Source organism: Streptomyces sp. NPDC029138 (genome assembly GCF_055564375.1).
The window spans coordinates 1-57,005 of sequence record NZ_JBVHWM010000019.1 but is presented as its reverse complement, the minus strand read 5'-3'; the positions used below and the strand labels follow the sequence as shown (position 1 = coordinate 57,005).

Genomic DNA, 57,005 nt, shown 5'->3' with positions numbered 1-57,005 from the left:
CGAGGCGATCGCGGCCGGCTGGTTCGGGCCGCAGGTGGACGAGCGCGTGTACCCGCGGATCGGGGACGTGGTCGCCGCCGCGCACGACGACGTCCTGATCATCGCCTCCGAGCGGGAGCCCAAGGAGTCGGCGCTGGTCGGCAACCACGGCTCGATGACTCCCGCCGAGCAGCTGGTCCCGCTGCTCGAAGTACGTCCCTGACCCACCCCCGCCCTCCTGACCCGCCCCCCTCTGGCCCTCCGTTGCCGAAAGGTGCTCAACTCCTCATGCCCGAGCTGGTGTTCTTCTCCGGAACCATGGACTGCGGGAAGTCGACGCTGGCTCTCCAGATCGAGCACAACCGCTCCGCGCGCGGCCTGGCCGGCATGATCTTCACCCGGGACGACCGCGCGGGCGAGGGCAAGCTGTCCTCCCGGCTCGGCCTGGTCACCGACGCCGTGGAGGTCGAGGACGGCCAGGACCTGTACGCCTATCTCGTCGACCATCTCTCGCGGGGCGGCCGGGCCGACTATGTGATCGCGGACGAGGCGCAGTTCCTCGCGCCCGAGCAGATCGACCAGCTCGCGCGCGTGGTGGACGATCTCGGCCTGGACGTGTTCGCCTTCGGCATCACCACCGACTTCCGCTCCAAGCTGTTCCCCGGCTCCCAGCGGCTGGTGGAGCTGGCCGACCGGATAGAGGTGCTCCAGGTGGAGGCGCTGTGCTGGTGCGGCGCCCGCGCCACGCACAACGCCCGCACGATAGACGGCGAGATGGTGGTCGAGGGCGCCCAGGTGGTCGTCGGCGACGTCAACCAGTCCGCGGGCCAGGTCGGCTACGAGGTGCTGTGCCGGCGCCACCACCGGCGCCGGATGACCGCCGCCGCGGCCCGCGCGGCGGCCCTGTCCCCGGACGTGCTGCCCGTCCCGCCCTCCGGAACCCCCTGAGCGCTCAGCGCGGGTTCTGGATCACCGAGAACTCGGCGCCCTCCGGGTCCGCCACGGTCGCCAGCCGCCCGTGCGGGCTGTCGTGGGCCGGCCTGAGGACCCGGCCGCCCAGCCCGGTGACCTGCCGCAGCGTTGCGCCGAGATCGGCGACCTCGAAGTACGTCTGCCAGTACGGCCCCCGGTCCCGGGGCAGGCCGTGGCCCATGCCGTGCAGCCCGGCCACCGGGCGGCCGTCGAGGCGCAGGGTCAGACAGTCGAAGTCGGCGGAGACCACCGGCTCCTCCTCGTAGCCGAACACGCTCTTGTAGAACTTGGCGACGCTCTCCGTCTCGTAGGTGACCAGTTCGTTCCAGACGGGGGTGCCGGGCACGCCGGTGATCGACGTGCCGAGATGCGCGGAGCCCTGCCAGATCCCGAACACCGCCCCGGAGGGGTCGGCGGCGATCGCCATCCGCCCGGCCTCGGCCGCGTCCAGCGGCCCGACGGCCAGCGTGCCGCCGCACAGCCGTACGGTGTCCGCGGTCTGGTCCACGTCGTCCGAGGCGAAGTACGGCGTCCAGGCGACCGGCAGCCGGCGGTCCGGAGGCAGCTGGCCCATGCCCGCGACGTCCCGCCCGTCCAGCAGCGCCCGCACATACGGCCCGAGCTGCTGCGGGCCCGGCCGGAACTCCCAGCCGAACAGCTCACCGTAGAACTCCTCGGTGGCGTCCAGCGCGTGCACCATGAGGCTCACCCAGCAGGGTGTGCCGGGCACGCGCCGCGCGTGCGGACCGGCCGACTCCCGTGCCTCGGTCATCGATCACTCTCTCCCCGGCCCCTCGCGGTGGCCGTGTCGCTTCCGCTCCCCGGAAGGGTGTCCACGCCGCTGGCGCGTACGCCCGTGCCGGTGCCCGCATCCTCCTCGGTGCCGCGGGGCCGTACCGCGCCGCTCGGCCGTACCTCCGGGAGGATGCCCGGTCTGCCGTCTTTCGCCGCTTCCTGACGATGGCCGGCGGGTGTCCGTCGGCTGTACAGCACGTGCTCGATCACGTACGCCGGGTGATCGAGCGGGTCCGGCCGAGCAGAGTAGCCGGACCTGGACGCCGCGGCCACCCCTGGCGTATGGATGGACGCCATGAACGCCATCATCACCGCATCCGAACTCGCACATGAGCTGACCGGCGACAACCCGCCGGTGCTGCTGGACGTGCGCTGGCAGCTGAGCACGGCGAAGGCGGCTGGCGCGCCGGCCTTCGACGGACGGGCCGAGTACACGTCCGGTCACATCCCCGGCGCGGTCTTCGTCGACCTGGACCGGGAGCTGGCCGCCGCGCCCGGCGCGCACGGCCGGCATCCGCTGCCAGGCCTGGCGGAGTTCGGTGCCGCGATGCGCCGCGCGGGCGTGTCGGCGGGCCGGCCGGTCGTCGTGTACGACGGCGGGCAGGGCTGGGCCGCCGCGCGCGCGTGGTGGCTGCTGCGCTGGACGGGTCACCCGGACGTGCGGGTGCTCGACGGCGGGTTGCCGTCCTGGGAGGGCGAGCTGTCCACCGGGACGCCGGTCCCGGCCGAGGGTGACTTCGAGCCGACGCCGGCCGCGGCGGGGCTGCTGGACGCTGACGAGGCCGCGGCCCTGGCCCGCACGGGTGTGCTGCTGGACGCGCGCGCGGGGGAGCGGTACCGCGGTGAGGTGGAGCCGATCGACCGGGTCGGCGGGCACATCCCGGGCGCGGTGTCGGCGCCGACGACGGAGAACGTGGGCCCGGACGGCCGTTTCCTGCCCGCGGTGGAGCTGAGGGACCGCTTCAAGGCCCTGGGAGTGTCCGAGGACACCGAGGTGGGCGTGTACTGCGGTTCGGGCGTCTCCGCCGCCCACGAGGTCCTCGCGCTGGCCGTGGCGGGCATTCCGGCGGCCCTGTACGTCGGTTCCTGGTCCGAGTGGTCCTCGGACCCGTCCCGGCCGGTGGCGGTGGGCGCGGACCCGCAGTAACCGGGCAACCGGAAGAGGGGGCACGCGCGCGTGCCCCCTCTTCCCTCGGTACGACCGTCCTACTCCTGCTTCTTGCGGCGCGTGCCGAACACGATCTCGTCCCAGCTCGGTACGGCGGCGCGGCGGCCGGGGCGGACGCCGTCGGCCTCCGCCTGGCGGTCGGTCGCGCCGATGAGCCGGTCGCGGTGGCTGCCGACGGAGCGCGGCATGAGGACGTCCGCGTAGGCGGAGCCGGCGGACGCGGCGGGCGCCGGCGGCTCCTCGGCGGCGGGCTCGTCGTCGGTCTCCTCCGAGGGCTCCGCCGGGCGTTCCGGGACCACCAGGTCGCCCCGGAAGCTCGGCACGGCCTCCAGCAGGCTGGTCAGCGAGTCGCGTTCGCCCGTGCTCTCCTCGGCGGGCTCCGACGCCTGCGCGGGGAGGCTGGGCCGCTCCCGGTCGCCGCGGTCGAGGGCGCGGTCCATGGTGCGCTCGCGCGGCAGCCGGGCGATCCTCGGGACGAACGGGAAGCTCGGCTCCGGTACGGCGAGGTCGTCGGACTCGCCGATCAGCGAGCGCGCCTCGTCGTCGACGGCCTGGACGAGCCGCCGGGGCGGGTCGTACGTCCAGCTCGCAGAGTGCGGTTCCCCCGCGACCCGGTAGACGAGGAGCACCTCCCAGGTGCCGTCGTCGCGGCGCCAGGAGTCCCACTGCACGGTGTCCTTCTCGGCGCCGCGCAGCAGCAGCCGTTCCTGCACGGCCTCGCCGAGCAGGGGTCCGGAGTTCTCGCCGGGGCGGCGGACCGGGGTCTTGCGGGCCCGCTCGGCCATGAAGGCGCGTTCGGCCAGCACCGGCCCCTCGAAGCGCCGTACCCGGTCGACGGGGATGCCGGCGAGCTGCGCGACCTCTTCCGCCGTGGCACCGGCTCGTATCCGGGCCTGGATGTCTCGCGGGCGCAGATGGCTCTCGACCTCGATCTCGATCTGGCCGAGACGGGGCCGGTCGCCGCGGACGGCGGCGCGGAGCCGTTCGTCGATCGGAAGCGTGTACTCCGTAGAGTCGGCAGCCTTCAGCACCAGCCGTGTGCCGTCATTCGAGACGGCCACGACACGCAGTTCGGGCATGGGGACCTCCCGGGTGGTGCCTGCCGACGTCACGTGCGTCGCTGCTTCCGCTAGTCGAGTGTGGCCTGCCCGGGTGCAGCCTGCCACAACCTTGCCGAGTTGCCCGGCGTGTCGGGCACGGGCCCGGGGCCGCCGTTATGGCACGGTTACCTGTTCGCAACGCTAAGTGACCAACTCCGTCACCCTGTGCAACTAGCCCCCTCCCGGCGATCCTGCAAGGTCGCGGGCACCCTGGTGGGAGGCCGGACCCAGGGCTCGCAACAGTACTCCATTTGGACCACGTGCGTGGATTGGCGCGCCGCCCAACTTCTGGCAAGGGGTGCGACTTGGCCGTTCGCAACCGGTTTTGTGGATCATGAACGTGGTGAACTTCACGCAACCGCCAGAAACGGAACGAATGGTTTCACCGAGTGCGCCCAGCGCCTCCGCCACGACGCCTACGCCCCCAGAACCCTCCGCAGATAGTCGTTCCGGAACAGCCGGTCCGGGTCGAGACGATCCCGCAGCGCCGTGAACTCGCCGAAGCGCGGGTACACCCGGGCGAGGTACTCCGCGTCCCGCGTGTGCACCTTGCCCCAGTGCGGACGCCCCTCGTGCGCGGTGAAGATCCGCTCGGCGGCCGTGAAGTACGCCTGGTACGGCGTGCCCCGGAACATGTGTACGGCGATGTAGGCGCTGTCCCGGCCGGAGGCGGTGGACAGGGTGATGTCGTCGGCCGGGGCGGTGCGCACCTCGACCGGAAAGCTGACGCGCAGCCCGGAGCGGTCGACCATGGCCTTCAGCTCACGCAGCGTCTCCACGAGCGCCGCGCGCGGGACGGCGTACTCCATCTCCACGAAGCGCACCCGGCGCGGTGAGGTGAAGACCCTGTAAGGGATGTCCGTGTACGTCCGCGCGGACAGGGCCCTGCTGGAGATCTGCGCGATCGCCGGAACGGTCGCCGGGACCGCGCGGCCGACCCACTGGGCCACCTGGAAGACGCCGTTGGAGAGGAACTCGTCCTCGAACCAGCCCGCCAGCTGTCCCACCGGCTGCTCGGGGCCGGCGCTGCGGTTGTTCCGCTTGGTGTTGGTGTTCGCCGTGTGCGGGAACCAGTAGAACTCGAAGTGTTCGTTCTCGGCCCACAGCTGATCGAACTCGGCGAGGACCCGGTCGAAGGGCATGGGTTCCTCGCGCGCGGTGAGCAGGAAGAGCGGCTCCACGGCGAAGGTGATCGCGGTGACGACGCCCAGGGCGCCGAGGCCGACGCGGGCCGCCGCGAAGACCTCCGGGTTCTCCTTCTCGGAACAGGTGAGCACCGAACCGTCGGCCGTGACCAGTTCCAGTGCCTTGATCTGGGCGGCGATGGAGCCCGAGGCGCGGCCGGTGCCGTGCGTGCCGGTGCTGGTGGCCCCGGACACGGTCTGCTCCATGATGTCGCCCATGTTGGTGAGCGAGAGGCCCTCGCGCGCGAGAGCGGCGTTGAGTCTCTTGAGCGGGGTGCCCGCCTCCACCGTGACGGTCATGGACGCCCGGTCGATGGTGCGTATACCGGTCAACAGTTGAGGGCGTATCAACACACCGTCGGTGGCGGCGATCGAGGTGAAGGAGTGCCCGGTGCCGACCGCCTTCACCTTGAGGCCGTCCTCCCGGGCCCGGCGCACCGCACCGGCCAGCTCCTCCACGGAGGCCGGCGTGACCTGCCGGGCGGGCCGGGCGGTGACGTTGCCGCCCCAGTTACGCCAGGTGCCGTTCTTCCCGCTCGCTGTGCTGCTCAACGGTGCCTCCCCGACCCGCGGCCGGCCTGCGCAGCCGGCGGTACCCGAGGAAACCGACCGCGACCGCGACGGCCCCGGACACGGCCGGGACCCCGTACCCGGCCCGTGCACCGGCCGCGTCGATCACCCAGCCGGCCACGGAGGAGCCGACCGCGATGCCGACGGCGAGGCCGGTGCTCACCCAGGTCATGCCCTCGGTGAGCTGCGCGCGCGGTACGTGCTCTTCGATGAGGGACATCGTCGTGATCATCGTCGGTGCGATGGACAGCCCCGCAACGAACAGCGCCACGGCCAGAAGCGGCAGGTTTCCGACCAGTAGGAGGGGGATCATACTCACGGCCATCGCCGCCACGCCCAGCAACCAGCGACGTTCCGGCGCACCGCTGAAGCGCAGGAGCCCGAACACCACGCCGGCGACGCAGGAACCGGCCGCGTACAGCGCCAGGACCACGCTCGCGGCGCCCTTGTGGCCGCGCTCGTCGGCGAAGGCGACGGTGACCACGTCCACCGCTCCGAAGATGGCGCCGGTCGCCACGAAGGTCGCCACCAGCACCTTCAGCCCCGCCGCGCGCAGGGCGCTGCCGCCGCCCTGCGGCTCGCGCGGATGCGGGGCCGGCTCGGTGGCGCGCTGGGTGGTCAGCCAGAAGACGCCGGCCGCCAGGAAGCAGGCGGCGAGCAGGGGGCCCGCCTCCGGGAACCAGGCCGTGGACAGGCCGATGGAGATGATCGGCCCGAAGATGAAGCACACCTCGTCCACGACCGACTCGAACGAGTAGGCGGTGTGCAGCTTGGGGGTGCCCCGGTACAGCGCGGCCCAGCGGGCCCGGATCATCGCGCCCAGGCTCGGCACCGAACCGATCCCGGCCGCGCAGACGAACAGCACCCAGTCCGGCCACCGGAAGTGGGCGGCGACCAGCAGCCCGGCCGCCGCGACCAGGGCCACCAGGGTCGCGGGGCGCAGCACCCGGCGCTGCCCGTGCCGGTCCACCAGCCGGGAGATCCGCGGCCCGATCGCGGCGGCGGACAGCGCGATGGTGGCCGACAGGGCGCCCGCGAGGCCGTACCGCCCGGTGAGCTGGGAGACCATCGTGACGACGCCGATCCCCATCATCGACAGCGGCATCCGCCCGAGGAATCCCGCGGCGGAGAAGGCCTTGGTGCCGGGCTCGGCGAACAGGGCTCTGTAGGGGCTGGGCACGTGGTCTCCGAAGCGACTCGGTAAGGCGCGAATGCGGCTGATACAGCTTACGAGTCAGGGGACCCTCATCGCACCTGGTCAAGCGTGTGCAATCGCGCCTGATCCAGCACCCGCAGAAACCGCCCTAAACCGACTGGAACCCGACTCTTCACCCCGTTGTTTCCTCACTGTCAGTGCCGGGTGGGAGGATCGACTCATGCCAGACGCGCTCGATCCCACCCCGTACGACGCCCTGCTCCTGCTCTCCTTCGGCGGCCCCGAAGGCCCGGACGACGTGGTCCCGTTCCTGGAGAACGTCACGCGCGGGCGCGGCATCCCCAAGGAACGCCTCAAGGAAGTCGGGCAGCACTACTTCCTGTTCGGCGGGGTGAGCCCCATCAACGCCCAGAACCGCGCCCTGCTGGACGCCCTGCGCAAGGACTTCGCCGACCACGGCCTGGACCTGCCGGTCCACTGGGGCAACCGCAACTGGGCGCCGTACCTGACGGACACCCTGCGCGAGATGGTCGCCGACGGCCGCCGCCGCATCCTGGTCCTCGCCACCAGCGCCTACGCCTCCTACTCGGGCTGCCGGCAGTACCGCGAGAACCTCGCCGACGCGCTGGCCGCCCTGGAGGCCGAGGGCCTCGAGCTGCCGAGGATCGACAAGCTGCGGCACTACTTCAACCACCCCGGCTTCGTCGAGCCCATGATCGACGGCGTGCTGCGCTCCCTCGCCGACCTCCCCGAGGACGTCCGCGCGGGCGCCCACATCGCCTTCACCACCCACTCCATCCCGACCTCCGCCGCCGACACCTCCGGCCCCGTCGAGGCCCACGGCGAGGGCGGTGCCTACGTCGAGCAGCACCTGGACGTGGCCCAGCTGATCGCCGACGCCGTCCGCGAGCGCACGGGCGTCGACCACCCCTGGCGGCTCGTCTACCAGTCGCGCTCCGGCGCCCCGCACATCCCGTGGCTGGAGCCCGACATCTGCGACCACCTGGAGGAGCGGCGCGCCGCCGGTGTCCCGGCCGTCGTCATGGCCCCCATCGGCTTCGTCTCCGACCACATGGAGGTCCTCTACGACCTCGACACCGAGGCGAAGGCCAAGGCCGAGGAACTGGGCCTGCCGGTGCGCCGCTCGGCCACCGTGGGCGCCGACCCGCGGTTCGCCGCGGCCGTCCGCGAGCTGATCCTGGAGCGGGCCGCCGTGGAACGCGGCCAGCAGGTCACCCCCTGCGCCCTGGGCGCGCTCGGCCCCAGCCACCAGGTGTGCCCGGTCGGCTGTTGTCCGGCCCGCGCCCCCCGCCCCGCCGCCGCGGGCGCCGACAGCCCCTACGCGTGAGGAGACCCGTGACCGACGCCCTGCACCGGGACCTGCTCGACCTCGCCCAGGAGGCCGCCCGCCGCGCCGGCGAGCTGCTGCGCGACGGCCGCCCCGCCGACCTGGCCGTGGCGAAGACCAAGTCCAGCCCCATCGACGTCGTCACCGAGATGGACATCGCGGCGGAGAAGCTGATCACCGATCTGATCTCCGGTCAGCGCCCCGACGACGGCTTCCTCGGCGAGGAGGGCGCCTCCGTCGAGGGCACGAGCGGCATCCGCTGGGTGATCGACCCGCTGGACGGCACCGTCAACTACCTGTACGGCCTGCCGACCTGGGCCGTGTCCATCGCCGCCGAGCAGGACGGCGAGACCGTCGTCGGGGTCGTCGCGGCTCCGATGCGCGGCGAGACGTACCACGCGGTGCGCGGCGGCGGCGCGTGGGCCACGGGCGCGTGGCAGGGCGAGCGGGCGCTCACCTGCCGTCCCGCGCCCCCGCTGGACCAGGCCCTGGTCTCCACCGGCTTCAACTACGTCACCGAGGTCCGCGTCCACCAGGCCGAGATCGCCGCCCGGCTGATCCCCCTGCTGCGGGACATCCGGCGCGGCGGCTCGGCGGCGGTCGACCTGTGCGACGTGGCCTGCGGCCGGCTCGACGGGTACTACGAGCGGGGGCTCAACGCGTGGGACTTCGCGGCGGGTGACCTGATCGCCCGGGAGGCGGGCGCGCTGACCGGTGGACGGCCCGGAGAGCCGCCGTCGCGGGATCTGACCGTGGCCGGGTCGCCGGAGGTGTTCGAGCCTCTTCAGCGGCTGCTGGAGGAGTTCGGCGCCTGGCACGACTGATCCCGGGGAGCGGACACGCGAAGGGACCCCGGCGCTGGATTCGCCGGGGTCCCTCCTTGCGCTTCCGGGCCGATCAGACGCGTGACGCGCCGACCTCCACACCGTGTTCGGCGGCGAGGCGGCGCAGGTCGTCGAGCTCTGCCTGCTCCACCTCGACGAGGAAGTCGTCGCCCTCGTCACGAGCCCGCGACAAGTCGGACTCGGTCGCCCTTATGCGCTGCAGAAGTCCTGCGGTGAAAGCGTCCATGCTGCGCCCCCTCGTCCTGGGTCGTGGGTCAGTGGCACGGGGGTGTGCCGTATGGAAGGGGCGATCACGTCTCTCGCAGGTGCCCAGCGCTGCCCGGCCGGGCGGCGACGGTGCCGGACACCCACGCCCGCTCCGCGAAGCGGAGGCCGAAGTACCGCATGGTGCTGCGGCACATGCAGAGCGTGATCGCGGGGTGTAAAGCCGTCCTCCCCCCGCTCCCCTCCGTGGAAACCTCAACCGGAGGAGAAATTCTCGTATTCCCGCCCCAGGAACCCCGTCCCTGCGGTCCGAACCCCGCCTTACAGCCGACTTATGGCCGAAAAGGGCAGGATGGGGGTCACACCCACGGACACCCCTGCCCGCACGCGCCCACGGCGCGTCTTCGCGGGTGGACACAGGAAGGACAAGCGACGTGCGCGTACTCGTCGTCGAGGACGAGCAGCTGCTCGCCGATGCGGTGGCCACCGGACTGCGCCGGGAGGCCATGGCCGTCGACGTCGTGTACGACGGTGCGGCCGCCCTGGAGCGCATCGGCGTCAACGACTACGACGTGGTCGTCCTCGACCGCGACCTCCCGCTCGTCCACGGCGACGACGTCTGCCGCAAGATCGTCGAGCTGGGCATGCCCACGCGCGTGCTCATGCTCACCGCCTCCGGCGACGTCAGCGACCGCGTCGAGGGGCTGGAGATCGGCGCCGACGACTATCTGCCCAAGCCGTTCGCGTTCAGCGAGCTGATCGCGCGCGTGCGGGCCCTCGGCCGCCGGACCAGCGTGCCCCTGCCGCCGGTCCTGGAGCGCGCCGGCATCAAGCTCGACCCCAACCGCCGCGAGGTCTTCCGTGACGGCAAGGAGGTCCAGCTCGCGCCCAAGGAGTTCGCGGTGCTGGAGGTGCTGATGCGCAGCGAGGGCGCGGTCGTCTCAGCGGAGCAGCTGCTGGAGAAGGCCTGGGACGAGAACACCGACCCGTTCACCAACGTGGTGCGCGTGACGGTGATGACCCTGCGCCGCAAGCTGGGCGAGCCGCCCGTCATCGTCACCGTCCCCGGCTCGGGCTACCGGATCTGATCCCCGTGGCCACGACACCCGCGCCGCCCCAGGCGCCCCCGAAGCCCACCTGGGACCCCAGAAGGCCGCAGCCGCCCTTCCCGTGGCTGCGCCCGACCATCCGCATACGGCTGACGCTGCTGTACGGCGGCATGTTCCTGATCGCCGGCATCCTGCTGCTGTCGATCATCTACCTGCTGGCCGCACAGGCGATCAGCACCGGCAACCAGCCGCTGTTCAAGATCGTCAGCGGTTCGGCGATCAAGGTCACCAGCGACAACTGCCCCGCGGTGACCGCGATCAACTCCGGCCCGGTGCCGCTGTCGGACTTCAACGAGGCGATCGCCCACTGTGTGGACCAGCAGCGCCAGGCGGCCCTGGACAACCTGCTCAGCCGCTCCCTGCTGGCGCTGCTCGGCCTCGCCGTGATCGCCTTCGCGTTCGGCTACGCGATGGCCGGCCGCGTGCTGTCCCCGCTCGGCCGGATCACCCGCACGGCCCGCCAGGTCGCCGGCTCGGACCTGTCCCGCCGGATCGAGCTGGACGGCCCGGACGACGAGCTGAAGGAGCTGGCGGACACCTTCGACGACATGCTGGAGCGGCTGGAGCGGGCCTTCACCGCCCAGCAGCGCTTCGTCGGCAACGCCTCGCACGAGCTGCGCACCCCGCTCGCGATCAACCGCACGCTCCTCGAAGTGCACCTGTCGGATCCGAACGCGCCGATGGAACTCCAGCAGCTCGGCAAGACGCTGCTCGCCACCAACGAGCGCAGCGAACAACTGGTCGAGGGACTCCTGCTGCTCGCCCGCAGCGACAACCAGATCGTCGAGCGCAAGCCGGTCGACCTGGCCGAGGTCGCCACCCAGGCCATCGACCAGGTGCACGCCGAGGCCGACGCCAAGGGCGTGAAGATCCGGGGCGAGCGCAGGCCCGCCGTGGTGCAGGGCAACGGCGTGCTGCTGGAGCGGATCGCGCTGAACCTGGTCCAGAACGCCGTGCGGTACAACATGCCGGAGGAGGGCTGGGTCGAGGTGAACACCGAGATCCAGCACGGACAGGCGGTGCTGACCGTCACGAACACCGGGCCGGTCGTGCCGGCGTACGAGATCGACAACCTCTTCGAGCCCTTCCGGCGGCTGCGTACCGAGCGGACGGGCAGCGACAAAGGGGTCGGCCTCGGCCTGTCCATCGCCCGGTCCGTGGCCCGCGCGCACGGCGGTCACATCCTGGCCCAGCCCCGGGAGGGCGGAGGTCTGGTGATGCGCGTCACCCTGCCGTTGTGATCAGGAATCGACACACGCGGAGGTTGTTCGCTTCACGCGGAATTTTTCGACCGCCGTACCGGGTTCTTCCTGTGTGATCGATCACATGGGCGGATTTCCGGCCATCTACGCAGAGTGATCATGACAGAAGGTGGAAAGCCGGGAAAGTCCTGGTTTTCAGGGCTCTTGATCACGGGAAGTACACGGTGAGGCGCCTTTGAGGTGCGGCATTCGAACCGTGTACGGTCCTCACCGCCATCCAAGCCGATCACTCTTGAGGGATCGGGTTGGGTGTCGATTGAGTAACAGACCTTGATGTGAGGCAAAATCTCCGCCTCAGGTCGGGCACAAGTCCGGCCTCTCACGCGTTACGTGCGCTGGAGACACCGCAGACACCCAGAGGGGGAGAGCGACTATGGCAACCGATTACGACACTCCACGCAAGACCGACGACGACGTCGACTCGGACAGCCTTGAAGAGCTGAAGGCCCGGCGGAACGACAAGTCCACCTCATCGGTGGACGTCGACGAGTTCGAGGCCGCCGAGGGCCTCGAACTGCCCGGCGCCGACCTCTCGAACGAGGAGCTGGCCGTCCGGGTGCTGCCGAAGCAGCAGGACGAGTTCACGTGCATGAGCTGCTTCCTGGTGCACCACCGCAGCCAGCTGGCCAGGGAGAAGAACGGCCAGCCGATCTGCCGCGACTGCGACTGAGGACGGGTCGGCCGTGTCTGGCTCGACCCCTCCTCGGAAGCGCCGCTTCCCCCTGCGGAAAGCGGACCAAGGGCCGACCGACGGCCCGCACGGCGCGCGTGACGACGAGCGGGGCTCCCCGGCAGCGGGAGCCCCGCTCGAACCGGCGGCCGACCGGGAGAACCTGCCCGCGCCGGCGCAGCACCCCGCACCCGTCGCCCGGCGCCGGGCGGCGGTGATCCGTGAGAAGGCCCGGGGTCTGGCCCGGGAAGGCGCCCGCAAGGGCGGCAGCCGGGCCCGCGCGGGGCTGGCGTACCTCGCGGACCGGATCATCGAGATCGCCCCGCGCATCCCCGTACGCGACCTCGCGACCCTGCGCAGGCAGTTCCCCGGCCTCGGACCCGAGGAACTGGCCGACAAGCTGGTGGCGGGCGCGGCGGCCGGCACCTCGACGGTCGGGGCCGGGATCGGAGCGGCGGCGATGCTGCCGGTGCCGCCGGCCATGCCGACCGAGCTGGCCGCGGAGATCACCGGAGTCGCCGCGATAGAGCTGAAGCTCATCGCCGAACTGCACGAGGTCTACGGCCTGCGCCCGCCCGGGAACCTCAAGACCCGCACCGCCGCGTATCTGTCCTCCTGGTCGGGGGAGCGCGGGATCGACGTGATGAAGCCGTCGACGTACGACACGGCCATGGGCGGCCACATGAAGCGTCAGCTGCGCCAGCAGATCATGAAGCGGATGGTGCGCGACCTGCCCAACCTGATGCCGTTCATGGTCGGGGCCACGGTCGGGGCGGTCATGAACCGCCGGGACACCAAGAGACTCGCGGCCCGCATCCGGGCCGACCTGCGCAAGATCCAGGTGCCCTGGGAGGAACTGCCGGAGCTGCCGCCGCTGGAGAAGCCGGCCGAACCGCTGAGACTGCGCGAACTCCCCGGCGAACTCTAGGCGTGCGCCGTCCGGGGAACTCTAGGCGTGTGCCTTGCGCGCCGCCTCGATCGCCGCGGCCAGCTGCTCCGGCTCCCGCGTCGACAGGTACAGATACGGCGTCGGGTCCTGCGGGTCCGTGACCTCCACGCGCAGCGCCGTCGGGATGTAGGCGCGCAGCAGCAGGAACGCCCGGGTGTCGGCCTTGTACGTCCGCCAGGCGCGGGCCTCCTCCGCGTCCAGGATCTGCGCCGCGCCGAGGGCCGCCACCGGGATCTTCGCCTCGCCCGCGATCAGGGAGTCGCCCACGACCCGGATGCGCGGGGAGCCGTAGGCGCTGGCCACCACCGCCGCCGCGGCCGTACCGCCGACCAGGCCGCCGAGCAGCGGCAGGGTGCCGAAGGGCAGCAGGATCAGGGCGAACGAGACGCCCACCAGGAAGCTGATCAGCCACCACGAGCGGGGGGCGGTGAGGCGTTCTTCGTACGGGGTGGCGGAGAGCTGCATGAAGCCAAGCTTGGCACGGGATCCGCACACCACCGGAGTCGGGGCGTTCAGCGCTAAGCGCTGTCGAGTAGGGCGGTGGTGGGTGACGGGCGGGCGGGTAAGGTCTGCGGCTGTGAGTGGTAGTTCCGCAGCTCTTCAGCCTCCCGCCGACGCGGGCACACCGGTACGGCACCCCGAGGCGCCCGCGCCCGGGGAACTCCTCGGTGCCCATTACGAACACTGTTTCGGGTGCGGCCCCGGGCAGCCGCACGGACTGCACCTGGAGGCCCGCGCCGGTGAGGGCGTCTCGCTGACCGCCGAGTTCACCGTGCAGGCCGCCCACCAGGGCGCCCCGGGCCTCGCGCACGGCGGCGTGCTCGCCACGGCCCTGGACGAGACCCTCGGCTCGCTGAACTGGCTGCTGCGGACCATCGCCGTCACCGGACGGCTGGAGACCGACTTCGTGCGGCCCGTGCCCGTCGGTACCACGCTGTACCTGGAGGCCGAGGTCACCGCCGTCGCCGGGCGGAAGATCTACTCCACGGCCACCGGGCGCATCGGCGGCCCCGACGGGCCGGTCGCCGTCCGCGCCGACGCCCTCTTCATCGAGGTCAAGGTGGACCACTTCATCGACCACGGCCGCCCGGCGGAGATCCAGGCCGCCATGAACGACCCGGACCAGATCCGGCGCGCCCGCGCCTTCGAGGTGAACCCGTGAGCCGAGACCCGCTGAACGTCCTCATCCGGCGCGTCGACGCGGACGTACCGCTTCCGGCGTACGAGCATCCCGGGGACGCCGGAGCCGACCTGCGCACCACCGAGGCGTGCGAGCTGGCACCCGGAGAACGGGCCGTCCTCCCCACGGGTGTGTCGATCGCCCTGCCCGAGGGGTACGCGGCCTTCGTGCATCCGCGTTCCGGCCTCGCCGCCCGCTGCGGTGTCGCCCTCGTGAATGCCCCGGGGACGGTTGATGCCGGGTACCGTGGGGAGATCAAGGTGATCGTGGTGAATCTCGACCCGCGCGAGAGCGTGCGGTTCGAGCGCTTCGACCGGATTGCCCAACTGGTCGTCCAGCAGGTCGAGAGGGTCCGCTTCCAGGAGGTCGCGGAACTTCCCGGCTCGGCGCGGGCCGAAGGGGGCTTCGGGTCCACCGGTGGCCATGCCGCGGTGGGCGGCGAGAGCGGCACAAGCGGTCAGGCCGCCGAGGGCGGTCCGACGGGTGGGAATCGATACGCTTCGGTCGTATCCGACCGGGAAGGACAGTGACGTGTTCGGACGTCGCAAGAAGAAGGGTGCCGCCGAGGACGCGGCCGGCGAGGCCGAGCAGGTCGTCGACAGCGTCGACACCGAGGCGGACGAGGAGGAGGCCGAGCGCGAGCGCGTCCGGCTGGAGCCCGGGCCCCGGCCCGACGGGCCGTGGGACAGCAGCGAGGTGCGCGACCCGGCCGAGGGCCGCGTGGACCTCGGCGGTCTGTTCGTACCGGGCGTCGACGGCATGGAGCTGCGGGTCGAGGTCGCCGGTGACGCCATCGTCGCCGCGACCGTCGTGCTGCGCGACAGCGCCATCCAGCTCCAGGCGTTCGCCGCGCCCAAGCGTGAGGGCATCTGGGGTGAGGTCCGCGAGGAGATCGCGTCCGGCATCACCCAGCAGGGTGGCATCGTCGACGAGGTCGAGGGGCCGCTGGGGTGGGAGCTGCGCGCGCAGGTGCCGGTGCAGCTGCCTGACGGCACCGGCGGCTTCCAGGTCGTCCGGTTCGTCGGCGTGGACGGCCCGCGCTGGTTCCTGCGCGGTGTGATCTCCGGGCAGGGCGCGGTGCAGCCGCAGGCCGCCGGGCTGCTGGAGCAGATCTTCCGGGACACCGTCGTGGTCCGTGGCGAGGGGCCGATGGCCCCGCGCGACCCGATCGTCCTCAAGCTGCCGAACGACGCGCAGATGGTCCCCGAGGGGGTTCAGCAGGAGGAGGGCTCGCGGTTCTCCGGCGGGATGGGGCAGTTGCAGCGAGGTCCCGAGATCACGGAAGTCCGCTGACGGCTTCAGCCGTTGACACACGGGCCGTGCCCCTGCGGGGGCGCGGCCCGTTTTCGCGGGGTCGCGCCATTGGGGGCCTGTCGTCGCCGGGTGCGGGTTCGTTCCGGCTCGTCGCGCAGTTCCCCGCGCCCCTTACGGGGCGCTGCCCTGAGCGGTGATACTGATGCGCGGTCGACCGGGGGAGGCGGTATGAGCGGGCGCGTGGTCACCGAGACCATGGTGCGGGTCGAAGGCGTTCACAAGTCGTACGGGGTCGGGGCCGCTGCCGTGCACGCGTTGCGCGGGGTGTCCTTCGAGATGCCCCGGGGGGAACTCGTCGCCCTGAAAGGGCGTTCCGGGTCCGGCAAGACCACCCTGCTGAACATCGTCGGCGGGCTGGACACCCCCGACGAGGGCCGGGTCGAGGTCGAGGGGCGGGATCTCGCCCGGCTCGGCGAGAGCGAGCTGCTGCGGCTGCGGCGGGACCGGATCGGGTTCGTGTTCCAGTCGTTCGGGCTCATCCCGATCCTCAGCGCCGCCGAGAACGTCGGCGTACCGCTGCGGCTGCGGCGTGCCGACCCGCGTGAGCGCGAGGAGCGGGTCGAGCTGCTGCTCTCCCTCGTGGGGCTCGCCGGGCACGCGGCCCAGCGGCCCGGTGAGCTGTCCGGCGGCCAGCAGCAGCGGGTCGCCATCGCGCGGGCCCTCGCCAACCGCCCCGCCCTGCTCATCGCCGACGAGCCCACCGGCCAGCTCGACGCCGAGACCGGGCACGCCGTCATGGAGCTGCTGCGGGCCGTCGTCCACAGCGAGCGGGTCACGGCGCTGGTCGCCACGCACGACGCGACCCTGCTGGACCTGGCCGACCGGGTGCTGGAGCTGCGTGACGGGGAGATCACCGAGCACTGAGCCGCCCGGCTCGGCAGCGGTCTCATCAGGGTTCCGTCAAAGTTGCCCGCCGCTCGCACTCTCTGTCCCGTTTGCCGTGGTGGTGGGCCGTAAGGTCGACGCTGCGCAGTCGACAGGCACGGGAAGACAATGGGGCCATGGCACGCGGCAAGCTTCGGATCCACCTCGGTGCGGCACCGGGCGTGGGCAAGACCTACGCGATGCTCGCCGAGGCGCACCGCCGGGTCGAGCGGGGCACCGACTGCGTGGTCGCGTTCGTGGAGAGCCATGGCCGGCCGCGCACCGAGGTGATGCTGCGCGGTCTGGAGCAGGTGCCCCGCAGGCGGCTGGAGTACCGGTGTGCCGTCTTCGGTGAGATGGACGTCGACGCCGTCCTGCGCCGGGCGCCCGCCGTCGCCCTCGTGGACGACCTGGCCCACACCAACATCCCCGGTTCCCGCAACGCCAAGCGCTGGCAGGACGTGGAGGAGCTGCTGGCCGCCGGCATCGACGTGGTCTCCACCGTCAACATCCAGCATCTGGAGTCACTCGGCGACGTGGTCGAGTCGATCACCGGGGTGCGGCAGCGGGAGACCGTCCCGGACGAGGTCGTACGGCGGGCCGACCAGATCGAGCTGGTCGACATGTCACCCGAGGCCCTGCGCCGCCGCATGGCCCACGGCAACATCTACCAGCCGGACAAGGTCGACGCGGCCCTGTCCAACTACTTCCGCCCCGGCAACCTCACCGCCCTGCGCGAGCTGGCGCTGCTGTGGGTGGCCGACCGGGTCGACGCGTACCTGAACGCGTACCGCAGCGAGCACCGGGTCTCGACGATATGGGGCTCGCGGGAGCGGATCGTGGTGGGCCTGACCGGCGGACCCGAGGGACGCACGCTGATCCGCCGGGCCGCCCGGCTCGCCGAGAAGGGCGCCGGCGGCGAGGTCGTGGCCGTCTACATCGCCCGCAGCGACGGGCTGTCCTCGGCGTCCCCGAAGGAGCTGGCCGTCCAGCGCACCCTGGTCGAGGATCTCGGCGGAACGTTCCATCACGTGGTCGGCGACGACATCCCGGCCGCCCTGCTCGACTTCGCGCGCGGGGTGAACGCCACCCAGATCGTGCTCGGCTCCTCCCGCCGCAAGGCCTGGCAGTACGTCTTCGGGCCCGGCGTCGGCGCCACGGTCGCCCGGGACTCCGGCCCCGACCTGGACGTGCACATCGTCACCCACGAAGAGGTCGCCAAGGGCCGGGGACTGCCCGTGGCCCGGGGCGGCCGGCTCGGGCGGGCCCGGATCATCCGGGGCTGGGCGGTGGCTCTGGCCGGGCCCGCGATCCTCGCGGTGCTGCTGAACACCGTCGACCTCGGCCTCGCCAACGACATGCTGCTGTTCCTGGCCGTCACGGTCGCGGCAGCCCTGCTCGGCGGTCTGCTGCCCGCGCTGGCCTCGGCGGCCTTCGGCTCGCTGCTGCTGAACTACTTCTACACCCCGCCGCTGCACCGGCTGACCGTCGCCGACCCCAAGAACATCGTCGCCATCGCGATCTTCTTCGGGGTGGGGATGGCGGTCGCCTCGGTGGTCGACCTCGCCGCCCGGCGCACCCACCAGGCCGCCCGGCTGCGCGCCGAGTCCGAGATCCTCTCCTTCCTCGCCGGGAACGTGCTGCGCGGCGAGACGAGCCTGGAGGAACTGCTGGAGCGGGTCCGCGAGACCTTCGCCATGGAGTCGGCCGCCCTGCTGGAACGCGAGAGCGACGTGGCGCCCTGGACCTGCGCGGGCCGCGCCGGCTTCGGGCCGCCGCTGGAGCGCCCCGAGGACGCCGACGTCGACATGCCCGTCGGCGACCACATGGCGCTCGCGCTCACCGGGCGGGTGCTGCCCGCCGCGGACCGCCGGGTGCTCGCCGCGTTCGCCGCCCAGGCCGCCGTCGTGCTCGACCGCAGGCGCCTGAAGGAGGAGGCCGACCGGGCCCGCACGCTCGCCGAGGGCAACCGCATCCGCACCGCCCTGCTGGCCGCCGTCAGCCACGACCTGCGCACCCCGCTGGCCGGCATCAAGGCCGCCGTGACCTCCCTGCGCTCCGACGATGTCGCCTGGTCCGAGCAGGACCGGGCGGAGCTGCTGGAGGGCATCGAGGAGGGCGCCGACCGGCTCGACCACCTCGTGGGCAACCTCCTCGACATGTCCCGCCTCCAGACCGGCACGGTCACCCCGCTGATCCGCGAGATCGACGTCGACGAGGTCGTACCGATGGCGCTGGGCGGCGTACCCGAGGACAGCGTGGAGCTGGACGTGCCCGAGACGCTGCCGATGGTCGCCGTCGACCCCGGGTTGCTGGAGCGGTCGGTGGCCAACCTGGTGGAGAACGCCGTCAAGTACAGCCCGCCCGGGCGGCGCGTCCTGGTGGCCGCGAGCGCCATAGCCGACCGCGTGGAGGTGCGCGTGGTGGACCGTGGCCCGGGCGTCCCGGACGAGGCCAAGGACCGTATCTTCGAGCCCTTCCAGCGGTACGGTGACGCTCCGCGCGGTGCCGGCGTCGGGCTCGGCCTGGCGGTCGCCCGGGGCTTCGCCGAGGCCATGGGCGGCACCCTCACCGCGGAGGACACGCCGGGCGGCGGGCTGACCATGGTGCTGAGCCTGCGCGCGGCAGGACCGCGGCCCGAGCCGCTCCCTGCGGGGGAGTCCCGTACCGAACCGGAAAGGCAGGCCACATGGTGAGCCCGGCTGCGGGGACCCCCCAGGCCCCCCAGACCCCCACGAGGGTGCTCGTGGTCGACGACGAGCCGCAGATCGTGCGCGCCCTCGTGATCAACCTCAGGGCGCGCAAGTACGAGGTCGACGCGGCCCACGACGGCAGGACCGCGCTGGAACTGGCCGCCTCCCGCCACCCCGACGTGGTCGTCCTCGACCTGGGCCTGCCCGACCTGGACGGCGTCGAGGTGATCAAGGGCCTGCGCGGCTGGACCCGGGTGCCGATCCTGGTGCTGTCCGCCCGCCACTCCTCCGACGAGAAGGTGCAGGCGCTGGACGCGGGCGCCGACGACTACGTGACCAAGCCGTTCGGCATGGACGAGCTGCTGGCCCGGCTGCGGGCCGCCGTCCGCCGGGCGGAGCCGGCCGGGCCGGGCGAGGACGACCTGACGACCGTCGAGACCGAGGGCTTCACCGTCGATCTCGCCGCCAAGAAGGTCAACCGGGGCGGCAAGGACGTCCGGCTCACCCCGACCGAGTGGCATCTGCTGGAGGTGCTGGTCCGCAACACCGGCCGGCTGGTCAGCCAGAAGCAGCTGCTCCAGGAGGTGTGGGGGCCGTCGTACGGGACCGAGACCAACTACCTGCGGGTGTACATGGCCCAGCTGCGGCGGAAGCTGGAGGCGGACCCGTCGCACCCGAAGCACTTCATCACCGAGCCGGGGATGGGCTACCGGTTCGAGAGATGAGCCGCGCGGAGGGGATGAGCCGCGCCGGGGAGATGAGCCGCGCGGAGAGGATGAGCAGCGCTGCGGAAGTGAGCTGCGCTACGGCCCTGTCGGCGCGCCCCGGTACGCTTCAGGTATGACTGCTGTTCCTCGTTCCGAAAAGCCGGCGGGCCGGTTCCGGCGCATGCTCGACCGGCTCTCCTCGTCGCAGGAGGACCTGGAGTCCGAGGAGCTGCGCGAGGACGCCGAGACGGCCGGGTGCACGAAGATCGGTGACTGTCATGACCGCCAGATCGTCACCGTAACTGGTACCTTGCGCACGGTCACCCTGCGCCCGCGCGCCGGAGTCCCGGCCCTGGAGGCCGAGCTGTTCGACGGCTCCGCCGCGCTGGACGTGGTGTGGCTCGGCAGGCGCTCCATCGTGGGGATAGAACCGGGGCGCAAGCTGATCGCATCGGGCCGGATCTCCATGAGCCGGGGCCGCCGGGTGCTGTTCAACCCGAAATACGAACTGCGACCCCTCGGACGGGAGTAGCCGGTGACGTCCCTCGACAAGCCGACCCAAGACACCGACCAGACTCAGACCGACGACGCCCGCGCGGTGACCGAGGCGGCGCTGTTCGAGGCCTTCGGCGGGGTCCGCGGCATGGTCGAGACGGTCCTGCCGGGCCTGCTCTTCGTCGCGATCTTCACGGTCAACAAGAACCTGCACATGGCGGCGATCGCCGCGCTCGCCCTGTCGCTGATCCTGGTCGTGGTCCGGCTGGCGATGAAGGACACCGTCAAGCACGCCTTCAGCGGTGTCTTCGGCGTCGCCTTCGGTGTCGTGTTCGCGATGTTCACCGGCAACGCCAAGGACTTCTACCTCCCCGGCATGCTCTACACGCTGGGCATGGCGCTGGCCTACATCATCACGACGCTGGCCGGTGTGCCCCTGATCGGTCTCATCCTCGGCCCGATCTTCAAGGAGAACCTCTCCTGGCGCACCCGTAACCCGGGCCGCAAGAAGGCGTACGCCAAGGCCAGTTGGGCCTGGGGCCTGATCCTGCTGGCCAAGTGCGCGATCCTCTTCCCGCTGTACTGGTGGGCCGACACCGCCCAGCTCGGCTGGGTCCTGGTCACCCTGAAGATCCCGCCGTTCCTGCTGGCGGTATGGCTGACCTGGGTCTTCCTGGCGAAGGCGCCCGCGCCCATCGACGTGTTCGCGGAGATGGAGGCGGAGGAGAAGGCGGCCGAGGAGAGGAAGGCCGCTGCCGAGGCGGCCGGTGGCCGCCACCGCCGGGAGGGGTAGGCAGGCTCCGCCTGGAGATGCGGGCGGCTTACGACGACGAAGGGCGCCCTTGTCACCAAGGGCGTCCTTGTCTCATGCGGTCAGTCCTCCCGCCGCACCGACAGCAGGTCCTCCAGCTGTTCCTCCCGGGCCTGCGCGGCCACGAAGAGGAGTTCGTCGCCCGGCTCCAGGGAGTCCTCCTTGGAGGGGGTCAGCACGCGGGTGCCGCGGATGATCGTGACCAGGGAGGTGTCCTCCGGCCACTGCACGTCCCCGACCTGGGTGCCGGCCAGGGCCGACTCCTCGGGCAGGGTCAGCTCGACGAGGTTGGCGTCGCCGTGGCTGAAGCGGAGCAGGCGGACCAGGTCGCCGACGCTCACCGCCTCCTCGACCAGGGCGGACATCAGGCGCGGGGTGGAGACGGCGACGTCGACGCCCCAGGCCTCGTTGAACAGCCACTCGTTCTTGGGGTTGTTCACCCGGGCCACGACGCGCGGAACGCCGTACTCCGTCTTGGCGAGCAGCGAGACGACCAGGTTCACCTTGTCGTCGCCGGTCGCGGCGATCACGACGTTGCAGCGCTGTAGCGCCGCCTCGTCCAGGGAGGTGATCTCGCAGGCGTCGGCGAGCAGCCACTCCGCCTGCGGGACGCGCTCGACCGAGATGGCGGTCGGCGCCTTGTCGATCAGCAGGACCTCGTGGCCGTTCTCCAGCAGCTCGCCCGCGATCGAGCGGCCGACGGCGCCGGCCCCGGCAATGGCGACCCTCATCAGTGACCGCCCTCCTCTTCCGGGCCACCGGCGAACGCCGCCTCGACCTTGTCCACGTCGTCCGTCCGCATCATCACGTGCACGAGGTCGCCCTCCTGGAGCACCGTCTGCGAGGTGGGCAGGATCGCCTCGCCCAGGCGGGTCAGGAACGCCACCCGGACGCCCGTCTCCTCCTGGAGCGTGCTGATCTTGTGGCCGACCCACTTCGGGGAGGCGTGCACCTCGGCGAGCTGCACCCCGCCGGTGGGATCGCGCCACAGCGGCTCGGCCCCGGAGGGCAGCAGCCGGCGCAGCATCTGGTCGGCGGTCCAGCGGACCGTGGCCACGGTGGGGATGCCCAGGCGCTGGTAGACCTCGGCGCGGCGGGGGTCGTAGATGCGGGCGGCCACGTTCTCCACGCCGAACATCTCGCGGGCCACGCGCGCGGAGATGATGTTGGAGTTGTCGCCGCTGGAGACGGCGGCGAAGGCGCCGGCCTCCTCGATGCCCGCCTCGCGCAGGGTGTCCTGGTCGAAGCCGACCCCGGTGACCCGGCGGCCCCCGAATCCCGGGCCCAGCCGGCGGAAGGCGGTGGGGTCCTGGTCGATCACGGCGACCGTGTGTCCCTGTTGCTCCAGGGTCTGGGCAAGAGCGGAACCCACTCTTCCGCAGCCCATGATGACGATGTGCACGACCGTCCTTCCGGTGTCCAAAAGCTACTGCTCAGCATCAGGGTCTCAGACCGACGCCCAAAGCTACACACGGGCGCCACGCGGGGGGCACCCCTGTGCCGCGGGTGGCGGCGGGAGCCGTCGGCGAGTGATGCTGCGCACGCTGCACAGGGTCAGGATTCCGAGGCCGACGAGGGCGAGCAGCGCCCCGATCAGCTCCGCGGTCGCGGGCATGGAACCTCCGAAGTGCGATGACAGGCGGGGTTTGCCATCTAGGCACGGCGGGCACACGAAGCACGGATTCCGTAGTTCCGTGCGCCCCCGATTTCACTCGTGAGGCAGATCCAGCACGCCGGGTGGGCGGGTGCCAGTTCGAAGGCTTACGATCCTCTCTCGTGTCCAAACTGACCGACGTGCCCAAACGGATCCTGATCGGGCGCGCACTGCGCAGTGACCGGCTGGGCGAAACGCTCCTGCCGAAGCGCATCGCACTCCCCGTCTTCGCTTCCGACCCGCTGTCCTCCGTCGCCTACGCGCCGGGGGAGGTCCTGCTGGTCCTGTCCATCGCGGGCGTGTCGGCGTACCACTTCAGCCCCTGGATCGCCGTCGCGGTCGTCGTGCTGATGTTCACCGTGGTCGCCTCCTACCGGCAGAACGTGCACGCCTACCCGAGCGGCGGCGGCGACTACGAGGTCGCGACCACCAACCTCGGCCCCAAGGCCGGCCTCACCGTGGCCAGCGCCCTGCTCGTGGACTACGTCCTCACCGTCGCCGTCTCCATCTCCTCCGGCATCGAGAACCTCGGCTCCGCGATCCCCTTCGTGGTCGAGCACAAGGTGTTCTGCGCCGCCGCCGTGATCGTGCTGCTGACGCTGATGAACCTGCGGGGCGTGAGGGAGTCGGGCAAGCTCTTCGCGATCCCGACGTACGTGTTCGTCGGCGGCGTCTTCATCATGATCGCGTGGGGCGCCTTCCGTGGTCTGGTCCTCGGGGACACCATGCGGGCGCCGACGGCCGGCTACCACATCAAGGCCGAGCACCAGGGTCTCGCGGGCTTCGCGCTCGTCTTCCTGCTGCTGCGCGCCTTCTCCTCCGGCTGTGCGGCCCTCACCGGCGTCGAGGCCATCTCCAACGGCGTCCCGGCCTTCCGCAAGCCCAAGTCGAAGAACGCGGCCACCACGCTCGCCATGATGGGCCTGCTGGCCGTCACCATGTTCTGCGGCATCATCGTGCTCGCCATGACCACCAAGGTCCGCATGGCCGAGAAGCCGGCCACCGACCTGCTGCAGGGCGGCGTCCCGCTCGGCTCCGGCTACGTCCAGAACCCGGTGATCTCCCAGGTCGCCGAGGCGGTCTTCGGCAAGGGCAGCTTCCTGTTCGTCCTCCTCGCCGCCGCCACCGCGCTGGTCCTGTTCCTGGCCGCCAACACCGCGTACAACGGCTTCCCGCTGCTCGGTTCGATCCTCGCCCAGGACCGCTACCTGCCGCGCCAGCTGCACACCCGCGGCGACCGGCTCGCCTTCTCGAACGGCATCGTGCTGCTCGCGGGCGCGGCGATGCTGCTGGTGTTCATCTACGGCGCCGACTCCACCCGCCTGATCCAGCTGTACATCGTCGGCGTGTTCGTGTCCTTCACGCTCAGCCAGACCGGCATGGTCCGGCACTGGAACCGCCACCTCGCCGTCGAGAAGGACCAGGCCAAGCGCAGCCACATGATCCGCTCCCGCGCGATCAACGCGTTCGGCGCCTTCTTCACCGGCCTGGTGCTCGTCGTCGTCCTGGTCACCAAGTTCACGCACGGCGCCTGGGTGGCCCTGCTCGGCATGTGCATCTTCTACGCGACGATGACCGCGATCCGGAAGCACTACGACCGGGTCGCCGACGAGATCGCCGCGCCCGAGGGCCCCAGCGACGACATGGTCCGCCCGTCCCGGGTCCACTCGGTGGTCCTGATCTCCAAGATCCACCGCCCCACGCTGCGCGCCCTGGCCTACGCCAAGCTGATGCGCTCGGACACCCTGGAGGCGCTGACCGTCAACGTCGACCCGGCCGAGACGAAGGCGCTGCGAGAGGAGTGGGAGCGGCGCGGGATCGACGTACCGCTGAAGGTCCTGGACTCGCCGTACCGCGAGATCACGCGGCCGATCATCGAGTACGTCAAAGGCCTGCGCAAGGAGTCCCCGCGCGACGCGGTCTCCGTGATCATCCCCGAGTACGTGGTCGGCCACTGGTACGAGCACCTGCTGCACAACCAGAGCGCGCTGCGCCTCAAGGGCCGTCTGCTGTTCACGCCGGGCGTCATGGTGACCTCGGTGCCCTACCAGTTGCAGTCCTCCGAGGTCGCCCGGGCGAGGGCCCGCAAGCGGCAGGAGTGGAACGCACCGGGCGCCGTCCGGCGCGGTCCGGCGGTGGACCGGCCGAAGGAGCCGTCGGGCAAGGAGTGAGGCGAGGCGGGGAGGCCGTAGACTGGTGGGCTGTTGTCGGGCCCCTCACGGGGGCGCGCCCCCCACTGTCGATCTGGAGTCACCCCACCATGCCCGCAGAAACGAAGAAGTCGCTGGTGGGGGAGGAGTACGAGGTCGAGATCGGCCCCGTCGCCCACGGCGGCCACTGCATCGCCCGTACCTCCGAGGGACAGGTGCTGTTCGTGCGGCACGCGCTGCCCGGCGAGCGGGTGGTGGCCAGGGTCACCGAGGGGGAGGAGGGCGCACGCTTCCTGCGCGCGGACGCCGTACGGATTCTGGAGGCGTCCAAGGACCGCATCGAGGCCCCCTGCCCCTTCGCCGGCCCCGGCCGCTGCGGCGGCTGCGACTGGCAGCACGCCAAGCCGGGCGCCCAGCGCCGGCTGAAGGCGGACGTGATCGCCGAACAGCTCCAGCGGCTCGCCGGCCTCACCCCCGAGGAGGCGGGCTGGGACGGCACCGTGGTCCCGGCCGAGGGCGACAAGCTGCCCGCCGGCCAGGTCCCGCAGTGGCGCACCCGCGTCCAGTACGCCGTCGACGCCGAGGGCCACGCCGGTCTGCGCCGGCACCGCTCGCACGAGGTCGAGCGCATCGACCACTGCATGATCGCGGCGGAGGGCGTCAGCGAGCTGGGCATCGAGAAGCGGGACTGGACCGGCATGGAGTCGGTCGAGGCGATCGCGGCGACCGGCTCCCAGGACCGCCAGGTGATCCTCACCCCGCGCCCGGGCGCCCGCCTCCCGCTGGTCGAACTGGACCGGCCGGTGTCGGTCCTGCGGGTGGACGAGAAGTCCGGCGGAGTGCACCGCGTCCACGGCCGCCCCTTCGTCCGCGAACGCGCGGACGGCCGTACGCACCGGGTGGGCAACGGCGGCTTCTGGCAGGTCCACCCCAAGGCGGCGGACACGCTCGTCACCGCCGTCATGCAGGGCCTGCTGCCCCGCAAGGGCGAGACGGCCCTGGACCTCTACTGCGGTGTCGGCCTCTTCGCCGGCGCGCTCGCCGACCGCCTCGGCGACAAGGGCGCGGTCCTCGGCATCGAGTCCGGCAAGCGGGCGGTGGAGGACGCGCGGCACAACCTGGCCGACTTCCCGCGGGTCCGCGTCGAGCAGGGCAAGGTCGAGTCGGTCCTGCCGCGCACCGGCATCACCGAGGTCGACCTGATCGTCCTCGACCCGCCCCGCGCCGGCGCCGGCCGCGGCACGGTCGCCCACCTCGCCTCCCTGGGCGCCCGCCGCATCGCCTACGTCGCCTGCGATCCCGCTGCGCTGGCCCGGGACCTGGGGTACTTCCGGGAGGGCGGGTACCGGGTGCGGACGCTTCGGGCGTTCGATCTGTTTCCCATGACGCATCATGTGGAGTGCGTGGCGATTCTTGAACCGGCTACGAAGGGCCTCTGACGTGCTGATTTTCTGATTCGCCAGGTTGCGGGCGGGTCTTGCCGACATGTTTCCGTAGGTCCACCGCGTGGAGCATGCCGCAGGTTCCCGCCACGTGCGCGACGCTGCCCGCCTCGTCGATGAGTTCGGTGGGAGCGCCGATGAGGTCGGTGGCGATGGCGAAGAACCGCCGATCGATCTCCTCCTGGCGGTCGTTGGCCGTGAGGATGCGTTCGGTGTCGGTTCGCCGGTCAGGTTCTGCCGGGCAGGCCGTCCGGGGTGAGGGCGGTGGGGGACGGGGACGGTGCCGGTACCGCCCCGGGGCGGCGGTAGACGTACGGCGGGGCCTCGGGACGGCTGCCGTCGGCCGGCTCGCGGACGAGGTGGTGGTCGGGGGAGAGCGCGCACGCCGGATCGGTGCGGGCGGCGTCGCCGGTGAGTGCGAACGCCTGGCAGCGGCAGCCGCCGAAGTCCTCCTCCTGGCGGGGACAGCCCCGGCAGGGGCCCGTCATCCAGTCGGTGCCTCGGTAGCGGTCGAAGGCCGGGGACTGCTCCCAGATCCAGGCGAGCGGACGGTCGCGGACGTTGGGCGGGTGCAGGTCCGGCAGGGAGGCGGCCGCTGGGCAGGGCAGCACGGTCCCGTCCGGTGTGACGGTGAGCGAGACCGCTCCCCAGCCGCCCATGCAGGGCTTGGCCACCCCGTCGAAGTAGTCGGGGACGACCCACACCAGGTCGATCCGCCCGGCGAGTTCCTCCCGGCGGCGCTCCACGGTCTCCCGTGCGCGGGCCAGTTGGTCGCGGGTGGGCAGCAGCGCGGCCCGGTTGAGCAGGCCCCAGCCGTAGAACTGCGTGTTGGCCAGCTCGATGCGGTCCGCGCCCCAGGCCAGGCCGAGTTCGATGAGGGCGTCGACGGTGTCGAGGTTGTCGCGGTGCAGCACCACGTTCAGGCCGAGCGGGAGCCCGGCCCGGCGGACGAGCGCCGCGGCCCGTTCCTTGGCGGCGAAGGACGAGGGGCGTCCGGCGATGCGGTCGTTCGCCCCCGGGTCGGCGTGCTGGACGGACAGCTGGACACTGCGCAGCCCGGCCGCGGTGAGGGCGGTCAGCCTGGCCTCGTCCAGGCCGGTGCCGCTCGTGACCAGCTGCGTGTAGATCCCGGCGGTCTCGGCGGCGGCGACGATCCGCTCCAGGTCCGGGCGCAGCAGCGGCTCGCCACCGGACAGATGTGTGTGCACGACGCCCAGTGCGCCGGCCTGACGCAGTACGTCCGTCCACTCGTCGGTGCTCAGCTCGGTGCAGCGGCGGGCCAGTTCCAGCGGGTTCGAGCAGTACGGGCAGTGCAGCGGGCAGGCGTGGGTGAGTTCGGCGAGCAGGGCCCAAGGGGGTGCGGGTTTCACGGGGGCGGTCACGTCAGCCAGCCCTCCTGCCGCAGGCTGTCGAGGAAGGCGGGGACGGTGGTGGCCACCGGCGCGCCGGGGAAGCGCTCGGCCAGCTCGCCGACGATCCCTGGCACGGTGCGGGTGCCGTCGCACAGGCCGACGACCGTGCCGCCGTGCCCTTGCAGGACGACCACGCGTTCCGGCAGGACCAGCAGGTCCGTGCCGCGCACGGCGTCGTGCCGCAGCATCAGCGCGGGGGCGAGTGCCGGGCACCACTGGTCCGCGGTCTGCGGCATCACACCCGCTCCCATGCGCTGTCCTGGCCGTGCGCCCGCTCGTCCTGCCCGGTGTGCCCGGACCCTTCCGCGTACTGCTGTACGGCGTCGAGCAGGGACCACAGCACATCGCACTTGAAGGAGAGCGCGGCCACGGCCCTCTCCTGCTCCTCGCGGGTGCGGGCCCACTCCAGCACGAGGTCCAGCGCCTCCGCACTGTCGCGCCGGCCCTGGTCGACGCGGGCGCGGAAGTAGGCGAGCCCGTCCGGCGCGATCCAGGGATAGTGGCGCTCGAACGCGTCGATGCGCAGGCGCATCAGATCGGGCGCGGTCAGCTCGGTGAGCGAGGCGGCGACGGCCTCCAGGGTGGAGCGCAGGCGGCAGAAGTTGACGTAGCCCTCCACGGCCAGCCGGACGCCCGGCAGCACGGTCTCGCCCGACAAAAGGATCTCGCGGTCCAGGCCGGCCGCCTCGCCGAGCCGCAGCCAGCGCTCGATGCCGCCCTCGCCCTCGCCGCGTCCGTCGTGGTCCTCGACCCGCCGCAGCCACATGCGCCGCAGCCGCGACGAGTCCAGCTTGGCGATGATCAGCGCGTCCTTGACCGGGATGTGGCGCTGGTAGTGGAAGCGGTTGGTGATCCAGCAGCGCACCTCGTCCGGGCCGAGGTCGCCCTCGTGCATGCGGATGTTGAAGGGGTGGCGGTCGTGGTAGCGGTCCTGGCCCACCGCGCGCAGGCGCTCCTCGAACTCGGCGCGGCTCCAGGGCTTCGCCGCCGGGGCGAGTGTCGTGGTCACAGCTCGATCACCATTCCGTCGTCGGCCACCTCGAGGCCCAGCCGGGCGAGCCGCTTGTGCTGCGGCGCGGCGGGGTCGACGAGGGGATTCGTGTTGTTGAGGTGGGTGTAGAGGCAGCGGGCGGACAGCCTGGCGAGGATGCCGGCGGTGCCGCCCGGTCCGTCGATGGGCAGATGGCCCATGCCCGTGGCGGTACGAGGGGAGATGCCGGTGCGGCGGGGCTCCTCGTCGTCCCAGAAGGTGCCGTCGACGATGACGCAGTCGGCCTCGGCGGCGGCCTGGTGCAGCGCGCCGGACCAGGCGGCCACGGCCGGCGCGTACAGGGCGGTCCGGCCGGTGGCCGGGTCGTACAGGCGCAGCGCGACGACCCAGGCGTCGTGCCCGGGGGCGTCGGCGGCGTAGCGCGGGCGCTTGCCGGAGACGGGTACGGCGCTGATGTGGACGCCGCATCCGTCCGGGACGCTCGCGTCGGCGGGCAGCGGCTGTGTCCCCCGGCACCGCAGCTCACGCCAGGTCAGGGTGGTGTACGGGGCGAGGACCGCGCCGAGGCGCAGTCGGCCGTCGACCGCCTCGCGGACCGGGGCGGTGGCGAGGATCTCCAGGCCGTCCGCCTCGCGCAGCCGCCCGATTCCCAGCGTGTGGTCGAGTTCGGCGTCGGTGAGCACGACTCCGGCGATCGGCGTCTGCCGGGGCCCGGGCCCGGGGTGGAGGACCGGGTGGGCCTCGATCTGGTCGGCGATGTCGGGGGTGGCGTTGACGAGGTACCAGCGGCCTTCGTCGGCACGGACGGCCAGCGAGGCGTGTCGGCGGCGCCGCCCGGGGTGGGCGCGTGCCCCGGAGCACCCGGGGCACGCGCAGTTCCACTGGGGGATGCCGCCGCCGGCCGCGGTACCGAGCACCTGCAGCAGCATGACGGCGGCTAGCGGACGCTGAGGGAGTAGGCGGTGACCTCGAGCGCGGTGTCGACGATCGCGTACCCCGGGGTCTGCCAGGCGGTCCGGTCGGTCTCCTCGGTGATGGTCCGGACGGGCTGCTCGGTCTGCTCGACGGCTTCGGTCATGGTGCGTACCTTCCTTTCGGGTGGGGGGTGTTCGCCTCCCGGTGCGGGAGGGGGCCTTTACTCGGCGGGCATCACTTGATGGTCACTTTGAGGAGGAGGTCCCGGTCGGTGCCGCGGTCGCTCGTGCCCAGCCACAGCCGGTCGGAGCCGGGGACCTTGGCCAGTGCCCGCAACCGGCCGTAGGCGCCGTTGTAGTAGGCCTTCGCGGGTCCGACGTCCTCGCCGGTGGAGTCGATCGGCATCCGCCACAGCCGGCGGCCGCTCAGGGTGGTGGCGTAGATGACGTTGTTGACGACCGCGACCTGGGCGGGTACGCCTCCCTCGTCGGGCTTCCAGACCATCTTCGGATTCGTCATTCCCGCGGCGCGGCAGGCGCCTTCACAGGTGGGCCAGCCGTAGTTCCGGCCCGGCTTGACGAGGTTGAGTTCGTCCCAGGCCTCCGCGCCGATCTCGGTCGACCACAAATGCCCGGCGCGGTCCCAGGCCAGTCCCTGGGGATTGCGGTGGCCGTAGCTGTAGACGCGTGTTCCGAACGGGTTTCCGGGAGCCGCGGCGCCGTTCTTGGTGATCCGCAGGATCTTCCCGTTGAGCGACTTCTTGTCCTGGGCCAGTTTGCCCTTCTGGGCGTCGCCGGTGGTGACGTACAGATATCCGTCGGGCCCGAAAGCGATCTGTCCGCCGTTGTGCTGGGTGTCCCGGGTGATGCCGGTCAGGATGGGGGTGTAGCCGCTCAGCTTCGTGCCGTCGAATCTCATCTTGACCACACGGTTGTCCTTGGCCGTGGTCTCCATGAAGAACACGTCCTTGTCGGTGGTCCCGTTCCAGGTCGGTGACACGGCGACACCCAGCAGGCCGCCCTTGTCCTGCGTCTGCTGGCTCCACACCGCGTTCGGCACGGTGCCGACCTTCTTCTTGGCGCCGTTCAGGGCGACCCGCCAGACCACGGCGGTGTCGCGTTCCGTCACCAGTGCCGCGTTGTGCCTTCGGAGGAACGCGATCCCCCAGGGGGTCGTCAGCCCGTCCGCGAGCTTGCTGATGCCTGACGGTGCGCCACCCGCGCGGGGGACGGAGGGCGGTTCCGCGGCCGTCGCGGGCGGCCCGGACACGCCGAGGGTCGTGACGGCGGCGACAGCGGTGAGCGCGGCCATGCCCGGACGGACCCGATGCAGCGGCGAATGCGCCAAGCGTGACATCCTGAATGCCTTTCCTGTCGTGGCGCGACCGCGTGATTCCTGACGGAATGACGCGGCCGACTGCGATGCGAGGGGGGTGCTCATTGCTGTGTTGCACCGTGGTGAACCCGGTGAGAAGGGCGTGGGCCGGAGCGTGGCCATGACTCCTTTCTGGAGTATCAGGCGCCCCCTGAAGCAATGGCCACCGGGATCGGTCCATCTTGCTGACGAACCGTTTCCCGGCGTCGGGACTGCGGATATCAGTGAGCTTGCGCGCCGATTCGTCCGCAGTCGGTCCACCGGCGCCGGGAAGTCCCTCCCACGGGTGACCCGCCGCTGTGCGGGTGGGCGCGGACGGAGTACGCCGGGTCAGCGAGGCTTCTGCTGCGGGCAGGAGTAGCCCGCCTGACCGGCGTCGCGCGGCGTCGGTGTGTCCGGGGTGGCGGGAGTCGTCGCGGGGCTGGGCTCGGGGGGCGCCGCCGACTGCGGCGAGGGTGCGGTGGCGGGGCTCGGCTCGGGGGCCGACTCGGGGCTCACGCTGGGGCTCGGCGTCGTGGTGGGGGCCGGGCTCGGCGCGAGGCACGGGGGCGGGGTGGAGGGGGTGGAGGGGGACGCCGGTGCGGGCGAGTCGTTCGCGTCGCCGGCGCCGATGCAGTCGACGAACTGGACGAAGGGGACCTGGTCCGGGCCGCCGGCGACCACGAAGTCACGTGCCGTGTGGCTGCGGAGCAGACACATGTCGTAGCGGGCGAGGACCGGGAGGGCGTTCGGTGCGGAGTTCGGCCGGTACTCGTGGCGGCCCACCAACTGGCAGGAGTCGTAGCGGATCAGCGGCCCGCGCGGGCCCACGGTGTAGCGGTGCGGGCGGACTTCGGCGGAGAAGTCCTTGTAGGCGAGGCCGATGTCGTCGCAGTCGCTGAAGTGGACCGTGCCGCCGTTCCACTTGCAGTCGATGACGACCACGTCGGGGTCGCGCACCTCGAAGCGGATGTCCTGGGCGTGGAACCGCTGCACGGAGTCATGGTGCTGGCCGACGGGGAAGCGGAAGAACGTGCTGGTGGTGCCGTATTCCGGGGTGCTCTGCGGACGTCTGTCCGTGATGATGTACGAGCCGCCCCGGCAGGCGATGGAACCGCCGTAGGGAAACTCCAGGAAGTTGCCCCACTCGTATTCGACCTTCATGTCGGTGAACCAGTAGTTGAGGAACTGGTCCTGGTCGTTCGGTTCCTGCTGCCCCTCCCGTGTCAGCCCCGAGTACAGGAAGGCCCGGCGGTAGCACCCACCGACCCGGCACGCCTCCCACCGCATCTCCGAGTTGGTGTCCGTGCCGCTCAGGACGAGCCCGTATTCCCATTCCCCCATCCACTCGCACTCGGAGAACCGGTAGTCCTGCGCCTGCCCGGTCGAGTAGGAGTCGAAGAAGGAGGCGCCCGGTGTGGCCGAACGGAACTGCATGCGTTCGAAGGAGAGGTTCGACCACACGTCCCGGTTCCGGCAGAGGAAGGAGCCCGGGCCGGTGCCGGGACGGAAGACGAGACTGGTCATGCGCCTGCCCGCTCCGGAGAACCGCAGGCCGCTCGCGGGCCGCGGGGGAGCGACTCCGTTCAGCAGCGCCTGCGGGCGGGTGATGAGGAAATCGCCGGCGGGGATCTCGATCACCACACGGCCGACTCCCTCGGAGACACGCGCGGCGGCGAACGAGTAGGCGATCTCGAAGGCTCCGCTGTCGTCGGTCCGCCCGTCGCCCACCGCCCCCAGGTCGGCCACGTTGACCACGGTGTCCGGCTTGGCGGAGGAGCGCGCGACGGCGGACGCGCTGCGGGTGGACAGGGCCGTCACGGCGAACACCGAGGCGCCGCCACGCAGAAGTCGCCGACGGCTGACACGGGACATTGATCCATCCCGTTCTGTCATAATCCCCTTCTTTCCAGCCGATAAGGAGCCAAATGGCCGGGTTCATCGAGGTGCTCAGGCATATGTCGGCGGTCCAGAAGCCCGCGAAAGGGGTGTCGGTCTACACCCTGTTCGTCAACCGTCCGGCCGGCCGCGTCCTGGCGGCACTGGCGTACCGCGTCGGTGCGACCCCCAATCAGCTGACCGTGCTCGGCGCTCTGTTCACCTTTCCCGCCCTGGCCGCCGTGGCCTTGGTGCGGCCCGGTCCGGGGCTGTCGGTCTGCGTCTGCGCGGCCCTCGCCGTCGGGTTCGCCCTCGACGCGGCGGACGGACAGCTCGCCCGCACGCAGCGCTCGGGAAGTCCGTCCGGCGAGTGGCTGGACCATGTGCTGGACTGCGTCAAGCTGGTCACGGTGCACCTGGTGGTGCTGGTGTCGTTCTACCGGTTCTTCTCGCTGCCCGGCCCCGCCTTCCTGCTGGCCCCGATGCTGTTCGAGCTGGCGGCCGTGGTGATCTTCTTCGCCGGAATCCTGACGGAGCAGCTCAAGCGGCAGACGGCGGCCCCGGCGCCGACGGAGCCCGCGCCGGCGCTGCGGTCCCTGTTGCTGCTGCCGGTCGACTACGGCGTGACCTGCCTCAGCTTCCTATTCCTGGGCAGTCAGCACATCTTCCTTTCCGTTTACTGCGCATTGCTGCTGGCCCACCTCCTGTTCATGGCGGCCTTCCTGGTCAAGTGGTTCCGCGAGCTGCGCTGAGAGGATCTCCGGCGACTTGGGCTGGGCGAGCAGCTCCAGGGAACCGCGCAGCAGCGTGCTGGAGGTGTGCATGGTGTAGGGGAAGTAGACGACCTCCACACCGACCTGCGCGAAACGCTGTTCCAGCGCTTCCCACTTGGGCGTTCCCCGCCAGTCGTCGCCCTTGAAGATGACGTGGAAACCGAGCCGCTTCCACGTCTCCAGCTTGTCCTCCTCCGCCTCGACGACGGCCACGTCGACGCAGCGGAGGTTGCTGACGATCTCCAGGCGCTCGGCGAGCGGGACGACCGGCGGTCTGCCCTTGAGACGCTTGACCAGGTCGTCCGTGGTGACTCCCACGATGAGGCGGTCACAGTGCAGGCGTGCCCTGCGCAGGATGTTGAGGTGGCCGACGTGGAACAGGTCGTAGACGCCGGGTGCGAAACCGATGCGGGTCAGCTCCATGGGGCACCCGCCGCCCCGGCCGTCGCCTTCGTGGGCACGGTCACGCGCAACGGCGTGGACTTCCGCGAGGTGTTCGTCCCGTCCGTCACCTCGATCCGGTACTGGTGACGGGTGCCGGCGTCCACGGAGTCGGTGTAGCTCATCCACGGGCGGTACCAGTAGGTGGACGACCGCTTCTGCCGGGAGATCAGCCGGCCGTCCCGGTAGAGCCGGTAGGTGAGCGACGCGTCGTCCCGGTCCCACGAGGCCTTCCAGCGCAGGGTGACCTGTCCGGGGCGCTCGGCGGAGAGCGCGAGGTCGGGAACCGCGGGTGCCCCGGTGTCGGGGCCGGCCCCGAAGCGGGTGAGGCTCTGCTGCGGTCTGCCGTTGACCCGGGTGAACTCGCCGCCCACCCAGAGGACTCCACGGGCGACCGTCAGCGCGCGCGGTCCCACCTTCTCTCCCGTTCCTTCGTCGGTGTCGGGGAACCAGTGCAGGATCGTGCTGTCCCGAGGCGACTGGGCCAGCAGGTGCTGCCGGTCCTGCCGCTCGGGGAACCCGCCCGGTGTCTCACCGCAGTCGTGTGCGTGCGAGGCGCTGTAGAGGACGCCGTGGTAGGGCAGGACGGCCTGGGTGGCGCCGTGGCAGGTGTCCTTCCACACCATCCGGTCATCGCTGAGACGGCCCGCGACACGGCCGTCGAAGATGCCCTCGCCGTGGCCTTCGGCGCCCACGTAGAAGCGGGTGCCGTCCTGCGCGATCGACTTCACCGACGACCGGGGCGGCAGCCAGTCCGGGAAGGTGCGCTCGGTCGCTCCGCTGGTGGCGTCCAGGGCGACCAGTGAGTGGGCCCGCCGGCCGTTGACCCGTTCGAAGTCACCGCCGACGTAGATCTTTTCGCGCGAGGGTGCCGCCGACAGCGCGCGCACCGGAGCGTCGACGTCCGCCCGGAACGGCCGCAGGGCGCCCTTGGGGGTGAAGGCGGCGACGTGCTGCCTGGTCCGGCCGTCCACCCGGCGGAAGTCACCGCCGAGATAGACCGTCCGGTCCGTGACGTCGATCGCCCGGACGGTCGCGGACACCGCCGGCCGGAAATCCCCGCGCAGCGAGCAGTCGGCCGTGTCCAGGGCGGCGGCGCTGGCCACGCCGGTGGACTCGACACGGCTGAAGGAGCCGCCCACGTACAGCACCCGGCCGTCCGGGGAGGCCTTGAGGGCGCGCACGGTTCCCTCGCCTCCGGCGAACGACGGCGCGCACGGCAGCAGGGCGCCCGTCACCGCGTCGAACGCCGCGAAGTTGCGGCGCGGGACCTCCCGGTCGCCGGGTTCCGCGCCCGACGGCCGTACCGAGTCGAAGGTTCCCCCGACATAGACGACACCGTGCGCGGAGGCCAGCGACCAGACGATGCCGTTCGTCTGCCATGTGGTCAGCGGATCGGCGGTGAACGACGTCCTGGGTTCGCCTGCGGCCATGGCGGGAGCGGGATGGAGCAGGGCGGCGGAGCACAGGAGAGTGGCGGCGACAGCACTGGCGGCCGCCCTCGGCGGGAGCTTTCTCAGGCGCAATGGACACCCCGGATGGCAGTGGTCTGGGCGACGCGCGGGGAATGACACGGGGCCTGCCGAGCCCGGACCGCACGCCCCTGCCCGGGCTCACGCAGCGCGACGGCGCAGAACTCCGACCAGCTCGCTCACTCCCAGCGGCCTGCGATACCACCACAAAGTAGTACCAAATACACCCATACCCAAGGTCATCCCGGCGGCGAGTCCTGACGTCGTGTCACCTCCCAGTGAGCGCACGGCGGCCAGCACCACCGAGACGGCGAGTCCGGCGCTGAGGGCGGTGGCGTAGCGGCGGTCCACGGTCGTGAAGCCGAGGCGCAGCCGGATGAGCAGGGCGGCCGAGAGGTTCTCCACGACGATGGCCGCGCCCCAGGACACGGCGGCCCCGACGACGCCCCACCTCGGCACGGCGAGCAGGCCGACCGTCAGCTGCACCGTGAACGCCGCGGCGGTGACGGCCAGATGCCAGGAACTCCTGCCGGACATCAGCAGCACGGTCTGGGCGTTGCCGACCGCGACGTTGACCATCGAGGCCCCGCACAGCACGACCAGGGCGGGCGCTCCGTGGACGAACTCCGGGCCGAAGACCGACAGCACGGTCCGGGGGAAGGCGGCGACGAGGACGAACAGCGGCCAGGAGAAGAGCACGATCCAGCAGGTCGAGACGCGGTGCAGATGACGCGCCTCGGCGACCTGGTCGACGGCGAGCAGCCGGCTGATCTGGGGTGCCACGGCGAGCCGGACGGCCAGTTGCAGCAGGGTGCCCGCGGTGACGACGCGGCCGATGGCGGTGTAGACGCCCGCCTCGGCGCCGGTGGCCAGCGCGGACAGCAGGATGACGCCGACCCAGACCGCGCTGATGTCGAAGACGGAGGAGATCGCGCGGGGTGCGGCGAAGCTCCAGAAGGCGCGCCAGGGAACGGCTCCGCGCACGGCCGGGTGGGCGGTGCCGCGGACGGCGCGCCAGTGGCGCAGGGCCAGCCAGGCGGCCACGGTGCCGGCCAGCGCGGGCAGCAACCAGGCCGCGGCCAGAGGCAGCAGGCCCGGCGCGCACGCGGCCACCGGGACGGCGATCAGCACCCGCAGCACGGGTTTGCCGATCTGCTCCACGCCGACGAACGGCACCACGGTGCCGTGGCCCTGATTGGCGCCGAGCAGCACCAGTCCGACGGTGGCGACGGGCAGGAACAGCCCGAAGAGCCGGACCAGGGTGACCGCGTCGGCCGGCCGCAGGTGCGGCAGGAGCGTGGTGGCCACCGCGGGGCACAGCAGCAGCGGCAGGGCGGCCGCCGTACTGGCCACGACCGCGGGTACGAGGGCCGCGCGCAGCAGACCGCCCACCGAGCGGCCGCCGCCCACCGCGAGGTCGCGCGAGACGAAACGGACGAGCCCGGTGTCGGCACCGAGCTTGCAGGCGTTGCCGAGGATGGTGAACAGGGCCACGCCCGTGAAGACCGCACCCGCTCCCTGCGCTCCGAGGGCGCGGGTGATCAGGCCGACGAAGACGAAGGCGAAGACGGCGTTGGTCGCGGAACCCGCCACCCCCCACCACCCGCCCCGCGCGGCGGCGGTGACGCTGTTCGGGGCGGCGGGGGCGGGGGCGGTCGCTTCCGGGGCGGTCATCCGCGGGAGACCGAGAGCGTGTCGTCCTGCGCCGGAAGCTGCACGACCGGTGTGGTGGCCTCCGTCTCCGGGCGGCGCCCGGGGCGGCGGCGCAGGACGGCACGCAGACGTCCGCGCCGACGGCCGGCGTCGAGCACGGCGCCGAGTAGGGTCCCGCCGGAGCAGTCGATCAGCTCGTACACCCGCTTGAGGTCGTCCCGCCGGGTGGTGCCGAGGCCGGCGACCAGCAGGACGCCGTCGACGCGCTGGGCGAGGGCGAGAGCGTCGGCGTGCTCCAGGAGCGGCCGGGTGACGACGACGGCGGTGCGGGAGTCGGACCCGGCCGGCATCCGCTGGACGGCGGCGGACACGCCCGCCTCGGCCGGCGAACCGCTGCCGCCGCCCGCGCAGCAGGCGAACCGCCCGGCGGTCCCGGCGTCGACGAGGCGGCTCCCGTCGGGCAGGGAGGAGAACTCCTCGGGTGTGCGGGCGTCGTCCGGCAGCAGCGGCAGCCGGGCCGTGAGGGCGGGAGTGCCGGGGTCGGCGTCCACCAGCAGCACCTCGTCGCCGCACTCCGCGAGGGCCGCGGCCAGGTTCACGGCGACCTCCTCGGTGGCGGCACCGCGCCGGGGGGCCACGACGAGGAGCCGGCCGGTGCCGGCGGGCAGACCGGTCCGGCGCATGCGGTAGGCGAGGGCGCGGAGGGTCTCGGCCCGGTCACCGCCCTGCCGGCCGACCGTGAGCAGCTCGTCGTCCTCGTCGCGCCCGGACGGAAGCAGACCGAGCACCGGGGAGCGCAGCGCGGCCCGGGCCTCGTCGGCCGACCGGACCCGGGTGTCGAGGGCGGAGCGCAGCCAGGCCAGCAGGATGCCGAGGGCCAGTCCGCTCGCCAGTCCGAGCATGAGCAGGGTCGGCCAGCCGGGCACCGAGGGCCGGCGGGGCGCATCGCCGTGGCGGACGACGTCGCCTCCCTCGGTGTCGCGGGAGTTGATGTCGACGATGCGCTTGTGCAGGGTGTCCAGCTGGCTCTGCAAGGCCTTGGCGGCGTCGTCCTCCGTGTCCTCCTTGGCCTTGGCCGCCTGCACCGTCTTGATCTGCTGCTGCACGCTGCGGGTGGCCCGCTGTACGGCGGCTTCGTTACGGGCCTTGCGGTCGGCCAGATAGGCCTCGGCGAAGGCGTTGGCGCCACGCGCGGCGCGCCCCGGCGTGCGGGCGGTGAACTCGAAGCGCAGCACCTGGGACTTCCCCTGGTTGGTGATCCGCAGATCCTCCTCGAGCGCGGCCGCCTTGCTGTCGGCCTGGCCGAGGATGCGTGCCGCGCGGACGGCGACCGCGGTGCTGGCGGCGATCTGCTGCTCGGTGCCCATGCTGACCTGGTTGTCGGCGGCCACGCTGACCGTGCCGAAGGGGTCGGCGGTGGAGCGTACGAGGACTTCGCTGGTGGAGGTGTAGGTGTGGGCGCGGGAGAGGGCCAGGGCGGCGCCGCCGAGCAGTCCCAGGACGATCCCCAGGGCGATGGCGACGCGGTGGCGCAGGAGTCGGCGTAGTTGGTCGCGTAGCTGGTCCGGCTCGTCGTACCGGTCGTAGGGGTGGATGGGGCCGGTCACGGGTGCCCTCCTGTTCGGGGGAGCTGTGCGGGGCGGGTGGGTGCGGTCGGCAGCGCCGACGGGACAAGCCGGGACACGCGGGCGGTGGGGGTGGTGATGAGCAGCGGAATGGTCACCAGCAGCGTCAGCGGGCCGACGATCCCGAGCAGGCTGCCGCGCAGGAAGATCATCTGGTAGAAGGCGAAGGCCGGGACCAGGAAGGTCGCGAGGGTGCCCGCCCGGTCGCGGAACCGGTGGCGTACGTCGTCCATGCGCCGTCCGGCCGCGCCGAGCAGGAAGAACACGGCGGCCACGGCGGGCGGGCCGGCCCACAGGTAACTCTCGATCCACAGCGGGGCGGAGAGGTTGAGGAAGTCGTAGCCGGCGTACTGGGCGAGGGTGATGCCGGTGTCCCCCGGTTTGTCCGGCCACACCGAGCGCGGCACCCAGAACAGCGCGGGACCCAGCACCCCCTGCGGTGAGAAACCCTCGTCCCGCGCGAGGTCGATGCCGGTCTGCACCTGCTGGAAGGCGTCGTAGTCGCCGTTGGTCGTGAACTGCGCGGACAGGGAGACGACGGTGAACTGCTCCCGGTCGCTGTAGCGGAAGTAGTCGCTGTAAGGGAAGACCAGCAGCACGGTCGCCATGAGCGTGGCCGCGATGACGCGGAAGGCGCGGGGCCGGCACAGCCGGGGAACGGCGAACAGCAGGGTCAGCACGACCGTGCCGAACCAGAACCGAGGTTTGCTGACGGGGTTGTTGACGACGACGTTCAGTGCGAGGAGCAGCGGCAGCAGCAGCCGGCGGATGCCGCGCAGCAGACGGTCACCGCCGGGCGCGCGCGGTACGTACAGCAGGCCCAGCAGCGCCCAGAACGCGGGCACGGACAGGGACCAGCTGCGCAGGGCCGACAGGAACGCGCCGTCCGAACCGTCGGTGAAGCCCGCCTCGCGCAGTGCCTGACGGCTCGTGAAGTAGGCGGTGAGACCGCCCGGTTGGGTGGGGATGAGCAGGGCCGCCAGGGCGACGGCGAGCCCGCACAGCGACAGCAGGCGCCAGGGCGCGAGGCGGCGGGACAGCAGCCGTTCCACCGGCCCCGACGGGCAGGCGGCGGACCCGGCCGCGCGGGTGCGCTCCCGGCGGGCGGCGACGGTGGCTCCCGCGCTGTGGGCGAGGAGCCCGAGTTCGACGACGGCCACGGCCGTCAGGGCGGTCCCCTGGCCGGTCCGGTAGGCCCATGGGTAGGTGTCGGTGACGAGCTGCGCCAGGGGCGCGAGGCCGAGCCAGATGTAGGCGAAGACCCAGAAGCCGAGGGCGGTGAGCCGCACCGTCGTCGCGGTGAGCACGCGGATGAGGACCACACCGGTGTGCGCCAGCACCACACCCTGCGCGGCGAGCGCGACCGACAGGTGCGCGCCGTCCGACTGGAGGATCAGCCCCGGCAGCAGGACCAGCAGCGCCACGGCCCAGAGGGAGACCGCGGCCACACTGCGGACGGGAGCCTTTCGCCGCCCAAGGTCTTCACCATCCGGGTATTTCGCCTGAACGCTCATCAAAAGGGTTATAGCGCCCATGCCTCATGGAGCCGTACAGGCGCGCGCGAATCCGGGGGCTCCACGCGGCTGTCCGCGCAGCACCGTCATCGGGTGACGCGGGGAGACCGGTCGGCGTGCCATTTGCCGAAAATCAGGACAAATGTGCATTCCTTGATCGCACCAGGTCGTCTGATCTTCGGACAAAGGAGTTGCCCATGGGCGAGCAGGTCGACGTCGTCGTTGCCGGTGGCGGGGGATTCATCGGGGGCCATCTCGTGGGCGCCCTCCTGGCCCAGGGGCTGACCGTCCGCTCCATCGACATCAAGCCCCGGCACGAGTGGTACCAGGTCCACGACGCCGCGGAGAACGTGATCGCCGACCTGTCGCTCCTGGAGAACGCGCGCGCGGGCGTCCGGGGCGCACAGCAGGTGTACATGCTGGCCGCCGACATGGGCGGCATGGGCTTCATCGAGAACAACAAGGCCGCCTGCATGATGTCGGTCCTGACCAGCACGCACATGCTCCAGGCCGCGCACGAGGCCGGGGTGGAGCGCTACTTCTACTCCTCCTCCGCCTGCGTCTACGCCGCCGGCAAGCAGACCGACCCGGACGTCACCGCGCTGCGCGAGGAGGACGCCTACCCGGCGCAGCCGGAGGACGGTTACGGCTGGGAGAAGCTCTTCTCCGAGCGCATGTGCCGCCACTACGCGGAGGACTACGGGTTCACCACCCGCGTCGCCCGCTACCACAACGTGTACGGCCCGCACGGCACCTGGGCGGGCGGCCGGGAGAAGGCCCCCGCCGCGGTGTGCCGGAAGGTGGCCGAGGCGGTGCTCTCCGGCGACCACCGGATCGAGATCTGGGGCGACGGCCGGCAGACGCGTTCCTTCATGTACATCGACGACTGCCTGCACGGCACCCAGATGATCATGAAGGGGGACAGCGGCGTCCCGGTCAACCTCGGCTCCTCGGAGCTGGTGACCATCAACCAACTCGTCGACATCGTCGAGCGGATCGCCGGCATCCGCTGCGAGCGCAGCTACCGGCTGGACGCCCCCCAGGGCGTGCGCGGCCGCAACTCCGACAACACCCTGATCCGGGAGATCTACGGCTGGGAGCCGTCGGTCTCCCTGGCCGACGGACTGGAGCAGACCTACGCCTGGGTCTACGACCAGGTCAAGCGCTCCCACCAGTGACCTCCGACGCGTCGCGAGGACACGAAGAGACGATGAGGATCCTCGTCCACGACTACAGCGGCCACCCGTTCCAGGCCCAGCTGAGCCGGGAACTGGCGCGCCGCGGACACGAGGTCGTCCACTCGACGTGCACGGCCTACGTCTCCGGCAAGGGCGACCTCGCCGCACCCGCCGCGGGCCTGCGCTTCGCCACCATCGGGGACGGCGTCAGGCTGCGCAAGGACGCCTACTTCCGCCGGCTCGGCCAGGAGACCCGGCTGGGGCTCGAACTGGCCCGGCAGGTCCGCCGCGAGAAGCCCGACGTGGCGCTGCTGTCCAACCTGCCGATCCCGGTGCTGGTCGTGACCGCGGCCGTCCTGCGGAGGCTGCGCATCCCCTGGGTGCTGTGGCACCAGGACGTGACCGCGGTCGCGCTGAAGAGCTTCGCCGCCGCCGATGTCGCCAAGTCGATGGGCGTGGCGGCCAAGGTGTTCGGGGCGGGGGAGAAGTGGTCGGCGCGGCAGGCCGCGGCCATCGTGGTGATCGCCGACTCCTTCGTGCGGGTCCACGAGCAGTGGGGCACCGCCGACAAGGTCACCGTCATTCCCAACTGGGCGCCGCTGGACGAGATCGTCCCGGTGGCACGGGCCAACGGCTGGTCGGCGGAGCACGGTCTGAACGACGTGCGGACGCTGCTGTACTCGGGCACGCTCGGGCTGAAACACAACCCGGCGCTGCTGGTGCGGCTGGCCGAGCGGCTGCGTGAGCAGGGAAGTCCGGTACGTCTCGTCGTCGTCAACGACGGTCCTGCCGTACCCGTCCTCAGGGACGCCGCCGCGGCGCGGGGCGTCGAGCTGACCCTGCTGCCCTTCCAGCCCTATGAGCGGCTGCCCGAGGTGCTCGGCACGGGCGACGTCCTCGTCGTCCTGCTGGGTCCGGAGGCGGGGCAGTTCTCCGTCCCGTCCAAGACGCTGTCCTATCTGTGCGCCGGGCGGCCGGTGCTCGGCCTGATGCCCGCCGACAACCTCGCCGCGCGGCTGCTCCGGCAGGCGGGATCGGCGGTCTTCGCGCCGGAGGAGCCCGCGCTGGAGGGCGCTGCGGCCTGGGTCCGGGAGGTCCTGTCCGACCCGGCCCGGGCCGAGCGGCTGGGCAAGGAGAGCCGCGCGCTGGCCGAGCGCGAGTTCGCCCTGGAGGGCTGCGCCTCCCGCTTCGAGGACATCCTCCACAGCGTGAGCGACGCCGACGGAAACCACTACCGGCCCTGACGGGCGTCACCGCTCTGACGGGCGGTCACCGTCTGAACGGGCGTCTTCGCTCTGAACGGCGTCTCACGTGGCGGGCCGCCCTGCGCCGCCGGCCACACGGCCGACGGGGCGACCCTCCCGCTCGGGGACTGGCGCCGACGCGTTCGGGGACCGGCGTCGACGCGTTCGGGGTCCGGCGCCGCGGCCTCGTGGGCCGGTGCCGGGGCCTCCGGGGCCGGTGTTGGGGTGTGGGCCGGTGCCGAGGCGTCCTGGGCCGGTATCGAGGGAGGGCTGGGTCGGTATCCGGGGGTTGCGGGGCGGTCACCGGGGGCGCACAGGTGCCGTCACGGATTCGCGGACCGGCACAGCCCCGGAGAGCGCGGCACAGCTGCCGCGCGGCCCGGACTTGGGTGGCGATCGGGCGGCCGGCTCGGAGGATCAGGTGACCCGGCGTACGCCGGGCGCGGGAGCGGGCCCGGCCGAGCGCCCACCGGATGGTCTTCCCGGCGGCCGACCAGGCTCTGAACGGCTCGGTGCGGCGGCCGGGCTCGGAGGATCAGCCGGCGGGGCCCGTCGCGGTTGGTTCCCGGCGGGGTGGCCGCCGGCCGGGCGTACCCCGGCTGGGACGATCAGTCGGCCGGGCCTTTCGCGGCGGGCTCCTGTCGGGGGTGGCTGCCGGTCGGGCGTATCCCGATTCGGAGGATCAGTCGACCGGGCCTGTCGCGCTGGCTCTTGCCGGGGGCGTTAGGCGGATGTGCCTCGGTTCGGACGGTCAGTCAGCCGGGCCCGTCGCGGTTGGTTCCTGGCGGGGTTGGCTGCCGGTCGGGCGTGCCCCGGCTTGGACGATCAGTCGGCCGGGCCTTTCGCGGTTGGTTCCTGTCGGGGGTGGCTGCCGGTCGGACGTATCTCGGTTCGGACGGTCAGTCAGCCGGGCCCGTCGCGGTTGGTTCCTGGCGGGGGTGGCTGCCGGTCGGGCGTGCCCCGGCTTGGACGATCAGTCGGCCCGGCCTGTCGCGGCTCGCTCTTGCCTGGGGTGGTCGTCGGTCGGACGTACCCCGTGATCCGTACCGGCTCGGCCGAGCGGGGTGTCGCGGTGGATGCTCGCGTAGATCTCCTCCAGCCGGTTGGCCACGGCGTCGATGGAGTAGACGTCCTCGACCACGCGGCGGCCGGCTTCCGCCATCCGGGCGCACAGTTCCGGGTCGCCGAGCAGCCGGCGGACCGCTGCCGCCATGGCCCCGGGGCTGCCGTCGGTGACCAGGGCGGCGCCGCGGCGGGCCAGCTCGTCGGCGATGCCGCAGGTGTCGGTGCAGACCACGGGCGTGCCGGCGGCCAGCGCCTCGATGACGGTCATGCCGAACGGCTCGTTCACGCTCGCCAGTACGTGGACGGCCGCCGTCCGATAGGCCTCGCGCGCCTCGGCGGGATCGAGCGCCCCGCCGTAGCGGACCACGCCCGCTGGCCCCTCGTCGATGAGCCGGCGTACGGCGGGCAGCGATCCGTCGTCGGGGCCGTACAGCGTGAATCGGGCCTCGGGCATCTCCTTGTGGACCAGCTTGGCCATCTCCACGAAGGCCTCGGGCCGCTTACGGGGATGCATCCGGGCCAGGAACAGTACATGGGGCTCGCGCGGCTGCCGCGGCGCCGGTTCGGCCGGGCCCGGCTGGATGCCGTTGGGCAGGATGCGCAGCGGCGGACCGTCCGGCCCCAGCACCCGCGCCACCAGCCGGCGCTCGTGCTCGGTCAGGACGCAGCAGGCGCGCGTCCGGCGCAGCAGCGGCAGGTACAGCAGGTCGAACAGCCGGACGGGCAGCGCGGTGCGTGGCTCGACCATGCCGTGCGTCTGCGCCACACACGGCACGCGGCGCAGGGCGGCGACGGCCAGGGCGGAGAGGGAGACAAGGTCGCGCCCCGCGTGGACGTGCACGACGTCGGCGCCGCCCATGGCCCGCCACAGGTCGCGCACGAGGAGGGGGTGCAGCAGGCCGATGAAGCCCCGTCCGGGCAGCAGCGTACGGGCCGGACGGGAGCGCAGCCGGACGCCGCCGACGCGCTCCGGTGCCCGGCCGCTGCCCCGCCACAGCGACATCAGCGCGACGTCGTGACCGCGTGCGGCCAGCTCCTGCGACTGGGCGACCGCGACGCTCGGCGGACCGCCGAAGGCGCCGTCGTCGCTGATGAGTGTCACCACGTGGAGCAGTCTCATGCCGTACGTCCCTTCGTCGTCAGGACCGCGCCGGGCGCGAGGTCCCGGTGGGCGACGGCGCCGGCGCCCACCACGGCGCCCCGGCCGACCGTGACACCGCGCAGGACGACGGCACGGGCCGCGACCCAGCTGCCCGGCTCCATCCGGATGGGGCCGTTGTCGAACTCGAACGTGGCGGAACGGGGGCGATGGCTGCCCGTGCACAGCAGCGCGCTCTGGGAGACACAGCAGTCGCTGCCGATCGTGACGGGCTCGAGGTTGAGGATCCAGGCACCCTCGCCGATCCACACGTCGTCGCCGATCTCCAGCTTCCACGGCCAGTGCACCCGCACTCCGTGCCGGATCAGCACCCGCTGTCCGACGCGGGCACCGAAGGCGCGCAGCAGCACCGGGCGCCAGCGGTCCGGGCACCACCACTTGACGAAGACCAGGTGGAGGACGGCGAACCAGGCGGCCTGTACGAGCGGGGGGCGCCCCTTGTCGTATCCGGCGCCGGTGAAGCCGCGCAGGGATCGCTCCACGACGGGCCGGTGGGTCATGACCGGCCCGGTGTCACCGGGCTGCGGGGTGGCCGCGGTCTGCGCCATGGCGGTGTCCCTTCCCGAGGGCCGAGGCGTTCACATGCGTGATCCTTCATGCCCCGGCGGTCGGATCACCCGCGATCCAGGCGTGTTGGCGGCAGGCTTGCCCGGATGGAGGAGCCTCAGTAGGCGCCTTGGCCGTTCAGTACCGCGCGTACGGTGCGGGCCATCACGTTCATGTCCATGGCCGGGGACCAGTTGTCGACATAACGGAGGTCGAGCGAGACCGTCTCGTGCCAGGACAGGTCCGACCGTCCGCTCACCTGCCACAGCCCCGTCAGCCCCGGCTTGACGTGCAGTCGGCGCATCTCCACCGGGTTGTACTTGACGACCTCCTCCGGCACCGGAGGGCGCGGGCCGACCAGGGACATGTGGCCGAGGAGGACGTTGAACAGCTGGGGCAGCTCGTCCAGCGAGTAGCGGCGCAGGACGCGTCCCAGGGGGGTGACCCGGGGGTCGCGGCGCATCTTGAACATGTGGCCGTCGTTCTCGTTCGCCGCCTCCAGCTCGTCCTTGAGACGGTCCGCGTCGACGATCATCGTGCGGAACTTCCACATCGGGAAGGGTGTGTTGTTCTGGCCGACCCGGATCTGGCGATAGAAGGCGGGACCGGGTGAGCTGAGCCGCACGGCCAGCGCCAGCAGGAGCAGCAGCGGCGAGAGCAGCAGGATCAGCAGCAGCGCGCCCACGCGGTCCACGGCCGCCTTCAGCAGGGTCGGCGTGCCACGGCGCAGCGGCGGCGCGATGTGCAGCAGGGTGAGCCCGGACGCCGAGGTGAGCCGGACCCGCCGGCGGGCGACCTCGACGATGCCGGGCAGCACGACGATCGGGCAGCCCCGGTCGTGCACGGCCCAGGACAGCCGGCGCAGCCGCTCGCCCGACAGGTGCGGTCCCGGTGCCACGAAGACCAGGTCGGCGGAGAGTCCGTCGGCCGCCCCGAGCACCGTCGCGGCGTCCTGCTCGGGAGTCTCGGGCTCCTCACGGGGCAGCCGCACGTACACGGGGACACCGGAGAGCAGCTCGTCCTCTCCGACCGGGCAGGATCCCACGATCACGTATTCGTGGTCGGTGCGCTGGGCCAGCTGTGCGACCACCGCGTCGATGGTCGGGCCTTCTCCGACCACCAGGACGTGGCGCAGCGCGCGGCCGTGGCGGCGGGCGGCCAGGAGATGACGGTGGATCATCTGGTGGCAGGCCGCGGTGAGGACCAGCGCGGGGATCAGCGCCGTGAAGGCTTCGGCCGGCACGCTCTCCAGTCCGCACAGCACGCGCAGCGTCGCCAGCGCGCCGACCAGCAGCAGCCAGTCCCTCAGAACGGCTCTCAGGCCACCGCCGTCACCCCAGGCGGAGGGCGTGTACCGCTTGCCGACCACTCGGATCAGCGGCCACACCAGGGCGGCGACGGCCGCCAGACGCAGGGGGTGGGGCTCGTGGACCTCCACGATCGCCGCCGCTACCGGCAGTGCCGCGCCGACCAGATCCACACCGACGGACAGAGGACCGTACCAGTGTGCCCGGCTGCCTTCCGGATGGGCCGGCCGGCGCGGCACGGGAACCGGTGTCTGTCGGACTGCCGCGATTCTGAAGGGCCGCATGCCTCTCCTTAGAAGCTCCCATCTCAGACAACCGGCGCGCCCGCATCGCCCGCTCAAGGGCCGGTCACGCCTTCATGCGATCTTTATATCAAGCAATAGGCATTCATGTCTGATTTGCTTACTTCCTTCCAGTCCGTCCCTCCTGTCTGCTCCTTGGGCCTCGGGGCAGGCAGGAGGGACGGCGGGCTGAGGCGCTCGGTCGGCCGGTGGCCGGCCTCGGCGGCGTGACCCGGACGTGCCGGCGTCACTCGGACTTGCCGGCCGTCGCCTCCACCGGGTCGTCCGCCGCCGGCGCGGGGGACACGGGGGGCTCGGGCGTCCCCGTGCGGAGGATCCGGGTGAGCAGGGGGCCCGTGATCGCCGTGGTCGTCACCGCCATCACCACCATCAGGGAGTACAGCTTGTTGTCCAGTACGCCCAGTTCCAGGCCCACCCCGAGCACCACCAGTTCGGTGAGTCCGCGGGTGTTCAGCAGGGTGCCGAGCGCGGCGGCGTGGCGGCTGTCCAGGCCGCCGAGCCGGGCTCCGAGATAGGCGCCGAGAAATTTGCCGGTGATGGCCACGACGAGGATGGCGGCCAGTTCGCCGAGGTCCGACGCGTTCAGCCGGGAGAGGTCGACCTTGAGGCCCGACAGCACGAAGTACACGGGCAGCAGGAGCAGGCCGCACAGCGGCTCGACCCGTTGCAGTACGCCCTCGCGCAGCGTGCCGCCGCTGCCCCGGGGCATGACGGCACCGAACAGGAACGCCCCGAAGATGTAGTGCAGGCCCAGCCACTCGGTGCAGGCCGCCGAGACGAGGAGCCCGCCCAGCACCACGGCCAGGAAGTTCCGTCCGGACCCGGGGCCGCCCGGCTCCGAGCCCGTGCCCCGCTCGCTCGCCCGGCGGAGCAGCGGGCGGACGACGGTGACCATCAGGGCGACGTAGGGCACCAGCAGTGCCAGGCGCCAGTCGAGGTGCTTGCCCGTGGCGACGGCCACGACCACCGCCAGCAGGGTCCATGCCAAGAGGTCGGTGATCGCCGCGCAGGTCAGAGCGGTCGTGCCGAGCCGGGTGTGGGCCAGCTCGCGGTCGGCGATGATCCGGGCCAGTACGGGGAACGCCGTCACGGCCAGCGCGACCGCGAAGAACAGCACGAAGCCCACGGACGAACCGTGGTCGTGCATCCCCATCAGCGGCCACGCGAGCGCGGCGCCCAGCCCCAGTGGCAGCGCGGTCGATAAGAGGGTGGCCCACAGGGTGACCTTGCCCCCACCCCGCAGGATGCCGAGATCGACCTCCATGCCGACGATGAACATGAAGAGCGCGACGCCCACACCGGCGAGCGCACTCAGCAGCGGCCGTACCTCGGTGGGGAAGAGGGCACCGGAGAGGTGTTCGCCGAACAGCGTGGGCCCGAGCAGTACGCCGGCCAGGATCTCGCCGATGACCGACGGCTGGCCCAGGGTGCGCGCCGCCGCGCCCATGACGCGGGCCAGGCCCAGGATGAGGGCCAGGTCCAGGAGGAGGTAGACCGTCTGCGAGGTCGTCACCGGCCGCCCCCGCCCTCGATGACCCGCTGGTACACGCCTTCGAGGGACTGCTCCGTGAGCAGCCGGCTCACGGAGATGCGGTGGCCGGTCTCCCGCTCCAGCGCCACCACGAGACGCAGCACGTGAAGCGACTCCCAGTGCAGCAACTGGTCGAAGTCCGTGCCCAGTTCGGACTCCACCAGGGGGAGTCCCAGTTCGTCGCGCACGATGTCCAGGAAGGCCGAGCGGGTGATCACGAGGGCTCCTCGAAGTCGGTGCCGAGCTGGAGATGGTCGGGGACACCGGGCACCTCTTCGAGGCTGTGGCGGAACTCGGCCTCCGCCTCGGTGCTGTCGCCACGGGTGAAACCGAGCGAGGGGTAGAAGTCCGCGAACCGGCGGTTGCGCTCGGTGGCGCGGTACGTCCCGGTGACGGCCGTGTGACCGTGCGCGCGGGCGTAGGCCAGGAGCGACACCATGGCCGCCGTCTCGACTCCCCGGTCGAAGACGCGGCAGCTGAGCAACATGTTGTCGATGTGCAGTGCGCTGTCCTGGCGGCGGGCGAAGACGGCGCCGATCAGTCCGTTGTCGCCGAAGCGGTCCGCCGACCGTACGGAGAGCACCAGGCACTCGGGGTCCGCGCACCGTGCCGTGACCTCCGCCGCGCTCAGGCGCTCACCGGTGAGGTTGAACTGGTTGGTTCTCAGCGTCAGTTGCGAGAGCCGCTCGGTCTCGAAGCCCTTGGCGCGCGAGACCGAGACCGTGACACCGAGGTCCCGGAGGTACGACTCCGCCGATCCGGCGGCTTCGCGCAGCTGCTGACGTTCCGCCAGTGTGCGATAACTCTCGCTCCGGCGCCGGTCCTCGTCGGTGAGCCGCAGGCTCGCGAACCAGTCGTCCATGAGCAACCGCTCGATGTGCAGGGCGGGTTCGTCGTCCAGTCGTACGACGGCGACCTGCGGCAGCGCGGACGCGACGAGGCCGCACTCGGCCGGGGAGTCGTCGACGAAGACGAAGCTGTCCAGGCCGAGGTCGAGTTCCTGGGCGATGAGGCGCAGATTTCGGTCCTTCGGCTGCCAGTTGGCCACTATCTTGACGAAATCCCGTTGACGCAGCGTCATATCGGCATGGCTGGAAAGAACGTCGAGGGCGGGTGCCTCGTCGTTCTTGCTGCACACAGCCAACAGCACGCCTTGCGAGGCAAGTTGACGAATAACGCGCTGGAAGGCGCCGAACGCCTCACCGCGCAGCGTCGAGGCGGCGGCGATACCGTCCGGACCGTCGTCGCCGAGTATGCCGTCCCACAGTGTGTTGTCGAGATCCGCGACCAGGACTTTCTTGCTCCGGCCACGGAACGCGCGGACCAGGTGGGCCACTTCGCGGGCGTATGCGGCAAGCAACTCGTCGCTGAAGCGCATTTTCGCGTACTGCGCCATCCGCGCGTCGCTGAGGGGACCGCTCGCGGCCACCAGCGGCTCCATGTCGATGACCGCGATGCGGTCGGACCGGGTGGCGAGCTTCAGCAGACGGATGTTCAGTTCTCGCCAGACAATGCCCAGGTGGCAGCGCGTCGCGTGATCGACGACCTGGTGAGTCACTGAACGCGGCAGAGTGATCGTGTTGAGCACCAGGCGTCCGGAACCCTCGGTGAGGAAACGCTCGGTGAGTTCTTCGAGTTCCGTGCCGAAGTCGGATACCGCCTTCTCCACGTCGGAGGCGTTCCAGGGCCCGGGGAGCCGGTCGAGTACCGCCTGTGGGTCCAGGACACAGAGCACGGCTTCGAAGCTCTCGGTGTAGAGCCGGCCGGTCGTGTCGCTCAAATCCTTGCGATACGAGGCGAAATCGCTGACGTAGGGGTTGAGTACCCAGCCGTGCCGGGCGAGTTCGGCGGTCAGAGGGGCGATCAGTCCATCGAGAGTGGACCAACCCGTCACCGCAAGCGACACCAACTGTGTCCCGGGATGGCGCTCTTTGATCAGATCGGGGTCAAGTCGCTTCAGCAGCGTACCGGCACGTATCAGATCGGCGGCGGTGCCGTCTGACGCCATGTCGGCCAGAATCCCGGCCACCGAGCCGTAGTGCTCGGCGAGACCACCTTGGCCGGCAAGGGCACGCAGGCGGGCGAGTGGCGTTTCTGTCACTCGTAACTCCTTGTCGTCCAGAGGAAACTGACGCCACGACACGACGCGACGAAGTTGATCGTAGGCGGTCAGAAGATAGTCACCAAGGATCATGTCGAGCCATGTAAGATCCAAAACATTGCTCGCCGACCGGTGGATCTCTGTCCCCGGGGACCAGCAGGCGGGCAGCGACAGTTGGGGGGCTGTGGTGACGGGACCGTGTGCGGCCAATGGGGCCGACGAGACGTGTGTTCGCGTCGATCCGCCCCTGGTCCGGCTGCCGAGACCGTGACATCCACGCCCTGTTCACTCCGCGATCACTCTGTCACTGCTCCCGCGCTCGTCCTGCTCGCCGCATGCCGATGAACGGCCGCAGGCTCACCGGAAGGGGAAGTCATGCTCACTCGAAGGGTCACCGTTCACTCCTGTTATGCCAGAGCGCGGGACACTGATGAGACGTCAAAAGAAGGCGCACAAACGGAACTCGGGATTCTGAGGGAGCGTCGACTCGCGGAGCTGGCGGCATTGTCGGGGCACGGTGATCCGGTGCGGATCGACTGGAACGCGCGGCGATTTCCCGTCCTCGCCGCGCTCGCTCCGGTGATGACCTCCGTGGAGGGCGAGATCACCTATCCCGGCGATCCCATGTGCCTGTACGCCGCGCTGAGCGTGGTCGTGGACAACGGACTCCGTTCGGCCCGGCACGGCGCCGGAGAGGCCTCGCCGTTCTCGGACCTGTGCCCGGACTGGGGCACTCCGGTGACGAAAGGGCAGCGGCTGACCGCGGAACACGGCCTGCGCCCGTGGGACGAGAACGACAGCACACCCGACCACACCGTCTTCGACCCCAGGGTGTGGGACGACCGGGCGCGGGCCGACCTGCGCGCCGAACTCGCCCGCCGCCGCCCGAGGGTCTTACTGATCAGCACGGTCTCGCCCGGGCATCGCTACGCCCTGGAGATGGCGGCCGTCGCCCGCGACGTGGTGCCCGACTGCCTGGTGGTCTTCGGTGGCCGCCACATCGACGAGACGATGCGGTACGTGCCCGCCGAGAAGACCCTCGCGCTGGAGCACAGCAGCACCCTGCGCGCCATCGACGAAGGCCGGGTCGGTCCGGTCGTGGACTTCCTGGTGTCCGGCGAGGGCTACTTCGCGCTCGACCTGCTGATGCGGGCCGTCGCCCTCGCCATGGACCTGGGGCGCACCCGGGCCCGCGTCGGCGATGTCGTACGGATGCTCGACCTGCTGGGAGCCGCCGGTGAGCGCATACCCGGCTCGTCCCTGATCTGCGCCGTGCTGCCCGAGGCCGTGGAGGCCTTCCCCGTCCGGGGCCCCCAGTTCGACCTGGCCGACCTGCCCTCCCCGTACCAGGGCTTCGCCGTCCGCTCCCGCTTCCCCGTCTTCCCGCTGGCCGACGGCAGCGCCGCCCGCACGGCCCATATGACCGTCTCCAACGCGTGCCCGTACCACTGCGACTTCTGCTCGGAGTCGGCGGTGCTCGCGGGCGGCCTCAAGCGCTTCGGCAGGTCGCCGGCCGAGGCGGCGCTGGAGCGGGTCTGCGAGTACGTGAGCTACGGCGCGGAGGCCGTCTTCTTCGACGACTCCATCTTCTGGAGCGGCACCTTCCCGGCCATCCGTGCCTTCTGTACGGCGCTCCGGACGGCCCGCGCCGCGACGGGGCCCGAGGAGCTGCCGGAGCGCTGCCGGAAGTGGATCAGGGACGAAGGGGACTGGGAGCGCCTGCGGAATCTCCAGTTCGGCTGTCAGGTGACGGCCGACCTGCTGACCACACTGCACAAGGAGCAGGACGTCCGGGAGGTCCTGGACGCGCTCCGCGAGGCCGGCTGCACCTACCTCTACATGGGCATCGAGAGCATGTCGGCCGAGGTGATGCAGCACGTGCACAAGAACGTCCGCCGCATCGCCGACTTCCCCTGGAAGGCCAAGGTGCGCATGGCCCTGGAACGTGTCCGGGACGCCGGCATCCCCGTGGGCAGCTCGGTGCTGTTCGGCCTGGAGGGCGAGACCCGGCAGACCATCGAGGAGACGGTCGCCGAGGTGGGGCAGCTCATCGACGACGGCCTGCTGGTCCTGGCCAGCCCCAACATCCTGACGTACCACCCCGGCACCCCCATCACCAGGGCGCACGGGATGACGGAGAAGCTCGACTACCACTCTCCGGACGTGGAGAACCGCCCGCCCTACACCTTCTTCGAGGAGGCGTTCCCGGGGGTGGTCTCGCTGCGGCTGAGCGAGGAGGAGGTCTGGTTCATCCACGAGGCCACCGCGAAACGCTGGGGCACCGTGCGCAACTCCGCGGAGCCGGAGACCCGGACCGCCGCCGCGGTCACCGTATGAGGCCTGAGGGGGCATGGGCATGGAGAAGATCCTGGACACGCTGCGTGCGGTGGTCGCCGAGCGCGGCAAGGGGCTGCCGGACGAGGATTTCGTGCTGCGCAGCATGTGGGGGGTGGACTACCGGTCCCAGCCCACGGCGTACGAGCGGTTCATGGTGTACAGCTTCGTCATGGCGCAGACGGTGCGCCAGGGCTGTTGCTACGCCGACTTCGGGACCATCGGGCTGGGGGAGGCGCACGACGCGCTGATCGGCCGGGACGCGCGCGAGGTGCGCGGCGGCACGGTCGCGGAGGACATCGCGATCCTCGACGCCGCGTTCGGCGTCCTGCCCCGCGAGCCGTACCGGATGCTGACCATCGACGGTACGCCGGAGCGCAAGGCGCTGACCCGGGCCGAGGTCGTGGTCGGCGAGGCGATGGAGCAGCTGCGCCGCACCGGGGGACGCCGGGTCGCCCAGGTCGGGGTCATGGGCAACCTGATCCACTTCCTCCAGAAGGAGGACGTCTCCCTCACGGCGAGCGACTTCGACCCGGAGCTGATCGAGCGCGGGGTCCTCGGAGTCCCCGTGGTGTCCGGCGACGAGAGCGCCCGGCTCGTCGCGGAGAGCGATGTCGCGCTGGTGTGCGGGGAGACCCTGGCCAGTGAAACGCTCGAAGAACTCGTCATGACGGCACGTCAACACCACACGAGACTGGTGATTTTCGCGGTGTCCGGCTGCCATTTCGCCCAGGAGTACTGCCGCACCCTCGGAATCGACGCCGTCATCGCCGAACCGCAGCCGCAGTATCTCTTCCAGGGGCCCTCGACGCTGGAGATCCACCGCAAGGACGCCGAGGCGTAAAGCCCGCGCGCGCAAGCTTCTTGATGCTCCATCAGAATTTTATTTCGGCAATTTGTTCGACAGCACATTGGTACGATCGCCATTCGAACCGACGGTGGCTCAGCCGCTGACTCGTCGCTAGGAGTGCAAGACATGAGCCTCGGTGAACTGTTCGAGGAGCGGGCGCGGCGCAATCCGTCCGCGACCGCTGTCGTCTGCGGCGACGAACGGCTCTCCTACGCCGAACTCGACGCCCGGGCCAACCGGTTGGCCCGGCGGCTGCTGGCCGGTGGAGCGGGGCCCGAGCGCATGGTCGCGCTGGTCCTCGGCAGAACAGCGGACACCGTCGTCGCCCTGCTCGCCGTGGTCAAGTCGGGCGCCGCGTACGTGCCCGTCAGCCCCGACCATCCCGCCGAGCGCATCTCGCTGATCGTCCGTGACTCCGCCCCCGTCTGCGTCCTCACCGACGCCGCGACGGCCCCCGGCCTGCCCTCGCTCGACGTCCCCGTCCTCGTGCTGGACGACCAGGACACGGCCGCCGGCCTGGCCGGGCTGAGCGACGGACCGGTCGGCGACGACGAGCGCGGAGGCACCCGCGACGCCGGCCAGGCGGCGTACGTCATCTACACCTCCGGATCGACCGGCGTCCCCAAGGGCGTGCTGACCACGCACGCCAACGCGCTGCGGCTCTTCCGCCGCGAGGACCACTGGCTGGAGTGCGGCCCCTCGGACGTCTGGGCGTGGTTCCACTCGTACGCCTTCGACTTCTCCGTGTGGGAGATCTGGGGAGCCCTGCTCACCGGGGCGCGGCTCGTGGTCGTACCGCGGGACGTCAGCCGCGCGCCCGGCGAACTGCTCGACCTGCTCGCCCGGGAGCAGGTCACCGTCCTCAGCCAGACGCCGTCCGCCTTCGACGAGCTGCTGGCCGCCGGCGCCGAGACGGGCATCTGGCCCCGGCTCGCCCTGCGCCGCGTGGTGTTCGGCGGCGAGGCCCTGTCGGCGCGCGCCGTCTCCGAACTGCACGAGGTGCTGCCCGGCTGCCGCGCGGTCAACATCTACGGGCCGACCGAGACCACCGTGCACGCCACCGTCGGCTACGTGGAACCGGACGGAAACCCTCCGTCGATCGGGCGCCCGGTCGACGGCTCACGGGTCTTCGTCCTGGACGCCTCGCTGCGCCCGGTGCTCCCCGGAGTCACCGGAGAGCTGTACGTCGCCGGAGCCGGACTCGGCCGCGGCTACCTCGCCCGCCCCGGCCTGACCGCCTCCCGGTTCGTGGCCAACCCCTTCGGCGAACCCGGCGAGCGGATGTACCGGACGGGCGACCTCGTCCGCTGGCGCTCCGACCGCCGCCTGGAGTTCGTGGGCCGCGCCGACGGCCAGGTCAAGCTGCGCGGCTTCCGCATCGAGCTGGGCGAGATCGAAGCGGTGCTGGCCGAGCATCCCGCCGTCGCCCGGTCCGTGGTGGCGCTGCGCGAGGACCGCCCCGGGGACAAGCGCCTGGTCGGCTACGTCATCGCGGAGCAGGACGAGGAGCTGGCCGAGCGCGAGTTCGCCTTCGCCAGGCTGCTGCGGGACTACCTCCAGCGGCGGCTGCCGGAGCACATGGTCCCGTCCGCCTTCGTCGTCCTGGACACCTTCCCGCTGAACGCGAACGGCAAGCTCGACCGCGCCGCGCTGCCGGAACCCGACGCCGGGACGATCTCGATGGGCCGCCGGCCCCGCAATCCGCAGGAGGAGATCCTCTGCGACCTCTTCGCCGAGGTGCTGGGTCTGCCCTCGGTCGGCGTGGACGACAGCTTCTTCGACCTCGGTGGCCACTCGCTCATGGCCACCCGCCTGATCAACCGCATCCGGGCCACCCTGGGCGCCGAACTGACCATCCGGATGCTGTTCCAGTCACCCACCGTCGAGGGCCTCTCCCGGCGCATCGACAGCTCCGCGGCCGTACGTCCCCCGGTGCAGCCGATGGAACGGCCCGATCCGGTACCGCTGTCGTACGCCCAGCGGCGGCTGTGGTTCCTCCAGAAGTTCGAGGACTCGCCCGCCTACAACATCCCTCTGGCGCTGCGGCTGTCGGGGGAGTTGGACCGGGAGGCGTTGCGGGCGGCGCTGGGTGACGTGGTCACCCGGCATGAGAGTTTGCGGACGTTGTTCCCGGAAGTGGACGGTGTTCCCGCTCAGTTGGTGCTGACTGACACTCAGATACCGTTCTCGACGACGGAGATGTCCGAGGAGCGACTGCCTGCTGTCCTGGCGGCTTCGGCTCGGCGCGGGTTTGATCTGGAGCGTGAGCTTCCGTTGCGGGCCGAGGTGTTCGCGTTGGGTCCGCGGGAGCATGTGTTGTTGCTGGTGTTGCATCACATCGCGGGTGATGGTTGGTCGTTGGGGCCGCTGACGCGTGATCTTGCGCAGGCTTATGGTGCGCGGTGCCGGGGTGAGGTGCCGGTGTGGGAGCCGTTGCCGGTGCAGTACGCGGATTACGCGGTGTGGCAGCGGGAGTTGTTGGGGTCGCAGGATGATCCGGGGAGTTTGTTCAGTGCGCAGGTGGCGTTCTGGCGTGAGGCTTTGGCGGGGTTGCCGGAGCAGGTGAGTCTGCCGTTCGACCGGCCGCGTCCGGCGGTGGCGTCGTCGCGGGGTGGGGTGAGTCCGTTCGTCCTCGGTGCGGGGGTGCACGGGGGTGTGGTGGCGCTGGCGCGTGAGTGTGGTGTCAGTGTGTTCATGGTGTTGCAGGCGTCGTTGGCGGCGTTGTTCACGCGTCTGGGTG

The 57,005-nt window shown here is 71.5% G+C and carries 51 protein-coding genes (1 of these 51 running past the window's edge); 25 read left to right on the top strand and 26 right to left on the bottom strand.

Annotated features, from left to right (window positions below; genetic code table 11):
* On the top strand, positions 1-202 hold the 3' portion of the coding sequence (locus ACZ4WH_RS17905; protein WP_468181393.1) for an alkaline phosphatase family protein. It extends 989 nt beyond the left edge of the window; 202 of the gene's 1,191 nt are visible here — the last part of the coding sequence; its start codon lies off the left edge, out of view; it ends in the stop codon at positions 200-202.
* 65 nt (positions 203-267) lie between these two features.
* A complete protein-coding gene (locus tag ACZ4WH_RS17900) occupies positions 268-927 on the top strand; it encodes a thymidine kinase (protein WP_468181391.1) in 660 nt (219 codons plus the stop codon).
* Positions 928-931: 4 nt separating this feature from the next.
* Here the strand turns inward: ACZ4WH_RS17900 and ACZ4WH_RS17895 are convergent, their stop codons facing one another.
* Entirely contained in the window at positions 932-1,723 is a 792-nt protein-coding gene (locus ACZ4WH_RS17895; RefSeq protein WP_468181389.1) for a VOC family protein, read from the bottom strand.
* Positions 1,724-2,041: 318 nt separating this feature from the next.
* On the opposite strand from ACZ4WH_RS17895, the gene ACZ4WH_RS17890 reads away from it, so the two are divergent.
* Positions 2,042-2,893 carry a sulfurtransferase gene (locus ACZ4WH_RS17890; RefSeq protein ID WP_468181387.1) on the top strand — a complete coding sequence of 284 codons (852 nt, stop codon included), beginning with the start codon at positions 2,042-2,044 and terminating at the stop codon, positions 2,891-2,893.
* Between the two features lie 59 nt (positions 2,894-2,952).
* Here the strand turns inward: ACZ4WH_RS17890 and sepH are convergent, their stop codons facing one another.
* The 3 genes from sepH to ACZ4WH_RS17875 all read right to left on the bottom strand — a co-directional run bounded on the left by sepH (position 2,953) and on the right by ACZ4WH_RS17875 (position 6,948).
* Positions 2,953-3,993, bottom strand: a complete 1,041-nt coding sequence (sepH, locus tag ACZ4WH_RS17885) for a septation protein SepH (protein ID WP_468181385.1) — start codon at positions 3,991-3,993, stop codon at positions 2,953-2,955.
* A gap of 437 nt (positions 3,994-4,430) precedes the next feature.
* A complete protein-coding gene (locus ACZ4WH_RS17880) occupies positions 4,431-5,750 on the bottom strand; it encodes a D-arabinono-1,4-lactone oxidase (protein WP_468181383.1) in 1,320 nt (439 codons plus the stop codon).
* A complete protein-coding gene (locus tag ACZ4WH_RS17875; RefSeq protein ID WP_468181381.1) occupies positions 5,710-6,948 on the bottom strand; it encodes an MFS transporter in 1,239 nt (412 codons plus the stop codon). The genes ACZ4WH_RS17880 and ACZ4WH_RS17875 overlap by 41 nt, the downstream gene beginning before the upstream one ends.
* Before the next feature lie 196 nt (positions 6,949-7,144).
* Between ACZ4WH_RS17875 and ACZ4WH_RS17870 the strand changes: the two genes are divergently transcribed.
* A complete protein-coding gene (locus ACZ4WH_RS17870) occupies positions 7,145-8,272 on the top strand; it encodes a ferrochelatase (RefSeq protein WP_468181379.1) in 1,128 nt (375 codons plus the stop codon).
* 8 nt (positions 8,273-8,280) lie between these two features.
* Complete coding sequence (locus ACZ4WH_RS17865; RefSeq protein ID WP_468181377.1) at positions 8,281-9,096, top strand: inositol monophosphatase family protein; 816 nt, start codon at positions 8,281-8,283, stop codon at positions 9,094-9,096.
* Positions 9,097-9,169: 73 nt separating this feature from the next.
* Here the strand turns inward: ACZ4WH_RS17865 and ACZ4WH_RS17860 are convergent, their stop codons facing one another.
* Positions 9,170-9,343: a hypothetical protein gene (locus ACZ4WH_RS17860; RefSeq protein ID WP_023546087.1), complete on the bottom strand. Its 174-nt coding sequence runs from the start codon at positions 9,341-9,343 to the stop codon at positions 9,170-9,172.
* A gap of 412 nt (positions 9,344-9,755) precedes the next feature.
* Between ACZ4WH_RS17860 and ACZ4WH_RS17855 the strand changes: the two genes are divergently transcribed.
* From ACZ4WH_RS17855 to ACZ4WH_RS17840, 4 genes are all read left to right on the top strand, one after another.
* Positions 9,756-10,409 (top strand): response regulator transcription factor, encoded by a 654-nt coding sequence (locus tag ACZ4WH_RS17855; RefSeq protein WP_003993508.1) that lies wholly within the window; start codon positions 9,756-9,758, stop codon positions 10,407-10,409.
* Positions 10,410-10,414: 5 nt separating this feature from the next.
* On the top strand, positions 10,415-11,671 hold the full coding sequence (locus ACZ4WH_RS17850) for a sensor histidine kinase (RefSeq protein ID WP_468181375.1): 1,257 nt from the start codon (positions 10,415-10,417) through the stop codon (positions 11,669-11,671).
* 394 nt (positions 11,672-12,065) lie between these two features.
* On the top strand, positions 12,066-12,362 hold the full coding sequence (locus ACZ4WH_RS17845; RefSeq protein WP_003997302.1) for a DUF4193 domain-containing protein: 297 nt from the start codon (positions 12,066-12,068) through the stop codon (positions 12,360-12,362).
* Between the two features lie 13 nt (positions 12,363-12,375).
* Positions 12,376-13,290: a hypothetical protein gene (locus ACZ4WH_RS17840; protein WP_468181373.1), complete on the top strand. Its 915-nt coding sequence runs from the start codon at positions 12,376-12,378 to the stop codon at positions 13,288-13,290.
* 21 nt (positions 13,291-13,311) lie between these two features.
* Here ACZ4WH_RS17840 and ACZ4WH_RS17835 read toward each other — a convergent pair whose 3' ends face one another.
* Positions 13,312-13,776 (bottom strand): DUF3093 domain-containing protein, encoded by a 465-nt coding sequence (locus ACZ4WH_RS17835; RefSeq protein WP_468181371.1) that lies wholly within the window; start codon positions 13,774-13,776, stop codon positions 13,312-13,314.
* A 112-nt stretch (positions 13,777-13,888) separates the two neighbouring features.
* On the opposite strand from ACZ4WH_RS17835, the gene ACZ4WH_RS17830 reads away from it, so the two are divergent.
* From ACZ4WH_RS17830 to ACZ4WH_RS17795, 8 genes are all read left to right on the top strand, one after another.
* Positions 13,889-14,473, top strand: coding sequence for a PaaI family thioesterase (locus ACZ4WH_RS17830; RefSeq protein ID WP_468181370.1), 585 nt, complete (start codon positions 13,889-13,891; stop codon positions 14,471-14,473).
* The gene (dut, locus tag ACZ4WH_RS17825; RefSeq protein WP_189814050.1) at positions 14,470-15,021 is read left to right on the top strand and encodes a dUTP diphosphatase; all 552 of its coding nucleotides are present in this window, start codon (positions 14,470-14,472) and stop codon (positions 15,019-15,021) included. Before ACZ4WH_RS17830 ends, dut begins: the two co-directional genes overlap by 4 nt.
* A 1-nt stretch (position 15,022) precedes the next feature.
* A complete protein-coding gene (locus ACZ4WH_RS17820) occupies positions 15,023-15,784 on the top strand; it encodes a DUF3710 domain-containing protein (RefSeq protein WP_014675519.1) in 762 nt (253 codons plus the stop codon).
* 189 nt (positions 15,785-15,973) lie between these two features.
* Complete coding sequence (locus tag ACZ4WH_RS17815) at positions 15,974-16,669, top strand: ABC transporter ATP-binding protein (protein ID WP_468181367.1); 696 nt, start codon at positions 15,974-15,976, stop codon at positions 16,667-16,669.
* Positions 16,670-16,806: 137 nt separating this feature from the next.
* A complete protein-coding gene (locus tag ACZ4WH_RS17810; protein ID WP_468181365.1) occupies positions 16,807-19,365 on the top strand; it encodes an ATP-binding protein in 2,559 nt (852 codons plus the stop codon).
* Entirely contained in the window at positions 19,359-20,087 is a 729-nt protein-coding gene (locus tag ACZ4WH_RS17805; RefSeq protein WP_468181363.1) for a response regulator, read from the top strand. The genes ACZ4WH_RS17810 and ACZ4WH_RS17805 overlap by 7 nt, the downstream gene beginning before the upstream one ends.
* 115 nt (positions 20,088-20,202) lie before the next feature.
* A complete protein-coding gene (locus ACZ4WH_RS17800) occupies positions 20,203-20,601 on the top strand; it encodes an OB-fold nucleic acid binding domain-containing protein (protein WP_078629620.1) in 399 nt (132 codons plus the stop codon).
* Between the two features lie 3 nt (positions 20,602-20,604).
* A complete protein-coding gene (locus ACZ4WH_RS17795) occupies positions 20,605-21,357 on the top strand; it encodes a DUF3159 domain-containing protein (RefSeq protein WP_468181361.1) in 753 nt (250 codons plus the stop codon).
* 80 nt (positions 21,358-21,437) lie between these two features.
* Here ACZ4WH_RS17795 and ACZ4WH_RS17790 read toward each other — a convergent pair whose 3' ends face one another.
* On the bottom strand, positions 21,438-22,106 hold the full coding sequence (locus tag ACZ4WH_RS17790; RefSeq protein WP_014675525.1) for a potassium channel family protein: 669 nt from the start codon (positions 22,104-22,106) through the stop codon (positions 21,438-21,440).
* Entirely contained in the window at positions 22,106-22,777 is a 672-nt protein-coding gene (locus ACZ4WH_RS17785) for a potassium channel family protein (RefSeq protein WP_468181359.1), read from the bottom strand. Before ACZ4WH_RS17785 ends, ACZ4WH_RS17790 begins: the two co-directional genes overlap by 1 nt.
* A 374-nt stretch (positions 22,778-23,151) precedes the next feature.
* Here ACZ4WH_RS17785 and ACZ4WH_RS17780 point away from each other — a divergent pair, with 374 nt between their 5' ends.
* Both ACZ4WH_RS17780 and ACZ4WH_RS17775 read left to right on the top strand, forming a co-directional pair.
* Entirely contained in the window at positions 23,152-25,200 is a 2,049-nt protein-coding gene (locus ACZ4WH_RS17780; RefSeq protein WP_468181357.1) for an APC family permease, read from the top strand.
* 89 nt (positions 25,201-25,289) lie between these two features.
* Positions 25,290-26,618 (top strand): class I SAM-dependent RNA methyltransferase, encoded by a 1,329-nt coding sequence (locus ACZ4WH_RS17775; protein ID WP_468181355.1) that lies wholly within the window; start codon positions 25,290-25,292, stop codon positions 26,616-26,618.
* A gap of 230 nt (positions 26,619-26,848) precedes the next feature.
* Here ACZ4WH_RS17775 and pqqE read toward each other — a convergent pair whose 3' ends face one another.
* The 7 genes from pqqE to ACZ4WH_RS17740 form a co-directional block, all read right to left on the bottom strand.
* Positions 26,849-28,012 carry a pyrroloquinoline quinone biosynthesis protein PqqE gene (pqqE, locus tag ACZ4WH_RS17770; protein WP_468181483.1) on the bottom strand — a complete coding sequence of 388 codons (1,164 nt, stop codon included), beginning with the start codon at positions 28,010-28,012 and terminating at the stop codon, positions 26,849-26,851.
* Positions 28,000-28,269, bottom strand: coding sequence for a pyrroloquinoline quinone biosynthesis peptide chaperone PqqD (gene pqqD, locus ACZ4WH_RS17765; RefSeq protein ID WP_468181353.1), 270 nt, complete (start codon positions 28,267-28,269; stop codon positions 28,000-28,002). The genes pqqE and pqqD overlap by 13 nt, the downstream gene beginning before the upstream one ends.
* Entirely contained in the window at positions 28,269-29,042 is a 774-nt protein-coding gene (pqqC, locus tag ACZ4WH_RS17760) for a pyrroloquinoline-quinone synthase PqqC (RefSeq protein WP_468181351.1), read from the bottom strand. The genes pqqD and pqqC overlap by 1 nt, the downstream gene beginning before the upstream one ends.
* Positions 29,039-29,953, bottom strand: coding sequence for a pyrroloquinoline quinone biosynthesis protein PqqB (gene pqqB / locus ACZ4WH_RS17755; RefSeq protein ID WP_468181349.1), 915 nt, complete (start codon positions 29,951-29,953; stop codon positions 29,039-29,041). The genes pqqC and pqqB overlap by 4 nt, the downstream gene beginning before the upstream one ends.
* A gap of 8 nt (positions 29,954-29,961) precedes the next feature.
* Positions 29,962-30,102 (bottom strand): pyrroloquinoline quinone precursor peptide PqqA, encoded by a 141-nt coding sequence (gene pqqA, locus ACZ4WH_RS17750; RefSeq protein ID WP_468181347.1) that lies wholly within the window; start codon positions 30,100-30,102, stop codon positions 29,962-29,964.
* Positions 30,103-30,173: 71 nt separating this feature from the next.
* Entirely contained in the window at positions 30,174-31,250 is a 1,077-nt protein-coding gene (locus ACZ4WH_RS17745; RefSeq protein WP_468181345.1) for a PQQ-dependent sugar dehydrogenase, read from the bottom strand.
* 393 nt (positions 31,251-31,643) lie between these two features.
* Entirely contained in the window at positions 31,644-33,167 is a 1,524-nt protein-coding gene (locus ACZ4WH_RS17740) for a glycosyl hydrolase family 28-related protein (RefSeq protein WP_468181344.1), read from the bottom strand.
* Positions 33,168-33,220: 53 nt separating this feature from the next.
* Here ACZ4WH_RS17740 and ACZ4WH_RS17735 point away from each other — a divergent pair, with 53 nt between their 5' ends.
* Positions 33,221-33,922, top strand: coding sequence for a CDP-alcohol phosphatidyltransferase family protein (locus ACZ4WH_RS17735; protein WP_468181342.1), 702 nt, complete (start codon positions 33,221-33,223; stop codon positions 33,920-33,922).
* Here the strand turns inward: ACZ4WH_RS17735 and ACZ4WH_RS17730 are convergent.
* The 5 genes from ACZ4WH_RS17730 to ACZ4WH_RS17710 all read right to left on the bottom strand — a co-directional run bounded on the left by ACZ4WH_RS17730 (position 33,812) and on the right by ACZ4WH_RS17710 (position 40,582).
* Positions 33,812-34,366 carry an FAD synthase family protein gene (locus ACZ4WH_RS17730; RefSeq protein ID WP_468181340.1) on the bottom strand — a complete coding sequence of 185 codons (555 nt, stop codon included), beginning with the start codon at positions 34,364-34,366 and terminating at the stop codon, positions 33,812-33,814. The genes ACZ4WH_RS17735 and ACZ4WH_RS17730 overlap by 111 nt on opposite strands.
* The gene (locus tag ACZ4WH_RS17725) at positions 34,357-35,817 is read right to left on the bottom strand and encodes a fibronectin type III domain-containing protein (protein ID WP_468181338.1); all 1,461 of its coding nucleotides are present in this window, start codon (positions 35,815-35,817) and stop codon (positions 34,357-34,359) included. The genes ACZ4WH_RS17730 and ACZ4WH_RS17725 overlap by 10 nt, the downstream gene beginning before the upstream one ends.
* Positions 35,818-35,997: 180 nt before the next feature.
* Positions 35,998-37,530 (bottom strand): oligosaccharide flippase family protein, encoded by a 1,533-nt coding sequence (locus ACZ4WH_RS17720; RefSeq protein ID WP_468181336.1) that lies wholly within the window; start codon positions 37,528-37,530, stop codon positions 35,998-36,000.
* Positions 37,527-39,116, bottom strand: coding sequence for a hypothetical protein (locus tag ACZ4WH_RS17715; protein WP_468181334.1), 1,590 nt, complete (start codon positions 39,114-39,116; stop codon positions 37,527-37,529). The genes ACZ4WH_RS17720 and ACZ4WH_RS17715 overlap by 4 nt, the downstream gene beginning before the upstream one ends.
* A complete protein-coding gene (locus tag ACZ4WH_RS17710) occupies positions 39,113-40,582 on the bottom strand; it encodes a hypothetical protein (RefSeq protein WP_468181332.1) in 1,470 nt (489 codons plus the stop codon). Before ACZ4WH_RS17710 ends, ACZ4WH_RS17715 begins: the two co-directional genes overlap by 4 nt.
* Before the next feature lie 263 nt (positions 40,583-40,845).
* Here ACZ4WH_RS17710 and ACZ4WH_RS17705 point away from each other — a divergent pair, with 263 nt between their 5' ends.
* Positions 40,846-41,826: an NAD-dependent epimerase/dehydratase family protein gene (locus ACZ4WH_RS17705; protein WP_468181330.1), complete on the top strand. Its 981-nt coding sequence runs from the start codon at positions 40,846-40,848 to the stop codon at positions 41,824-41,826.
* A 32-nt stretch (positions 41,827-41,858) separates the two neighbouring features.
* A complete protein-coding gene (locus ACZ4WH_RS17700; protein ID WP_468181328.1) occupies positions 41,859-43,070 on the top strand; it encodes a glycosyltransferase family 4 protein in 1,212 nt (403 codons plus the stop codon).
* 973 nt (positions 43,071-44,043) lie between these two features.
* Here ACZ4WH_RS17700 and ACZ4WH_RS17695 read toward each other — a convergent pair.
* From ACZ4WH_RS17695 to ACZ4WH_RS17670, 6 genes are all read right to left on the bottom strand, one after another.
* Entirely contained in the window at positions 44,044-45,255 is a 1,212-nt protein-coding gene (locus ACZ4WH_RS17695; protein WP_468181326.1) for a glycosyltransferase, read from the bottom strand.
* Positions 45,252-45,794 (bottom strand): LbetaH domain-containing protein, encoded by a 543-nt coding sequence (locus ACZ4WH_RS17690; protein ID WP_468181481.1) that lies wholly within the window; start codon positions 45,792-45,794, stop codon positions 45,252-45,254. The genes ACZ4WH_RS17695 and ACZ4WH_RS17690 overlap by 4 nt, the downstream gene beginning before the upstream one ends.
* A 164-nt stretch (positions 45,795-45,958) precedes the next feature.
* Positions 45,959-47,431 (bottom strand): sugar transferase, encoded by a 1,473-nt coding sequence (locus tag ACZ4WH_RS17685; protein ID WP_468181324.1) that lies wholly within the window; start codon positions 47,429-47,431, stop codon positions 45,959-45,961.
* A 244-nt stretch (positions 47,432-47,675) separates the two neighbouring features.
* A complete protein-coding gene (locus ACZ4WH_RS17680) occupies positions 47,676-48,962 on the bottom strand; it encodes a cation:proton antiporter domain-containing protein (protein WP_468181322.1) in 1,287 nt (428 codons plus the stop codon).
* Positions 48,959-49,198, bottom strand: a complete 240-nt coding sequence (locus tag ACZ4WH_RS17675) for an acyl carrier protein (RefSeq protein ID WP_468181320.1) — start codon at positions 49,196-49,198, stop codon at positions 48,959-48,961. The genes ACZ4WH_RS17680 and ACZ4WH_RS17675 overlap by 4 nt, the downstream gene beginning before the upstream one ends.
* Positions 49,195-51,291, bottom strand: coding sequence for an HAD-IIIC family phosphatase (locus ACZ4WH_RS17670; protein ID WP_468181318.1), 2,097 nt, complete (start codon positions 51,289-51,291; stop codon positions 49,195-49,197). The genes ACZ4WH_RS17675 and ACZ4WH_RS17670 overlap by 4 nt, the downstream gene beginning before the upstream one ends.
* A 315-nt stretch (positions 51,292-51,606) precedes the next feature.
* Here ACZ4WH_RS17670 and ACZ4WH_RS17665 point away from each other — a divergent pair, with 315 nt between their 5' ends.
* The 3 genes from ACZ4WH_RS17665 to ACZ4WH_RS17655 all read left to right on the top strand — a co-directional run.
* A complete protein-coding gene (locus ACZ4WH_RS17665; RefSeq protein WP_468181316.1) occupies positions 51,607-53,418 on the top strand; it encodes a B12-binding domain-containing radical SAM protein in 1,812 nt (603 codons plus the stop codon).
* Between the two features lie 19 nt (positions 53,419-53,437).
* Positions 53,438-54,259 carry a Rossmann-like domain-containing protein gene (locus tag ACZ4WH_RS17660; protein ID WP_468181314.1) on the top strand — a complete coding sequence of 274 codons (822 nt, stop codon included), beginning with the start codon at positions 53,438-53,440 and terminating at the stop codon, positions 54,257-54,259.
* Positions 54,260-54,391: 132 nt separating this feature from the next.
* Positions 54,392-57,005, top strand: a 2,614-nt coding sequence (locus ACZ4WH_RS17655; RefSeq protein WP_468181312.1) for an amino acid adenylation domain-containing protein, incomplete at its 3' end; no start/stop codon positions are given.

Coding starts and splice junctions, on each gene's coding strand:
- ACZ4WH_RS17900 (WP_468181391.1), top strand. CDS start 268: ATGCCCGAGCTGGTGTTCTTCTCCGGAACCATGGACTGCGGGAAGTCG.
- ACZ4WH_RS17895 (WP_468181389.1), bottom strand. CDS start 1,723: ATGACCGAGGCACGGGAGTCGGCCGGTCCGCACGCGCGGCGCGTGCCC.
- ACZ4WH_RS17890 (WP_468181387.1), top strand. CDS start 2,042: ATGAACGCCATCATCACCGCATCCGAACTCGCACATGAGCTGACCGGC.
- sepH (WP_468181385.1), bottom strand. CDS start 3,993: ATGCCCGAACTGCGTGTCGTGGCCGTCTCGAATGACGGCACACGGCTG.
- ACZ4WH_RS17870 (WP_468181379.1), top strand. CDS start 7,145: ATGCCAGACGCGCTCGATCCCACCCCGTACGACGCCCTGCTCCTGCTC.
- ACZ4WH_RS17860 (WP_023546087.1), bottom strand. CDS start 9,343: ATGGACGCTTTCACCGCAGGACTTCTGCAGCGCATAAGGGCGACCGAG.
- ACZ4WH_RS17845 (WP_003997302.1), top strand. CDS start 12,066: ATGGCAACCGATTACGACACTCCACGCAAGACCGACGACGACGTCGAC.
- ACZ4WH_RS17835 (WP_468181371.1), bottom strand. CDS start 13,776: ATGCAGCTCTCCGCCACCCCGTACGAAGAACGCCTCACCGCCCCCCGC.
- ACZ4WH_RS17815 (WP_468181367.1), top strand. CDS start 15,974: ATGAGCGGGCGCGTGGTCACCGAGACCATGGTGCGGGTCGAAGGCGTT.
- ACZ4WH_RS17810 (WP_468181365.1), top strand. CDS start 16,807: ATGGCACGCGGCAAGCTTCGGATCCACCTCGGTGCGGCACCGGGCGTG.
- ACZ4WH_RS17805 (WP_468181363.1), top strand. CDS start 19,359: ATGGTGAGCCCGGCTGCGGGGACCCCCCAGGCCCCCCAGACCCCCACG.
- ACZ4WH_RS17800 (WP_078629620.1), top strand. CDS start 20,203: ATGACTGCTGTTCCTCGTTCCGAAAAGCCGGCGGGCCGGTTCCGGCGC.
- ACZ4WH_RS17790 (WP_014675525.1), bottom strand. CDS start 22,106: ATGAGGGTCGCCATTGCCGGGGCCGGCGCCGTCGGCCGCTCGATCGCG.
- ACZ4WH_RS17775 (WP_468181355.1), top strand. CDS start 25,290: ATGCCCGCAGAAACGAAGAAGTCGCTGGTGGGGGAGGAGTACGAGGTC.
- pqqD (WP_468181353.1), bottom strand. CDS start 28,269: ATGCCGCAGACCGCGGACCAGTGGTGCCCGGCACTCGCCCCCGCGCTG.
- pqqB (WP_468181349.1), bottom strand. CDS start 29,953: ATGCTGCTGCAGGTGCTCGGTACCGCGGCCGGCGGCGGCATCCCCCAG.
- pqqA (WP_468181347.1), bottom strand. CDS start 30,102: ATGACCGAAGCCGTCGAGCAGACCGAGCAGCCCGTCCGGACCATCACC.
- ACZ4WH_RS17745 (WP_468181345.1), bottom strand. CDS start 31,250: ATGGCCGCGCTCACCGCTGTCGCCGCCGTCACGACCCTCGGCGTGTCC.
- ACZ4WH_RS17740 (WP_468181344.1), bottom strand. CDS start 33,167: ATGTCCCGTGTCAGCCGTCGGCGACTTCTGCGTGGCGGCGCCTCGGTG.
- ACZ4WH_RS17735 (WP_468181342.1), top strand. CDS start 33,221: ATGGCCGGGTTCATCGAGGTGCTCAGGCATATGTCGGCGGTCCAGAAG.
- ACZ4WH_RS17730 (WP_468181340.1), bottom strand. CDS start 34,366: ATGGAGCTGACCCGCATCGGTTTCGCACCCGGCGTCTACGACCTGTTC.
- ACZ4WH_RS17725 (WP_468181338.1), bottom strand. CDS start 35,817: ATGGCCGCAGGCGAACCCAGGACGTCGTTCACCGCCGATCCGCTGACC.
- ACZ4WH_RS17720 (WP_468181336.1), bottom strand. CDS start 37,530: ATGACCGCCCCGGAAGCGACCGCCCCCGCCCCCGCCGCCCCGAACAGC.
- ACZ4WH_RS17705 (WP_468181330.1), top strand. CDS start 40,846: ATGGGCGAGCAGGTCGACGTCGTCGTTGCCGGTGGCGGGGGATTCATC.
- ACZ4WH_RS17700 (WP_468181328.1), top strand. CDS start 41,859: ATGAGGATCCTCGTCCACGACTACAGCGGCCACCCGTTCCAGGCCCAG.
- ACZ4WH_RS17695 (WP_468181326.1), bottom strand. CDS start 45,255: ATGAGACTGCTCCACGTGGTGACACTCATCAGCGACGACGGCGCCTTC.
- ACZ4WH_RS17690 (WP_468181481.1), bottom strand. CDS start 45,794: ATGACCCACCGGCCCGTCGTGGAGCGATCCCTGCGCGGCTTCACCGGC.
- ACZ4WH_RS17685 (WP_468181324.1), bottom strand. CDS start 47,431: ATGCGGCCCTTCAGAATCGCGGCAGTCCGACAGACACCGGTTCCCGTG.
- ACZ4WH_RS17660 (WP_468181314.1), top strand. CDS start 53,438: ATGGAGAAGATCCTGGACACGCTGCGTGCGGTGGTCGCCGAGCGCGGC.